This is a genomic window from Bradyrhizobium archetypum (assembly GCF_013114835.1).
Lineage (GTDB): Bacteria > Pseudomonadota > Alphaproteobacteria > Rhizobiales > Xanthobacteraceae > Bradyrhizobium > Bradyrhizobium archetypum.
In genome coordinates this window covers 1-56,770 of record NZ_JAAVLW010000011.1, presented here as the reverse complement: position 1 = coordinate 56,770, position 56,770 = coordinate 1, and the positions used below count along the sequence as shown (strand labels likewise).

53 protein-coding genes (1 of these 53 cut by a window edge) are annotated in these 56,770 nt (G+C 63.5%); 15 read left to right on the top strand and 38 right to left on the bottom strand.

Going from position 1 to position 56,770, the window contains the following annotated elements:
* On the top strand, nt 1–825 hold the 3' portion of the coding sequence (locus HCN50_RS29325) for an ATP-binding protein (protein ID WP_171713358.1). The gene continues 159 nt to the left of window position 1, outside the view; the window shows 825 of its 984 coding nt (coding positions 160–984); the start codon falls outside the window, past its left edge; it ends in the stop codon at nt 823–825.
* A 137-nt stretch (nt 826–962) separates the two neighbouring features.
* Here the strand turns inward: HCN50_RS29325 and HCN50_RS29320 are convergent, their stop codons facing one another.
* Together HCN50_RS29320 and HCN50_RS29315 are read right to left on the bottom strand one after the other, a co-directional pair.
* Nucleotides 963–2,321: a peptidoglycan DD-metalloendopeptidase family protein gene (locus HCN50_RS29320; protein WP_171713357.1), complete on the bottom strand. Its 1,359-nt coding sequence runs from the start codon at nt 2,319–2,321 to the stop codon at nt 963–965.
* Nucleotides 2,322–2,430: 109 nt separating this feature from the next.
* Nucleotides 2,431–3,075: a protein-L-isoaspartate(D-aspartate) O-methyltransferase gene (locus HCN50_RS29315; RefSeq protein WP_446471646.1), complete on the bottom strand. Its 645-nt coding sequence runs from the start codon at nt 3,073–3,075 to the stop codon at nt 2,431–2,433.
* A 245-nt stretch (nt 3,076–3,320) separates the two neighbouring features.
* On the opposite strand from HCN50_RS29315, the gene HCN50_RS29310 reads away from it, so the two are divergent.
* On the top strand, nt 3,321–3,698 hold the full coding sequence (locus tag HCN50_RS29310) for a response regulator (protein WP_171713356.1): 378 nt from the start codon (nt 3,321–3,323) through the stop codon (nt 3,696–3,698).
* Between the two features lie 125 nt (nt 3,699–3,823).
* On the opposite strand, the gene surE is transcribed toward HCN50_RS29310, so the two are convergent.
* The 12 genes from surE to HCN50_RS29250 form a co-directional block, all read right to left on the bottom strand.
* The gene (gene surE / locus HCN50_RS29305; RefSeq protein WP_171713355.1) at nt 3,824–4,591 is read right to left on the bottom strand and encodes a 5'/3'-nucleotidase SurE; all 768 of its coding nucleotides are present in this window, start codon (nt 4,589–4,591) and stop codon (nt 3,824–3,826) included.
* 96 nt (nt 4,592–4,687) lie between these two features.
* Complete coding sequence (locus tag HCN50_RS29300; protein WP_171713354.1) at nt 4,688–5,071, bottom strand: hypothetical protein; 384 nt, start codon at nt 5,069–5,071, stop codon at nt 4,688–4,690.
* A 12-nt stretch (nt 5,072–5,083) separates the two neighbouring features.
* A complete protein-coding gene (gene serS / locus HCN50_RS29295; protein ID WP_171713353.1) occupies nt 5,084–6,415 on the bottom strand; it encodes a serine--tRNA ligase in 1,332 nt (443 codons plus the stop codon).
* Between the two features lie 213 nt (nt 6,416–6,628).
* Complete coding sequence (tatC, locus tag HCN50_RS29290; protein ID WP_171713352.1) at nt 6,629–7,444, bottom strand: twin-arginine translocase subunit TatC; 816 nt, start codon at nt 7,442–7,444, stop codon at nt 6,629–6,631.
* Nucleotides 7,441–7,959 (bottom strand): Sec-independent protein translocase protein TatB, encoded by a 519-nt coding sequence (gene tatB / locus HCN50_RS29285; RefSeq protein ID WP_171713351.1) that lies wholly within the window; start codon nt 7,957–7,959, stop codon nt 7,441–7,443. The genes tatC and tatB overlap by 4 nt, the downstream gene beginning before the upstream one ends.
* Nucleotides 7,960–8,078: 119 nt before the next feature.
* On the bottom strand, nt 8,079–8,321 hold the full coding sequence (locus tag HCN50_RS29280) for a twin-arginine translocase TatA/TatE family subunit (RefSeq protein ID WP_171713350.1): 243 nt from the start codon (nt 8,319–8,321) through the stop codon (nt 8,079–8,081).
* 168 nt (nt 8,322–8,489) lie between these two features.
* Nucleotides 8,490–9,227: an SMC-Scp complex subunit ScpB gene (gene scpB, locus HCN50_RS29275; RefSeq protein ID WP_171713349.1), complete on the bottom strand. Its 738-nt coding sequence runs from the start codon at nt 9,225–9,227 to the stop codon at nt 8,490–8,492.
* A gap of 18 nt (nt 9,228–9,245) precedes the next feature.
* Nucleotides 9,246–10,073 (bottom strand): segregation and condensation protein A, encoded by an 828-nt coding sequence (locus HCN50_RS29270; protein ID WP_171713348.1) that lies wholly within the window; start codon nt 10,071–10,073, stop codon nt 9,246–9,248.
* Complete coding sequence (gene nagZ / locus HCN50_RS29265) at nt 10,070–11,092, bottom strand: beta-N-acetylhexosaminidase (protein WP_171713347.1); 1,023 nt, start codon at nt 11,090–11,092, stop codon at nt 10,070–10,072. The genes HCN50_RS29270 and nagZ overlap by 4 nt, the downstream gene beginning before the upstream one ends.
* A 47-nt stretch (nt 11,093–11,139) precedes the next feature.
* Nucleotides 11,140–12,633, bottom strand: a complete 1,494-nt coding sequence (locus HCN50_RS29260) for an SPOR domain-containing protein (protein ID WP_171713346.1) — start codon at nt 12,631–12,633, stop codon at nt 11,140–11,142.
* Between the two features lie 116 nt (nt 12,634–12,749).
* Nucleotides 12,750–14,552 (bottom strand): arginine--tRNA ligase, encoded by a 1,803-nt coding sequence (argS, locus tag HCN50_RS29255; RefSeq protein ID WP_171713345.1) that lies wholly within the window; start codon nt 14,550–14,552, stop codon nt 12,750–12,752.
* Between the two features lie 10 nt (nt 14,553–14,562).
* Nucleotides 14,563–15,771: a deoxyguanosinetriphosphate triphosphohydrolase gene (locus HCN50_RS29250; protein ID WP_171713344.1), complete on the bottom strand. Its 1,209-nt coding sequence runs from the start codon at nt 15,769–15,771 to the stop codon at nt 14,563–14,565.
* 104 nt (nt 15,772–15,875) lie between these two features.
* On the opposite strand from HCN50_RS29250, the gene erpA reads away from it, so the two are divergent.
* Nucleotides 15,876–16,205, top strand: a complete 330-nt coding sequence (gene erpA, locus HCN50_RS29245) for an iron-sulfur cluster insertion protein ErpA (protein ID WP_171713343.1) — start codon at nt 15,876–15,878, stop codon at nt 16,203–16,205.
* 137 nt (nt 16,206–16,342) lie between these two features.
* Here erpA and HCN50_RS29240 read toward each other — a convergent pair whose 3' ends face one another.
* Nucleotides 16,343–17,248: a LysR family transcriptional regulator gene (locus tag HCN50_RS29240; protein ID WP_171713342.1), complete on the bottom strand. Its 906-nt coding sequence runs from the start codon at nt 17,246–17,248 to the stop codon at nt 16,343–16,345.
* A 236-nt stretch (nt 17,249–17,484) separates the two neighbouring features.
* On the opposite strand from HCN50_RS29240, the gene HCN50_RS29235 reads away from it, so the two are divergent.
* From HCN50_RS29235 to HCN50_RS29225, 3 genes are all read left to right on the top strand, one after another.
* The gene (locus HCN50_RS29235; protein WP_171713341.1) at nt 17,485–18,558 is read left to right on the top strand and encodes a tartrate dehydrogenase; all 1,074 of its coding nucleotides are present in this window, start codon (nt 17,485–17,487) and stop codon (nt 18,556–18,558) included.
* A gap of 82 nt (nt 18,559–18,640) precedes the next feature.
* Nucleotides 18,641–19,609, top strand: coding sequence for a tripartite tricarboxylate transporter substrate-binding protein (locus HCN50_RS29230; RefSeq protein WP_376700337.1), 969 nt, complete (start codon nt 18,641–18,643; stop codon nt 19,607–19,609).
* Between the two features lie 183 nt (nt 19,610–19,792).
* On the top strand, nt 19,793–21,112 hold the full coding sequence (locus HCN50_RS29225; protein WP_171713339.1) for a Spy/CpxP family protein refolding chaperone: 1,320 nt from the start codon (nt 19,793–19,795) through the stop codon (nt 21,110–21,112).
* Nucleotides 21,113–21,136: 24 nt separating this feature from the next.
* Here the strand turns inward: HCN50_RS29225 and HCN50_RS29220 are convergent, their stop codons facing one another.
* From HCN50_RS29220 to HCN50_RS29210, 3 genes are read right to left on the bottom strand one after another with little or no spacing between them, the layout of a single operon-like run.
* Nucleotides 21,137–22,000, bottom strand: a complete 864-nt coding sequence (locus HCN50_RS29220; protein ID WP_235977291.1) for an amidohydrolase family protein — start codon at nt 21,998–22,000, stop codon at nt 21,137–21,139.
* Nucleotides 21,997–25,125 carry an efflux RND transporter permease subunit gene (locus HCN50_RS29215; protein WP_171713338.1) on the bottom strand — a complete coding sequence of 1,043 codons (3,129 nt, stop codon included), beginning with the start codon at nt 25,123–25,125 and terminating at the stop codon, nt 21,997–21,999. The genes HCN50_RS29220 and HCN50_RS29215 overlap by 4 nt, the downstream gene beginning before the upstream one ends.
* A gap of 3 nt (nt 25,126–25,128) precedes the next feature.
* Entirely contained in the window at nt 25,129–26,259 is a 1,131-nt protein-coding gene (locus HCN50_RS29210) for an efflux RND transporter periplasmic adaptor subunit (RefSeq protein ID WP_171713337.1), read from the bottom strand.
* A gap of 207 nt (nt 26,260–26,466) precedes the next feature.
* On the opposite strand from HCN50_RS29210, the gene xth reads away from it, so the two are divergent.
* The gene (gene xth, locus HCN50_RS29205) at nt 26,467–27,258 is read left to right on the top strand and encodes an exodeoxyribonuclease III (RefSeq protein ID WP_171713336.1); all 792 of its coding nucleotides are present in this window, start codon (nt 26,467–26,469) and stop codon (nt 27,256–27,258) included.
* Entirely contained in the window at nt 27,255–27,755 is a 501-nt protein-coding gene (locus tag HCN50_RS29200; RefSeq protein WP_171713335.1) for a GNAT family N-acetyltransferase, read from the top strand. Before xth ends, HCN50_RS29200 begins: the two co-directional genes overlap by 4 nt.
* Before the next feature lie 102 nt (nt 27,756–27,857).
* On the opposite strand, the gene HCN50_RS29195 is transcribed toward HCN50_RS29200, so the two are convergent.
* Both HCN50_RS29195 and ilvD read right to left on the bottom strand, forming a co-directional pair.
* A complete protein-coding gene (locus HCN50_RS29195; protein ID WP_171713334.1) occupies nt 27,858–28,703 on the bottom strand; it encodes a tetratricopeptide repeat protein in 846 nt (281 codons plus the stop codon).
* Nucleotides 28,690–30,414 carry a dihydroxy-acid dehydratase gene (gene ilvD / locus HCN50_RS29190; RefSeq protein ID WP_171713333.1) on the bottom strand — a complete coding sequence of 575 codons (1,725 nt, stop codon included), beginning with the start codon at nt 30,412–30,414 and terminating at the stop codon, nt 28,690–28,692. The genes HCN50_RS29195 and ilvD overlap by 14 nt, the downstream gene beginning before the upstream one ends.
* Before the next feature lie 875 nt (nt 30,415–31,289).
* On the opposite strand from ilvD, the gene HCN50_RS29185 reads away from it, so the two are divergent.
* On the top strand, nt 31,290–32,240 hold the full coding sequence (locus tag HCN50_RS29185; RefSeq protein ID WP_171713332.1) for a calcium-binding protein: 951 nt from the start codon (nt 31,290–31,292) through the stop codon (nt 32,238–32,240).
* A gap of 152 nt (nt 32,241–32,392) precedes the next feature.
* On the opposite strand, the gene HCN50_RS29180 is transcribed toward HCN50_RS29185, so the two are convergent.
* The 11 genes from HCN50_RS29180 to eno all read right to left on the bottom strand — a co-directional run bounded on the left by HCN50_RS29180 (nt 32,393) and on the right by eno (nt 44,917).
* Entirely contained in the window at nt 32,393–33,364 is a 972-nt protein-coding gene (locus HCN50_RS29180) for a tripartite tricarboxylate transporter substrate binding protein BugD (RefSeq protein ID WP_171713331.1), read from the bottom strand.
* A gap of 135 nt (nt 33,365–33,499) precedes the next feature.
* The gene (locus HCN50_RS29175) at nt 33,500–34,741 is read right to left on the bottom strand and encodes a threonine synthase (protein ID WP_171713330.1); all 1,242 of its coding nucleotides are present in this window, start codon (nt 34,739–34,741) and stop codon (nt 33,500–33,502) included.
* Between the two features lie 125 nt (nt 34,742–34,866).
* Complete coding sequence (lpdA, locus tag HCN50_RS29170; protein ID WP_171713329.1) at nt 34,867–36,285, bottom strand: dihydrolipoyl dehydrogenase; 1,419 nt, start codon at nt 36,283–36,285, stop codon at nt 34,867–34,869.
* Nucleotides 36,286–36,431: 146 nt separating this feature from the next.
* Nucleotides 36,432–37,781, bottom strand: coding sequence for a pyruvate dehydrogenase complex dihydrolipoamide acetyltransferase (locus HCN50_RS29165; protein ID WP_171713328.1), 1,350 nt, complete (start codon nt 37,779–37,781; stop codon nt 36,432–36,434).
* A 2-nt stretch (nt 37,782–37,783) separates the two neighbouring features.
* Nucleotides 37,784–38,089: a DUF5076 domain-containing protein gene (locus HCN50_RS29160; protein WP_171713327.1), complete on the bottom strand. Its 306-nt coding sequence runs from the start codon at nt 38,087–38,089 to the stop codon at nt 37,784–37,786.
* A 6-nt stretch (nt 38,090–38,095) separates the two neighbouring features.
* Nucleotides 38,096–39,487, bottom strand: a complete 1,392-nt coding sequence (locus HCN50_RS29155) for a pyruvate dehydrogenase complex E1 component subunit beta (RefSeq protein WP_171713326.1) — start codon at nt 39,485–39,487, stop codon at nt 38,096–38,098.
* 109 nt (nt 39,488–39,596) lie between these two features.
* On the bottom strand, nt 39,597–40,622 hold the full coding sequence (gene pdhA / locus HCN50_RS29150) for a pyruvate dehydrogenase (acetyl-transferring) E1 component subunit alpha (protein ID WP_171713325.1): 1,026 nt from the start codon (nt 40,620–40,622) through the stop codon (nt 39,597–39,599).
* A 213-nt stretch (nt 40,623–40,835) separates the two neighbouring features.
* Nucleotides 40,836–41,153 carry an FtsB family cell division protein gene (locus HCN50_RS29145; protein WP_171713324.1) on the bottom strand — a complete coding sequence of 106 codons (318 nt, stop codon included), beginning with the start codon at nt 41,151–41,153 and terminating at the stop codon, nt 40,836–40,838.
* A gap of 159 nt (nt 41,154–41,312) precedes the next feature.
* A complete protein-coding gene (locus HCN50_RS29140; protein WP_171713323.1) occupies nt 41,313–41,867 on the bottom strand; it encodes an NADPH-dependent FMN reductase in 555 nt (184 codons plus the stop codon).
* 582 nt (nt 41,868–42,449) lie between these two features.
* A complete protein-coding gene (locus HCN50_RS29135) occupies nt 42,450–43,586 on the bottom strand; it encodes a zinc-binding dehydrogenase (protein ID WP_171713322.1) in 1,137 nt (378 codons plus the stop codon).
* A gap of 47 nt (nt 43,587–43,633) precedes the next feature.
* Nucleotides 43,634–44,917 (bottom strand): phosphopyruvate hydratase, encoded by a 1,284-nt coding sequence (gene eno / locus HCN50_RS29130; protein ID WP_171713321.1) that lies wholly within the window; start codon nt 44,915–44,917, stop codon nt 43,634–43,636.
* Between the two features lie 176 nt (nt 44,918–45,093).
* On the opposite strand from eno, the gene HCN50_RS29125 reads away from it, so the two are divergent.
* Together HCN50_RS29125 and queF are read left to right on the top strand one after the other, a co-directional pair.
* Nucleotides 45,094–46,080, top strand: a complete 987-nt coding sequence (locus HCN50_RS29125) for a Vgb family protein (protein ID WP_171713320.1) — start codon at nt 45,094–45,096, stop codon at nt 46,078–46,080.
* Nucleotides 46,081–46,213: 133 nt separating this feature from the next.
* Entirely contained in the window at nt 46,214–46,690 is a 477-nt protein-coding gene (gene queF / locus HCN50_RS29120; protein ID WP_171713319.1) for a preQ(1) synthase, read from the top strand.
* 60 nt (nt 46,691–46,750) lie between these two features.
* On the opposite strand, the gene HCN50_RS29115 is transcribed toward queF, so the two are convergent.
* From HCN50_RS29115 to secG, 6 genes are all read right to left on the bottom strand, one after another.
* Nucleotides 46,751–47,446 (bottom strand): HAD family hydrolase, encoded by a 696-nt coding sequence (locus tag HCN50_RS29115; protein WP_171713318.1) that lies wholly within the window; start codon nt 47,444–47,446, stop codon nt 46,751–46,753.
* 211 nt (nt 47,447–47,657) lie between these two features.
* Nucleotides 47,658–48,833: an MFS transporter gene (locus HCN50_RS29110; protein ID WP_171713498.1), complete on the bottom strand. Its 1,176-nt coding sequence runs from the start codon at nt 48,831–48,833 to the stop codon at nt 47,658–47,660.
* A 14-nt stretch (nt 48,834–48,847) separates the two neighbouring features.
* Nucleotides 48,848–49,699: a 3-deoxy-8-phosphooctulonate synthase gene (gene kdsA, locus HCN50_RS29105; protein ID WP_171713317.1), complete on the bottom strand. Its 852-nt coding sequence runs from the start codon at nt 49,697–49,699 to the stop codon at nt 48,848–48,850.
* Nucleotides 49,700–49,792: 93 nt separating this feature from the next.
* Nucleotides 49,793–50,119 (bottom strand): NIPSNAP family protein, encoded by a 327-nt coding sequence (locus HCN50_RS29100; RefSeq protein ID WP_171713316.1) that lies wholly within the window; start codon nt 50,117–50,119, stop codon nt 49,793–49,795.
* A gap of 95 nt (nt 50,120–50,214) precedes the next feature.
* Entirely contained in the window at nt 50,215–51,846 is a 1,632-nt protein-coding gene (gene pyrG, locus HCN50_RS29095) for a CTP synthase (protein WP_171713315.1), read from the bottom strand.
* Between the two features lie 166 nt (nt 51,847–52,012).
* Nucleotides 52,013–52,393 carry a preprotein translocase subunit SecG gene (gene secG / locus HCN50_RS29090; protein ID WP_171713314.1) on the bottom strand — a complete coding sequence of 127 codons (381 nt, stop codon included), beginning with the start codon at nt 52,391–52,393 and terminating at the stop codon, nt 52,013–52,015.
* Between the two features lie 226 nt (nt 52,394–52,619).
* On the opposite strand from secG, the gene HCN50_RS29085 reads away from it, so the two are divergent.
* The 3 genes from HCN50_RS29085 (at nt 52,620) to HCN50_RS29075 (ending at nt 54,104) form a co-directional block, all read left to right on the top strand.
* Nucleotides 52,620–53,186: a helix-turn-helix domain-containing protein gene (locus HCN50_RS29085; protein ID WP_171713313.1), complete on the top strand. Its 567-nt coding sequence runs from the start codon at nt 52,620–52,622 to the stop codon at nt 53,184–53,186.
* Nucleotides 53,187–53,190: 4 nt separating this feature from the next.
* Nucleotides 53,191–53,544, top strand: coding sequence for a hypothetical protein (locus HCN50_RS29080; RefSeq protein ID WP_311968244.1), 354 nt, complete (start codon nt 53,191–53,193; stop codon nt 53,542–53,544).
* A gap of 77 nt (nt 53,545–53,621) precedes the next feature.
* Nucleotides 53,622–54,104: a GNAT family N-acetyltransferase gene (locus HCN50_RS29075; protein WP_235977289.1), complete on the top strand. Its 483-nt coding sequence runs from the start codon at nt 53,622–53,624 to the stop codon at nt 54,102–54,104.
* 60 nt (nt 54,105–54,164) lie between these two features.
* On the opposite strand, the gene tpiA is transcribed toward HCN50_RS29075, so the two are convergent.
* Complete coding sequence (gene tpiA / locus HCN50_RS29070; protein ID WP_171713311.1) at nt 54,165–54,917, bottom strand: triose-phosphate isomerase; 753 nt, start codon at nt 54,915–54,917, stop codon at nt 54,165–54,167.
* A gap of 249 nt (nt 54,918–55,166) precedes the next feature.
* Here tpiA and HCN50_RS29065 point away from each other — a divergent pair.
* The coding region (locus HCN50_RS29065) for a peptidylprolyl isomerase (protein WP_171713310.1) at nt 55,167–56,770 on the top strand (1,604 nt) is incomplete at its 3' end.

Sequence of the window (56,770 nt, the reverse complement as noted above, 5' to 3'; positions counted from 1 at the left end):
GGCCACCTTTCCGCGGCCGCGCCGGCGGCGACCAGCCCCGAGTCGTTCGGCGCGGCCGACGCCTTCGTCTGGCACCCGGATGGGCGCCTGTCGCCGGTGCCGCGCGTCAGCCGCGTCGAGCTCGGCCTGCTCAAGGGCATCGACCGGATGCGCGACATCCTGATCGAAAACACCGAGCGCTTTGCCGACGGCCTGCCGGCCAACAATGCGCTGCTGTGGGGCGCGCGCGGCATGGGCAAGTCCTCGCTGGTGAAGGCCGCGCATGCCAGCATCAATATCGAGCGCAAGCCGGCCGACCGGCTCAAGCTGATCGAGATTCACCGCGAGGACATCGAGAGCCTGCCCGGCCTGATGGACCTCCTGCGCAGCTCCGATTTCCGCTTCATCGTGTTCTGCGACGACCTCTCCTTCGATGGCAACGACGCCTCCTACAAATCGCTCAAGGCGGTGCTGGAAGGCGGGATCGAGGGACGGCCCGACAACGTGATCCTCTACGCCACCTCGAACCGGCGGCATCTCCTGGCGCGCGAGATGATCGAGAACGAACGCTCGACCGCGATCAATCCGGGCGAAGCGGTCGAAGAGAAAGTATCGCTGTCGGACCGGTTTGGCCTCTGGCTCGGCTTTCACCGTTGCAGTCAGGACGAGTATCTCGCCATGGTGCGCGGCTATTGCGGCCATTTCGGCATCAAGATCGGCGACGAAGAGCTGGAGCGCGAAGCGCTGGAGTGGTCGACGACCCGCGGCTCCCGCTCGGGACGCGTCGCCTGGCAGTTCACACAGGAGCTGGCGGGGCGGTTAGGCGTGAGGCTGGCGGGGAAGTAGGACTGAGGCGCGCAGGACGCCAAACGCTCCGCTGTCGTCCCCCGCGAAGGCGGGGACCCAGTACGCCGCGGCTTCACGGTGTAACCGTAACTGCTCTGGAATACTGGATCGCCCGGAGTTGTAGGTGTGGCGAGCGCTTACGCCCCATTCAGGAATTGCAGCGGGTCAACCGGCGACGAACCCTTGCGGATCTCGAAGTGGAGCTGCGGCGACCCCACCTCGCCCGATTGACCCGACTTGGCAATGATCTGGCCGCGCTTGATCGTATCGCCGCGTTTCACCAGCAGTTCACTCGCATGGGCATATGCGGTGACATAACCGTTGGAGTGCCGCACCAGAACCAGGTTGCCATAACCCTTGAGCTCGTTGCCGGAATAGGCGACCACGCCATCTTCCGCCGCCTTCACCGGCGTGCCTTCCGGCACGGCCAGATTGATCCCGTCATTCGATTTGCCGTTGGTCTTGGCGCCATAGCTGGTGATCACCTTGCCCCGCACCGGCCAGCGGAAGGTCGGTAGCGCGCCGGTGGCTTCGCTGGGCTTGACGGCGGCGGGTTCGGCAGCAGGCTTCTCCTCGGCAACATTGGTGGTCGGTTGCGCGAGCCGCGCGCTCTGCTGCGGGCCGCCGGCCGCGGCCACCTTGGTGGCGGGCGCTGCAACCGGTGCAACCGGCTGGGCGGGGGCTGCGGCGACAGGCTGCACCGCCGGAGCAGCGGCCGCGGTGGATTTCGAACCAGGGACCGTAAGCTTCATGCCAAGGCTGAGCTTGGCGGACTGGTCGAGATTGTTGGCGCGGGCGAGTTCGGAGACCGAAATCTGATTGCGCCGCGCGATGCTCATCAGCGTATCGCCGCGATTGACGACGTGGACGCTCGGCGCTGCCGCCGCAGCGGTGACAGGCTTGCTGGCCGCGGGCGCGAGTGCCGGCGCGGGCGCCACCGCCGTCTGCCGCGGAATGATCAGTTGCTGGCCGGGCGACAGCGTGCGCGGGCCCTTGTAGCCGTTGGCCTGCAGGATCGCTGCGGCCGAAACGTTGTAGCGCTTCGCCAGAATATCGAGCGTGTCGCTGGTGCCCACGATGATCGTGGTGCCGGCCTGCGGAGCCGGACGCGAAGCCGCGACCGAGCGCGGCGGCACTGCGGCAGTCGTTTCGATGGGCGGATGGGACGGCGGCGCGTAGGACGAAATCCCGCGCCCTCCCCCCGACACCCCGCCTGAACTGGTGGGGTAAGCGGGCGGCGCAGCCACCGCGGGCGGCGGAAGGGCCTGCGACTGGTATTGCGGGACCTGGGCCTGCGGCCGCTCATGGCGTTCGGCAGCGGGAGTGCGGACCGAACCGGTCGCTTCGGGTTGAGAGGCAAAGGGATTGGAGAACGAGCTGTCGGAAAAGCGCGTCTGCATATCGGCGCTGCAGCCGGCAAAGCCGACCGACATCAGCGCCAGCACCGCGACTTGCGGCACCCGACGCGAGCGAAGCAACTCGGCGAGACGGGACATGGTTACTCACTCGTACGCAACAAAATACTGTTTTGAGTAAACACGTACCGAGTAAATAACCGCTTAACCCTTGGAATAAGATGTTGGCAGGAACCGCCAATCCGGGATTCTACAGCTCGCGCGCAATTCCCGGCAGGGCCGGGACGAAGCGGACGTCGACCAGTTCCTTGCGGTCGAAACCGCTGTCGGTCCGGGTCATCCGGACCAGGGTCTGGGTGCCGTGATGGGGGCCAACCGGTGCGATCAGGATGCCGCCTGGTAGCAGCCGCTGCAGCAGCTTTTCGGGAATTTGCTCCATTGCAGCCGTCACGATGATGCGGTCGAAATCGCCGGCGCCCGCCGGGATGTCGAAGCCGTCGCCGAGCATCACCTCAATGTTGTAGTAACCGAGCTGCTCAAGCCGGGCGCGAGCCGTATCCGCCAGCGTCCGGTAGCGCTCGATGGTCAGGACATGGGCGCACAGCCGCGATAGCACCGCGGCCTGGTAGCCGGAGCCGGTGCCGATCTCGAGCACCTTGTGGTGCTTCTGTAACTGCAACTGCTCGGTCATGTAGGCGACCACGAAGGGCTGGCTGATGGTCTGCCCGCAGGCGATGCCGAGCGCGCTGTCGCGGTAGGCATGACCACGATCGCCGGCCGCCACAAAGGCCTCGCGCGGCACCTCTTCCATGGTGCGCAGCACCGCCTGGTCGCTGATCCCGCGCCGCCGCAGGGTGAGCTGAAACATCATCTTCTCGGGCGGTTCTTGCGACATCGCGGTCTCGTGGCGGGCTTTCCGCCCGTCCAATGCTCAGGCTTCGCCGAGATGTAATAGCCTCTTTGCACTTAAGGAAGAATTTCCTCAAAATTTTGGTTCCAGCCCTCGGAACTGCCATGACATTCCGGCGTTACGGAAAATCCTTCACCGGGGAATCCTTGCTGGGCCGGCGAGCCCAAGCCGACATTGCGCCACGGGACGTTTTTTGCGAACCTGACATTCGGAAGGGCAAGGAATCCATCATGGTAGCGACACGGCCGGCGGGCTGTTCTGTTTTCCTCGTTGAAGACGAGGTGATGATCCGCATGATGGTCGCTGACATGCTGGAAGAGCTGGGCCATAGCGTAGCTGCCGAGGCCGGCGAAATCGGCGAAGCGGTCAAACTGGTGCAGTCGACCGACTTCGATCTCGCCATTCTCGACGTCAACGTCAACGGCAAGGTAATCACGCCGGTGGCCGAGCTGATCACGGCGCGCAACCGTCCGTTCATCTTTGCGACCGGGTACGGTTCCTCCGGCCTGCCCCAGGAATATCGCGATCGCCCCGCGCTACAGAAGCCATTCCAGCTCGAAACGCTGGCCCAAGTGATCGCATCGACGCTGAAGAGCGCACCGGTTTAGGTCCGTCCACAAACTCAGCCGTCATCCCTCGCGAAAGCGGATGATCCAGTATCCCAGAGACCTGTGAAAGAACCGAGAAGCCGCGGCGTACTGGATACCCGCATTCGCGGGTATGACGCTTCGCGTCACTTCAGCGTCGTCGTCAATTCTTCCGAGAACGCCTCGTCCGTACGGTCCAGCCGCAGCGGCGTGACCGACACGTAGCGCGCCGCAAGCGCGGCGAGATCGGTGCCTTCGGCCGGCGCATCCATCGTCGCGGCACGTTCAAAGCCGATCCAGAAATAGGGATTGCCGCGACCGTCGTGGCGCTTGTCGACCTTGAGGAAGCCGAGGTTACGCTTGCCCTGGCGCGTCACACGGACGCCCTTGACCTGCTCGGGCGTACAGGCGGGAAAATTGACGTTGATCACGGTGTTCTTCGGCACGCCGGCGTCGATCACCTTGCGCAGGATGTCGGGCCCGAATTTCAGCGCGGTGTCCCACAGCGGCGCGTGGCGAGTCTCGACGGAAAATTCCTGGCTCAGCGCGAATGACGGGATTCCGAGAATCGTGCCCTCGAGCGCGCCCGCGATGGTGCCGGAATAGACGACGTCCTCGGCGACGTTGCGGCCCTTGTTGACGCCGGACAGCACGAGATCGGGCAACTTCTCGCCGAGGATGTAGCGCGAGCCCATGATCACGCAATCGGTCGGCGTGCCCCGCACCGCGAAATGACGCGGGCCAACTTCGCGCAAGCGCAAAGGATCGTTCAGCGACAGCGAATGCGAGACGCCAGACTGATCGAGCTCCGGCGCCACGATCCAGACGTCGTCAGACAACGCGCGGGCGATCTCCTCGACGATCTTCAGACCCGGCGCATGGATGCCGTCGTCATTGGTGCAGAGAATTCGCATCCGTCAAAATGCCTTCTGGTTCGGATCGAGGCGGGCTCTTGCCTTTGGGCGTCGTCTTATCCGGCTATCGCGGCTGAGGCAAACCGGCGCATTTCCTTATGTTTTCTTCATCCAGACACGCCAGGGGCGCACGAATCTGGCGCCGCCATCGATTTTCATCCGCAGGTCTGGCGCGGCCTGTCCTGCCGATTCGAAAGGCGGCGGCGACGAACTCGGCCCGATCGCCGAAACCGGCGCCGCTACGGCTGCCGATCCCGCCTCCGGCCGCTTATGCCGCGTTCGCGCAATGGCCAGGCCCTTGTCGAAATCGGCGGCATTGAGCCACTCCCTGGCATGCATGCGCGCGATCAGATCGTCATCCCACAGGCGGGCTACTTCGATATCGAAGGCGCCCATCAGGCGCTGATCGATCAATTGCATTCCATGGCCGGTAACAGCCCATTGCCTCCCGATCCAAAGAATGTCGCGGTGCAGGGGCATTGGTTGCTCCAGCTATTTGTCGTGCTCGATCACCTTGATGCCGCCCATATAGGGCTGCAGCACATCGGGCACGGCGATTGAGCCGCCTTGCTGCTGATAGGTTTCCATCACCGCAATCAGGGCGCGGCCGACCGCGGTGCCGGAGCCGTTCAGCGTATGCACGAAACGCGGCTTGCCGTCGGAAGCGCGATAGCGCGCATCCATGCGGCGCGCCTGGAAATCGCCGCACACCGAGCAGCTCGAGATTTCGCGGTAAGCCCCGCCCTCGCCCTGCCCCGGCATCCAGACCTCGATGTCGTAGGTCTTTTGCGCGGAAAAGCCCATGTCGCCGGAGCACAGCGTCATCACGCGGTAATGCAAGTCGAGCCGGCGCAGCACTTCCTCGGCGCAGGACAGCATGCGCTCATGCTCGTCGCGGCTGGTTTCGGGCGTTGCAATCGAGACCAGCTCGACCTTGGTAAATTGATGCTGCCGGATCATGCCGCGGGTATCGCGGCCCGCGGCGCCCGCTTCGGCGCGGAAACAGGGCGTCAGCGCGGTGAGCCGCATCGGCAGTTCTTTTTCATCGACGATGGATTCGCGGACGAGGTTGGTCAGCGAGACTTCGGCGGTGGGAATAAGACCGAGACGTTCGGTCTTCAGGCGTTCGTCGGGAGCTGCAAGCAGTTCGCCCTTGATGGCCCAGAATTGGTCGTCCTCGAATTTCGGCAATTGGCCGGTGCCGAACATGACGTCGTTGCGCACCAGGAGCGGCGGGTTGACCTCCGTGTAGCCGTGCTCGCCTGTATGGAGATCAAGCATGAACTGGCCGATCGCGCGCTCCAGCCGCGCGAGACCTTTCTTCAGCACCACAAAGCGCGCGCCGCTCAGTTTTGCGGCAGCCTCGAAATCCATGTAGCCGAGCGCGTCGCCGAGATCGTCATGCGGCTTCGGCGTAAAGGCGTAGTTGCGGATCTTGCCATAGACGTGGCGCTGCACGTTGCCATGCTCATCGGTGCCTTCGGGCACGTCGTCGAACGGCAGGTTCGGAATCGCGGCCAGTTCGTTCGCCAGTTGCTCGTCGGCCCTCTTCGCCGCCAGCTCGAGCTCCGGCATCGTGGTCTTGAGTTCGGCGACTTCGGCCATCAGCTTGTTGGCGCGTGCCTCATCCTTGGCCTTCTTGGCCTCGCCGATTTCCTTCGAAGCTGCATTGCGCCGCGCCTGCGCCTGCTCGGACACCAGGATCGCCGCACGGCGTTTTTCATCGATCGCCAGCAGCGTGGCCGACAACGGCGCCAGCCCGCGGCGCTTCAGTGCGGCATCGAAGGCTTGCGGGTTATCGCGGATCGATTTGATGTCGTGCATGAGGGTTCGGGTCCTGAGATCATCATCCCGTAAACATTCAACACTTATGTTGATTGTTTACAGCGCGCCCCAAGTACCACACTCGTCATCACCCGCGAAAGCGGTTGATCCAGCATTCCAGAGCCGTTCGAGATAGATCCGCTAAGCCGCGGCGTACTGGATTCCCCGCTTTCGCGGGGAATGTCCGTCAGTTGCGGGAGCACGATAAGCGCCCTACTCTGCCGGATTGGCTTCCGGAGGTGGACTGGTGGACGTGGTCGAGGCCTGCACGGCGCTGGCCTTCTTCTCCACCATCCGGACCGCGATGATTGCGCCCTCATAGAGCGCCAGCAGTGGGATCGCGAGGGAGGCCTGGCTGATGACGTCGGGCGGCGTCAGCACGGCCGCGATGACGAAGGCGATGACGATAAAATAGCGCCGCTTCTCGCGCAGCATCTGGGAGGTGATGATGCCGATCCGCCCCAGCAGCGTCAGGATGACCGGCAGTTGGAATGCGACGCCGAAGGCGAAGATCAAGGACATCATCAGCGACAGATATTCGCCGACCTTGGGCAATAGCTGGATCTGTGCGCTCTCCTCGCCGCCCATCTGCTGCATGCCGAGCGAGAACCGCACCAGCATCGGCAGCACCACGAAATAAACCAGCAGCGAGCCGAGCACGAAGAAGAACGGGGTTGCGATCAGATACGGCAGGAACGCGCCGCGCTCGTGCTTATAGAGGCCGGGCGCCACGAATTTGTAGATCTGCGTGGCCACGATTGGGAACGAGATGAAGGCGGCGCCGAACAGCGCGAGCTTCAACTGCGTGAGGAAATATTCCAGCAGCGCGGTGTAGATGAATTTCGAATTCTCGGCGCCCGCAACCCAGACGAACGGCCAAACCAGCACGTTGTAGATCTGCTTGGCGAAGAAGAAGCAGAAGATGAACGCAATGCCGAAGCCGAGCAGTGCCTTGATCAGCCGCGAGCGCAGCTCGATCAAATGATCCATCAATGGCGCCTTGCTGGCCTCGATGTCTTCGATGGTCATGACGCTTTGGCGTCCTTGAGAACGTCAGGTGCCGCAGGCGCAACGTTCTGGTGAACCGGCGCGTGAACTTCGCGCGTGATCGCCAGCGGCTCGGAAGCGGCCCTATGCGCCTCGGCTTCTACGAAGGTTTCGGGCATCGGGGCGGCCGGCGTCGTCGGCGTAACCGGCTCGCCGATTGCGGACGCCACCTGCGCGTCGTTGGCTTGTGTGGCGGGCTTGTCGATGTCGCCGATCTGCAGGGCGTCGTCGACATCCTTCTGCAATGAAGTCATGAGGTTGCCGGGCGAAAGCGCGGTCGCGGTGTCCTTGACCTCTTCAAAGCTTTTCTTGAGGTCGGCCATTTCGGCCTCGCGCATGGCTTCCTGGAACTGGCCCTGGAATTCGGCGGCCATTTTGCGCGCCTTGCCCATCCATTGCCCGACCATGCGCAGCACGCCCGGCAGCTCTTTCGGGCCGATGGCAATCAGCGCGACAACCGCGATGACGACCAGTTCACTCCACCCGATGTCGAACATGAATTCTTCCGCTTGCGCGAGACGTCCGCGCCCCAATCCATCAATAGCAAGATCTGGAGCCGTCCGCGCCTCGTCTCAACCGGCGTCTTTCAGGCGACGCCTGGTTCAAGATGCCTGGTTCAGACGGCCTTGCTGCCGACATCCGTCCGCGCTGCCGTCGGCGCCGGTGCCGAATTGTGATCGATGGTCTTCACCGGCTCGGCGGGTTTTTCGGCTTCCTTGCTGTCGTCCTGCATGCCCTTCTTGAAGGCCTTGATACCCTGCGCGACATCGCCCATCAGGTCCGAAATCTTGCCGCGGCCGAACAGCAGCAGGACCACTGCGATCACCACGATCCAGTGCCAAATGCTAAGCGAACCCATCCTGCAACCCTCCAAAAGAGACGGCCGGCTTCCGGCCAAGCTTTCGCGGAAGGTAGGCCCGCGGGGTGTCAAAAACAAGGACCCATCCCGCGGCAAATCGCTGTCGGGGCTACGTATTATGGCTATTATTAACCCCGCCTCAGCGAATAATCGGCGAAGCCATCGGAACTAGCTGCCGCCGCCTTCTTCAGGCTCGGCAGCCGGCGCCAGCAGCAGTTCCAGATTGTCGCCGGCCTCCAGCGGATCTTCATCTTCGCGGAGTGCCACGTCGTCCGATGGCGTCGGAACGCTGAAGCCGGAAGGCAGCCGCGAATCCAGTAGCCCCGTACCCTTCAGCTCTTCCAGGCCCGGCAGGTCGCTCAACGCCTCCAGGCTGAATTGCGACAGGAACGCTTCGGTGGTGCCGAATGTCAGGGGCCGGCCCGGCGTCTTGCGACGGCCGCGGGGGCGGATCCAGCCGGTTTCGAGCAGCACATCCAGCGTTCCCTTTGATGTGACCACGCCCCGGATCTCTTCGATCTCCGCGCGGGTCACGGGCTGGTGATAGGCAATGATCGCGAGCACCTCGATCGCCGCGCGCGACAGCCGCCGCGTCTCCGTGCTCTCGCGCGTCATCAGCCAGGACAGATCGCCGGCGGTGCGGAACGTCCATTTGTTGGCGACGCGCACCAGATTGACGCCACGAGGGGCATATTCGGCCTGCAGTTGCGCCAGCGCCGCCTTGACGTCGACGCCGTCGGGCATTCGCTTGGCCAACGTTGCCTGATCGATCGGCTCGGCGGAGGCAAACAGCAGCGCTTCGAGCAACCGCAATTCCTCGGGCCGCGCCGCCTGATCGGTATTCTGATTCTGGTCGATGGGATGGTCCTCGGCATCTTCCATGCGTTTTTCCGCCAGGCTTGCCATGGCTAGATCTCCTTCCACTTACTCGACCGTCATATTCGGCGAAGGCATTGCTGCCTGCGGCGGACGCTTCCGAAAATACAGCGGCGCGAACGCCTCTTTCTGGTTCAGTTCCATCTCACCCTCGCGCACCAGTTCGAGTGCGGCGGCAAAGCTCGACGCGAACACGGTGGCTCTCTGCGAGGGGTCGACCACATAGGTGAGCAGGTAATCGTCGAGGCAGCTCCAGTCCTCGGACTCGGCCATGCCGACCAGTCGCTCCAGCGAGGCGCGCGCTTCGGCAAGCGACCACACGGTGCGCTTGGCGAGATGCACGGTCGCCAGCACGCGCTGCTGCCGCTGCGTGGCATAGGCGGTCAGTAAGTCGAACAGCGTCGCGGTGAATTTCGGGTGCTTGATTTCGGCGATCGTTTCCGGATTGCCGCGCGGGAAGATATCGCGCTGGAACTGCGGCCGGTTCATCAGCCGGTTGGCGGCCTCGCGAATGGCTTCGAGCCGGCGCAGCCGGTTGGCGAGCGCCGTGGCCATCTCCTCGGCGCTCGGCCCGTCCGGCGTCGCCGGTTCGGGCAGCAGCAGCCGCGACTTCAGAAACGCGAGCCAGGCGGCCATTACGAGGTAGTCGGCCGCGAGTTCGAGGCGGATCTTTCGCGCCGCCTCGATGAAGTTCAGATACTGGTCGGCCAGCGCCAGGATCGAAATCTTGGCGAGATCGACCTTCTGCTGCCGCGCCAGCGTGAGCAGCAGGTCGAGCGGGCCCTCATAGCCCTCGACGTCGACGACCAGCGCCGGCTCGCCTTCGGTGATCTCGGCGGGCCGTCCGGTTTCAAACGATAGAATCTCAGCCGTCATGCCGTCCCTATCCGATCCATCAACGCTTCAAGTTCGGCCCGTGCCGCCTGCCGGTCGAAGGGCTCGGGCGGCTTGCGCGAGGCCTGCGCCCGCTTGGCGCGTGCCAAGGCCTCGCCTGCCAGTTCCGGCGTCTCGCGCGCCACGTCGCGCATCTCGTCGAGCTTGCCGTTGCAATGCAGGACCATGTCGCAGCCGGCATCGAGGATGGCGCGGGTCCGGTCAGTGATCGATCCCGCCAGGGCATTCATCGACACGTCATCACTCATCAACAATCCCTGGAACCCAATTCCGGCGCGAATCACCTCTCCGATGATTGTCGCAGATGTCGTCGCGGGTTGGACCGGGTCAATCGCACTAAACACAACATGCGCGGTCATCGCCATTGGCAGGTCCGCCAGCGGTTGAAAGGCCGCGAAATCGGTCCGTTCCAGCTCTTCCCGCGAGGTATCAACGGTCGGCAGCCGAAAATGGCTATCCGCGGTGGCCCGGCCGTGGCCAGGAATGTGCTTCAGGATGGGCAGCACGCCGCCCCGCTTCAGGCCACCGGTGACAGCGCGAGCGATCGCCGCGACCTTGCCCGGTTCGGTTCCATAGGCTCGATTGCCGATCACGGCGTCGGCGCCCGCCACCGGCACGTCCGCCAGCGGCAGGCAATCGACGGTAATCCCGAGGTCGCTCAGGTCCGCCGCGATCAGGCGCGAGCTCAGCCACGCCGCCCGTAGCCCAAGCGCCTTGTCGAGCTCGTAGAGCGCACCGAAGGTCGCGCCGGGCGGATAGACGGGCCAGTGCGGCGGTCCGAGCCGGGCCACCCGGCCGCCTTCCTGGTCGATCAGGACGGGGGCGTCCGCCTCGCCTACGAGGCTCCGGAATTCATCAACAAGCGCAGATACTTGATCCGGCGCCTCGACGTTTCGTTTGAACAGGATCAAGCCCCATGGCAACTCGCCACGGATGAATTCGCGCTCCGCAGCGGTCAGCTCCAGTCCCGATACGCCCGTGATGAATGCGCGGCTTGTCATGGGGGCCGATTAGGCCCCTCGCAGCCCCCGGGTCAAGGAAACCGCCGTTAATTCCTTTGGACGAAGCACTGCCCGCCGGCGGATTTCAGGTTGTTGCAGACCTGCGCTGCCTCTTCCGACGACCCGAACGGACCGGCGAAAGCGCGGTAATAGACGCCCTTTTCGCCGAGATCGACGCGTTTCACCATCGACGAATGCTGCCCCAACACGCTCGGGAACTTGCTCTGCAGCGCGCGATAGGACGCCTGCGCGTCAGCCTCGTTCTTTTGCGAGGAGACCTGGACCAGATAGCCGCCACCGGAGGGGGCTGCCGGCTGGGTCGGATTGGTCGCGGCCACCCGCGTTGGCGGCGGTGAGGGTGACGGAGCGGGTTCGCCCTGCGGCGCCAGCGACATCGGCGCGTTGGCGCTGGCATTGGCGGAGGCAGGATTACGCGCCGGCGGTGCGGCCGGAGCCGGCGGCGGGGCAGCCGCGGCGCTGCGGGTCGTCGGCGCTGGCCTCGGCGGCGGCGCGCTGGCGCCTGCCGGGACGCCGCCATTGTCGGCGGGGTCGCCCTTGACCGCGAGCGTCTTGATCCGGCGCGGCTCGTTGTTTGACATGGTGCCGTTCGCGCCGTTTGCGAGCGGCAGACCGGACGGAGACACGCTCGCGACCGGCGGCGGGCTATTGTTCTGGTTCAAGGGCGGAAATACCACGCGGGGACCGCCGGACCGCGAATTGACGTCGACCGGCGTCTCTTCGCGCGACACCAGCTTCTCGCCGCCATCGCCGGGCAGCATGCGATCCGGGCTCTTGGCAGCGCCGCCATCGGACGGCGCCGGCACCACCTTGGTCGGGCTGTTGTCGGCCCTGATGATCGGTGGCTCGCCGGAGCGGGGCGAACCGACATAGGTGCGATAGGCAAACGCGGCGCCCGTTCCGACCACGGCCAGCGTCAGGACCGCTGCGACCGTGATCAGGCCGCTAGAGCGCTTTTTCGGCGCCGGCTCTTCTTCCTCGTATTCGCCCTGATACGCATAGGGATCGTCCGGATAGGCCGGATCGCGTTGATAGTCGTGCTCGCCGTTTTCCAGCCGCCCATACAGCGCCTCGTCGTAGCGTGACGGATCCTGCTGCGGCTCGTCGGCATATTGCTGCGGAGTATCGTCATAATCCTGCGAGTCCGAGTGCTGCGCGGACGCTTGATGCTGGGCCGTGTAGCGGTGCAACGGATGCACCGGCTGCGGCTGGTAAGCCGGTTCGTCCTCGAACCCCTGCTCCTGCGGCAAGGGCGGAGGCACCGGCGGCAGCGGGGTTTCGTGGCGCGCACGCTGCATCCATGACGGCGGGCTCGGCGGCGCGTCGAGCTGGTGTTCCGGCGGATCATACTGCTGCGCCCGCACGTTGGCCCGCGACTGCAGCGGGCGCGGCGCAGGCTTGGGAGCGGCGGCTCCGTACGGATCGTTCTGCCCGATCAGCCTTGCGAGCTCCGCAAGCGGATCGCTCTCGCCGCGACCCTGGTCGGCGGTGGGAAAAGGTCGGTCCTGATATCGATCAGCCATCGTGATGATGCATCCCCTACGGGACAGCGCCAACCCGCCATGTCAAACAAACCATGACGAGCGGCTCCTGCCAGATACCCCCACGAACCCCCATCCGTGAAGGCCTTCGCCCCTGCCTACCGCATCTCGGTCGGAGCGTGGACGCCGAGAACGGCTAAGCCCGATGCCAGAACCGAGACGACGCCCTGGACCATAGCCAGTCGCGCCCTCGTGATCTCTGCATCATTAGTCATAATGAAGCGTAAATAGGGCAGGTCCCGCCCCTTCGTCCATAACGCATGAAATTCACTGGCTAAATCATATAGATAAAAAGCGATTCGGTGCGGCTCATGTGCGGCGGCCGCCGCCTCGATTATTCTGGGATAAAGCGCCAGCCGTTTCAAAAGGTCCATTTCGGCCGGATCAGTCAGCCGTTCGACCAGAGCGGAGCCCAGCCAGGCGCGCCGCTCCTCATCGTCCTCGGGCAGCTCGGGAACGACCTCGCGGGCATTCTTGAAAATCGAATGCCCACGGGCATGCCCGTACTGGACGTAGAAGACGGGATTGTCCTTCGATTGCTCGAGCACCTTGGCAAGGTCGAAATCGAGCAACGCGTCGTTCTTGCGGAACAGCATCATGAACCGCACCGCGTCGGACCCCACCTCGTCGACCACCTCGCGCAGCGTGACGAAGTCGCCGGAACGTTTTGACATCCGCACCTGTTCGCCGGCACGCAGCAGTCGCACGAGCTGCACCACCTTAATGTCGAGCGCGGCCTTGCCGCCGCTGACGCCCTTCACCGCCGCCTGCATGCGCTTGATGTAGCCGCCGTGGTCGGCGCCGAAGACGTCGATCATGTCGAGGAAGCCACGATCGACCTTGTTCTTGTGATAGGCGATGTCGGAGGCGAAATAGGTGTAGGAGCCGTCCGACTTGATCAAGGGACGATCGACGTCGTCGCCATAGGCGGTGGCGCGGAACAGCGTCTGGATGCGGTCTTCGTAATCCTCGACCGGCTTGCCCTTCGGCGGCGGCAGGCGCCCCTCGTAGATGTCGCCCTTGGCGCGCAGGAAATCGATGGTCTCGGTGACCTTGTTGTTGCCGGTCTCGATCAGCGACCGTTCCGAGAAAAATACGTCATGCCTGATGTTGAGCGCGGCGAGGTCGCCCTTGATCATGTCCATCATCATGGCGATCGCCTTGGCGCGCACGGTCGGGAGCCACGCAGTGTCCGGCATCGCCTTGAGTTTGTCGCCATGCTCGGCGGCAAGCGCCTGCCCGACCGGAACGAGATAGTCGCCGGGGTAAAGCCCTTCCGGAATCTCACCGATGATGTCGCCGAGCGCTTCGAGATAACGCAGGAATGCGGAGCGCGCGAGCACGTCGACCTGCGCGCCGGCGTCGTTGATGTAGTATTCGCGCGTAACGTCGTAGCCCGCAAACTCCAAGAGACCGCACAGCGCGTCACCGAACACCGCACCCCGGCAATGGCCGACATGCATCGGCCCGGTCGGATTGGCCGAGACGTATTCGACATTGACCTTTGCGCCGCGGCCGAGGGTGCTCTTGCCGTAGGATACGCCTTCACGCAGCATCGTGAGCAGCTCGTTCGCCCAGACCTGCGGCTTGAGGGTGAGATTGATGAAGCCCGGGCCCGCGACCCCGACGGCATCCACCAGATCGTCAGCGCGCAATTTTTCCGCGATTTTATCGGCGAGATCGCGCGGTTTGACCTTGGCGTCCTTGGCCAGCACCATCGCGGCATTGGTCGCCATGTCCCCATGGCTGGCATCGCGCGGCGGCTCGACCACGATGCGCGAGAAATCGACGCCGGCAGGCCATTGGCCTTCGGCCGCGAGTGCGGCACAGATCGCCTGCACGCGCACCAGCGCGTCGGCAAACAGGTGTTGTGAAGCTGGCTTATCGGACTTATCGGACATGGGGCGCCGCCTAACGCAAATCCGGGGTCGAGTCAAAAAGCCTTTGGTGCTCCATCAGGGCGTAGCGATCGGTCATTCCGGCGATGAAATTACCGATCCGGCGCGCCCGCTCGCCGTCCGTGACGCGCTCGGTATCCTCCACCCATTCCGCCGGCAGGTCACCCGGCGAATTCTGGTAGCGCGCGAACAGGTCGAACAGGATGCCTTCCGCCTCGCCCATCACCCGCATCACCCGGTGATGGCGGTACATGTGCTGCTTCAGGAACGCCTTGATGGCGGCCTCCTCTTCCTCGACGTGAGCCGGAAACGCGATCAGCGGCAGATGGTGGTGGCGGACGTCATGCGCCGATTGCGGTTTCGCCGCCGCAAGCCGCCGGCCCGCTTCCGACATGACCGCCCCGATCATGTAGGAAATCAATTCGCGCACCAATTCCGCGCCGCGCCTGGCGTCGTCGAGATTGGGATAATGCCGGTCGATCTCGGCGATGATCGCTTCCGTCAGCGGCATCACTTTGAGGTCGTCGACGGCAAACAATCCGGCGCGCAAGCCGTCGTCGATGTCGTGCGCGTCATAGGCGATGTCATCGGCGAACGCCGCGACCTGCGCTTCCAGCGAGGCGTAGCTCCATAGCTCCAGATCGAATTTTTCGTTGAAGTCGGCAATGCCGACGGGAATGCCGCTGTCGCGGTAAGGCCCGGCCGCGGCCCCGTCCCGCGCCGTCAGTGGACCATTGTGCTTGACGATGCCTTCGAGCGATTCCCAGGTCAGGTTCAGCCCGTCGAATTCGGGATAGCGGTGCTCCAGCGAGGTCACCACCCGCAGCGCCTGTGCGTTGTGATCGAAGCCGCCATGGGCTTTCAAGCATTTGTCGAGCGCCCGCTCGCCGGCATGGCCGAACGGGGGATGGCCGAGGTCGTGGGCCAGCGCCAGCGTTTCGGTCAGGTCCTCGTCCAAGCCAAGCTGGCGGGCCAGAGCGCGGGCAATCTGCGCCACTTCCAGCGAATGGGTCAGCCGCGTGCGGTAATGGTCGCCCTCGTGGAACACGAACACCTGGGTTTTGTGCTTCAGCCGCCGGAACGCGGTGGAATGGATCACGCGGTCGCAATCGCGCCGGAACGGGCTGCGGGTCCGGCTCGGCGGCTCCGCGAACAGCCGGCCGCGGCTGGAATCGGGGTCGCAGCCATAAGGCGCACGGGGGGCAGCCATTCCGACCGACACGATTTTTTAGTCCTTATCCATTTGATTCCGCGACATTACGCACTTAACTATGCTTGAGCCGCCATACCAAATGAATTGGGTATGACGGGCCGGAGACGATTGTCATGACTGCTGCGATCACCGTCAGCGAGCGGGCCGCCCGCCGCATCGGCGAAATCCTCAAGTCCGAAGGCCACGGCGCAATGCTGCGCATCTCGGTCGAGGGCGGCGGCTGCTCCGGCTTCCAGTACAAGTTCGACGTCGACCACGCCAAGGCCGAGGACGATCTCGTGATCGCCCGCGAGGGCGCGGTGGTGCTAGTCGACCCGGCCTCGGTGCCGTTCCTCGCCGGCTCCGAAGTCGATTTCGTCGACGACCTGATCGGCGCCTCCTTCCGCGTCGTCAACCCGAATGCCACGGCGTCGTGCGGCTGCGGAACCAGCTTTTCGATCTGAGAAGAGACTGCGTCTCATCACATTGACTGTCATACCCCGCGAAGGCGGGGTATCAAGTACGCCGCGGCTTGTCCGTTCAATCATTCCGGCCTCTGGAATACTGGATCGTCGCCTTTCGCGGACGATGATGGGAGCGGCTAAGCCTCGCGCGCGTAGCGCGGCAGGTCGGCTTTCAGCATCGCCAATACGTCATCCCTGACCGGATCGCGCGTGCCGCGGGTCCAGGCGGCGGCGAGCGGCAGCTTGTTCATGTCGGAAGCCGCAAGGCGGATGAAGCGCACGCCGCGGGTTGCCATGCGCGACGTCCAGCGCGGAACGATGGCAACGCCGAGGCCGGCGGAGACCAGATTGACGATGGTCTGCTTCTCATCGGCAATTTGGGCTATGCGCGCCTCGCGCCCGGCTTCCGCGAACAGCTTCATGGTGAGGTCGTGGCTGTGCGGACGGGAACGGCGTTCGGGGACGATCAACGGCGTCTCCTCGAGATCGGCGATGGTGACGCGCATGCGCTGTGACAGCGGATGACGCTCCGCGACCGCGACGACCGCCGTCTCGTGCAACAGAAACAGAAACTCCAGCCGCTTGTCGGGCCGCTGCGGCGGACGCACGAAGGCGAGATCGAGCCGGCCGGACAACAGGCGTGGCAAAAGGCGCACGGTCTTGTCCTCGACCAGTTGCACGGTGACGTCGGGCCGGCGCTTCCGGAAATCGTGCAGCAGCCGCGGCAACAGCCCCGCGGCGGCACTGTCGATCGCGCCCACGCGGATGCTCGGGGCGCGATTCCGCCCGCGCGTGCGGAATTTGCCGGCGAGCGCATCGGCCTGCGCCAGCAGTGCCCTCGCCTCCTTCAGCAGCAGGGCGCCGTCGTCGGTCAGCGCGACGCTTCGCGTCGTGCGCGTCATCAGCCGCGTGCCCAGATCTTCTTCAAGAAGCCGGATGAAGCGGCCAAGCGCCGACGGCAGCATGTCTAACCGCTGCGCCGCCCGCCCAAAATGCAGTTCCTCGGCGGTCGCCACGAAGCAGCGCAAGTGATGCAGGTCCATCGGCCCTCCCGCGGCGATTATATCAATTTTTTGTATAAATGCGAGGTGGTTGCCTGGCGACTGCGGCGGCCGCAGGATGCTCCGAGAGTAAGACCCGCAAGCGCCCGCCCCGCCATTGCGAGCGCAGCGAAGCAATCCATCGCGCCGCAAATGGAGAGATGGATTGCTTCGTCGCCTTGCTCCTCGCAATGACGGGGATAGAGCGCGGGCGACGGCCATTCCTTAAGGAGATTTCGATGCGTGAATATTCAATCGCAGCCATCCCTGCCGATGGCATCGGCCCCGAGGTGATCGCCGCCGGCGTGCAGGCACTCGAGGCTCTTCAGAAGCGGCTCGGCGATGTGAAGTTCAACGTCGATACCTTCGATTGGGGCTCCGACTACTACCGCAAGCACGGCGTGATGATGCCGACCGATGCGCTCGCCACACTGAAGAAATTCGACGCGATCTATTTCGGCGCGGTCGGCGCGCCCGACGTGCCCGATCACATCACGCTGTGGGGCCTGCGCCTGCCGATCTGCCAGGGCTTTGATCAATACGCCAATGTCCGGCCGACCCGGATCCTGCCCGGCATCACCTCGCCGCTGCGCCATGCCGGGCCCGGCGACCTCGACTGGGTGATCGTGCGTGAAAACTCCGAAGGCGAATATGCCGGCTGCGGCGGCCGGGTGCATCGCGGCCTGCCGGAGGAAGTCGGCACGGAAGTCGCCGTCTTCACCCGCGTCGGCGTCCAGCGCATCATGCGCTACGCGTTCCGCCTCGCGCAGTCGCGGCCGCGAAAACTCCTCACCGTCGTCACCAAATCGAACGCGCAGCGGCATGGCATGGTGATGTGGGACGAGATCGCAGGCGAGGTCTCGAAGGAATTTCCAGACGTCGCCTGGGACAAGATGCTGGTCGACGCGATGACGGTGCGGATGACGCTGAAGCCGCAGAGCCTCGACACCATCGTCGCCACCAACCTTCACGCCGACATCCTGTCCGATCTCGCCGGTGCACTGGCCGGCAGCCTCGGCGTGGCGCCGACTGCGAACATCGATCCGGAACGGCGCTTTCCGTCGATGTTCGAGCCGATCCACGGCTCGGCGTTCGACATCACCGGCAAGGGCATCGCCAATCCGGTCGCCAGCTTCTGGACGGCATCGCAGATGCTCGAACATCTCGGCGAGACTGAAGCCGCGGCGCGGCTGATGCGCGCGGTGGAGAAGGTGACGGGCGCCGGCATCACCACGCCTGACGTCGGCGGCACCGCGACGACCAAGGATGTCACAGACGCTGTCGTGGAGGCGATCCATAGCTCCAACGTGTGACAGGCAGTCACACGCCATGACGGATCGGTCGCGAGGCAAAAAGCCCGCGAGATAAATCAGAACAAGGGAGGTGCAAATGAAAATGAACAAGACAATCGCCATAGCGCTGGCGTTCGCAATGATCAGTTCGGGTAGCCTCGCGCAGACCTACCCGAACCGGCCGATCACGCTGTTGGTCCCCTTCGCTGCCGGCGGCGCCACCGACACGGCGGCGCGGGTGACGGCGCAATCGATGTCGAAAATCCTGGGTCAGACCATCGTCATCGAAAACGCAACCGGCGCCGGCGGCACGATCGCCGCAACCCGGGCCTCGCGCGCAGAGCCGGACGGCTATACACTCCTGATCCACCACATCGGCATCTCGACGGCCGCCACGCTTTACCGCAAGCTGGCCTACGATACCAAGACGGCGTTCGCGCCTGTCGGACTCGTCACCAACGCGCCGATGACGATCATCGGCCGCCCCGATTTGCCGCCGAATACGCTGGCCGAGCTCGTCACCTACATCAAGGCCAACGGCGACAAGATGACGTTTGGCAATGCAGGGCTTGGCGCCGCGTCGCATCTCTGTGGCATGCTGTTCATGACGGCCGTCGGCAAGGAAATCCTCACCGTGCCCTACAAGGGCAACGCGCCCGTGATGAACGACCTGATTGCCAAGCAGATCGACCTCTCCTGCGACCAGACCACCAACACGACCAGTCCGATCGCGTCCAAATTGGTAAAGGCCTACGCCATCACGACGAAGACACGGCTGGCGGCGATGCCCGATCTGCCGGCTGCCGACGAAGCCGGCCTGAAGGGTTTTGAAGTCGGTGCCTGGCACGGCATCTACGCGCCAAAGGGAACGCCCGACGAGATCGTTCAAAAGCTGTCCAAGACGCTGCAGGAGGCGCTGCGCGACCCTGATCTGGTCAAGCGGTTCAACGACATCAACACGGAGCCCGTGCCGCAGAACGAGGCGACGCCCGAGGCCTTGAAAGCGAAACTGATCAGTGAGGTCGATCGCTGGGCGCCGATCATCAAGGCGGCGGGTCAGTTCGCGGATTGAGCGCCCGCCGCTATACGTAGGTCCTTCGAGACGGTACGGACTTAACTGCTCCGTCACTGCTTCGAGCTGGGCAGACTGTATGCGCCGCTCGGGCCTGGTGAAACGACGTGATTGCCTACAAGGAACTTTCGGTCCTCAGCGGCGTCATAAGTGACGCGGCCAAGGCTTGGCACGGGAGATGCCATGTCGAAGTTCGGCGTTACAGTGATCGCTGTCGTACTGGTGACCGCGCTGTCGAGCGCCGCCACGGCGAAAGGGCGCGGACATTTTGGTCTCGGCCCGCTTGGCGGCGTGAAATCCGCGTTTGCCCGCCTGCTTGCGCCAGGGCTGTTTCTTAGCCGCCCCGCGCATCACCGCCGGGCGCACGTCCGCCGGATCCGAAACGCGCCCGTCGCCTTACAAAGCATCCCCTCACAAAACAGCCCGTCACAAACCAGCGCGTCACACAATATCCCCTCCGCGACGAACCAGCCCCCCGGCGACGAGGGATTGGTTGTTGGCAAGCTATTCACTGACCCTGCGGCACGCAGGCAGATTGCCGCGACGGCCGCGCTTGCTCACTGGCAAGGTGACCGTAACACGACCGACGGATGGTGGTCGCATGGCCATGGCGGATATGGCTGGGTTGGGCCGCTGTTCTGGCCGTTCGCCTACAATGATATTTATGGCTATGCCATCCTCGCCGATGGCATGGGCTTCTGGGACTACGGCTACCCCGACATCTATGCCGGAATCTTTGGGCCTTACGGCCGTGACGAACTAGCGGCCTACATGGCGCCGGGCCCTTCCGGCCGAAGAGAACAAAGGATCCCGTCGCTGCAGCAGCTCTGCGGTGATGCCGGCCGCGAGACCACCAGTCTAGCCATTGATCGGATTCAGCGGGCGATTCAGCCGACCGAGGCGCAACGGGGCGCGCTGGACCGTCTTGCCGATGCGTCGAACTCGGCCGCTCAGATCATTCAGGCATCTTGTCCGATGCAGCCCGCATCAACGGCGCCGGCCCGATTGGCTCTGATGCAGCAGCGCATTGCGGCCATTCTCAGTGCAGTGATATCCCTGGAGCCGCCGCTGGCGGAACTTTATGATCTGCTGAATGACGAGCAGAAAACCCAATTCAACGCACTCGCTGATGATCAGCTCAAGACGGCATCCGCAAATGGGGCCATGAAGGCGCCGGCCGCGGGCTGCGAAACGTCGCTACCAGCGGCGTTGCAATGGCCGGCTGGCGAGATCGAGGCCAGGCTGCGCCCGACCGATGCGCAACGCGACGCGCTTGGGCGGATGCAACGTGCCAGCGCCAGAGCTGTCGAAATGCTGAGCTATGAATGTAAGCCGAACGATGCGATCACGCCCCCCGCTCGCCTCGCCGCAGTGGATGGTCGACTGGGTACCCTGCAACAAGCCATCAACCTGGTGAGTGACGCGCTGGAAGACTTCTATGCGACCCTGAGTGATGAGCAGAAGTTTCAATTCGAGCTGATCGGACCAGAACGGGCGCCGTGAACGTCCGGTTATGAGTACACGGGGCTAGTGGCCAGGACCGAACAGCGCCTTTGCGTTGCCGTTGGCGATCTGTGCCGCGATCTTCGGCGGCAATTGCGCGAGCCAGCCGCGGTAGGCGGCCATGATCTCGCCGTAGCTCTCCCAGCGCTCGTTGATCCAGGTATCGGAACCGAGCAGGAAGCGGTCCGGGAAACGTTCGAAGAGCGCGCGCCATTCGGCCGTCAGCTTGCCGCTGCCATTGGTGATGCCGCTGCGATAGGACAATTCGCCCCAGAGCTTCGGATATTTTGAAAACATTTCGGCAACGCGATCGGTCGAGAGACTGAAGCCGGTATGGGCCCAGATGATGCGGGCGCGTGGGTTGTGGCGCATCAGAATTTCGACGGCAGCATCATCGGCATGGGCGTGCAAATAGAGGTCGTGCGCGACCGCGAAATCGACGGTCTTCTTGACCCATTCGGTATCAGCCGCCTTGCCCGAGATATGGAATTCGCCGATGCCGCGGTAATAGCCGCGTTTGAACTCGTCCTGCACCAGATCGAAGATTAAGGGATCGCCGAACCAGGTCTGGATGTCGGCGCGAACCCGGTACGGCCGGATGAACGGCACGATCCAAAGCCCCTGCGGCTTGGCATCCATGAGCGCATGCGTACCGGTGTTGGGGCGGCTGGTGGCGAGGATGCCGGTGACGCGGTGCTTTTTGAACAGCGCCAGCACCTCGTCGACGCTGAAATAGGGCCTTGGCTCCCAATTGTAGTGCAGATGCGCGTCGAAGATTTCGATCGGCTCGTTGGCGCGCGCCGGACCGCCGAAAGCGATGCATGCGAGCGCGATCAGGAAGGCGGCGCCCCGCGCAGCCCAACGCAACGTCCGCCCGAAGCGCGTCATTCGGCGGCGACCACGTGCGGCCGCTCGGCTTCTCCGGCTTCCTGCAGCTGCGGTTCGAGCTTGCGCCGCAGGCGGCGGTCGATACGGTCGAGATAGATGTAGACGACCGGCGTGATGTAGAGGGTCAGGAGTTGCGACAGGCAGAGGCCGCCGACCACGGCAATGCCGAGCGGCTGGCGCAATTCGGCCCCGGCGCCCGCGCCGAGCGCGATCGGCAGCGTGCCGAAGATCGCGGCAAAGGTCGTCATCATGATCGGGCGGAAACGGAGCAGCGCCGCTTCCCGGATCGCGTGCTCGGCGCTCAAGCCGACGCGGCGGCGCTCCAGCGCGAAGTCGACCATCATGATGGCGTTCTTCTTGACGATGCCGACCAGCATCACGATGCCTATCATGGCAATCACAGACATTTCCATCCCGAACAGCATCAGGGTGAGGATCGCGCCGATGCCGGCCGACGGCAGGCCCGAGATGATGGTGATCGGATGGATGAAGCTCTCGTAGAGGATGCCGAGGATGACGAAGGCGGCGAACACGGCGGCGAGGATCAGGACGCCCTGCCCGCGCAGCGAATCCTGGAACACCTGCGCCGTGCCGGAGAACCCGGTGGCGATCGTCGCCGGCAGGTTCGAGGCCTGCTCGAGCTCGGTGATCTTGTCGACCGCGTAGCCCAGCGAATAGCCGGGCGCGAGGTTGAACGAGATCGTCACCGCCGGCTGCTGCGCCTGGTGGTTGATCTGCAGCGGACCGACGGTCGGAACCAGTCTTGCCACCGCCGATAGCGGGATGGTCTGGTTGTTCTGCGTCTTCATGTAGAGCTTGGAGAGGTCGGACGGGTCGATGCGGAACTGCGGCTGGACCTCCAGGATGATCTGGTAGTCGTTCGACGGCATGTAGATGGTGCCGACCTGGCGCGAGCCGTAGGCGTTGTAGAGCTGGTTGCGCACCTGATCGACGGTGACGCCGTAGACCGCCGCCTTCTCGCGGTCGATATCGACCGTCATCTGCGGGTTCTTGATGTAGAGGTCGGTGGTGACGTCGAGCAGGCCCGGCAGCTTCTCGATCTTGTCGCGCATCTCGGGCGCCAGCCGGTACAGCGACTCGGTGTCGCCGCTCTGCATCACGTATTGATACTGGCTCTTGGAAATCCGGCCGCCGATGTTGAGATTCTGGATCGGCTGGAAGAACGCCTGCATGCCCGGAATCTGCCGCGCCTTGCCGCGCAGCCGGCCGATGATCGAATTGAGGTTGTCGCGTTCCTTCTTCGGCTTCAGCGCGATGAAGAGGCGGCCGTAATTCGCCGTGGTGTTGGGCCCGCCGGCACCGACGGTGGAGTTGATGTATTCGATCGCAGGATCAGCTTTCAGCACGTCGACCAGCGCCTGCTGCCGCTCCTTCATCGCCTCGAAGGAGGTGTCGGTAGCAGCCTCCGTCACGCCGATCAGGAAGCCGGTGTCCTCCTGCGGGAAAAAGCCCTTCGGCACGATCATGTAGAGGTAGACGGTGCCGCCGAGGGTGGCCAGCGTAACCAGCAGCATCAGAAATTTTCGAGCCAACACCCAGTCCAGTGTCCATTCGTAGACCCGCAGCCAGGACTCGAACATTGACTCGAATACGCGAAGCACGATGTTGGGCTTCTTGGTCGCGTCGTGCGCGCGCAGCACCCGTGCGCACAGCATCGGGGTCAGCGTCAGCGACACGAACCCGGACACGATGATCGCGGCCGATACCGTCACCGCAAATTCGCGGAACACCCGGCCGACGATGCCGCCCATCAGCAGCACCGGAATGAACACGGCGATCAGCGAGAACGTGATCGAGATGATGGTGAAGCCGATCTCGCGCGCGCCCTTCAATGCGGCCTCGAACGGCCGCATGCCGTGCTCGATGTGACGGACGATGTTTTCCAGCATGACGATGGCGTCGTCGACCACGAAGCCGACCGAAAGCGTCAGCGCCAGCAGCGTCATGTTGTTGATGGAGTAGTCGAGCGCGTACATCACGGCGCAGGTGCCGAACAGCGAGATCGGAACCGCCAGCGCCGGGATGAAGGTCGCGGACGCCGAGCGCAGGAACAGGAAGATGACGAGGATCACCAACCCGATCGCGATCAAAAGCGTCTCTTCGACATCGGCCACCGCCTGACGAATGGAGATCGAGCGGTCCATCAGGACGTTGATCGAGACCGATGGTGGGATCTGCGCCCGCAGCGCCGGAAACTTGGCCAGGATGGAATCGACCACCGCCACCGTGTTGGCGTCCGGCTGCTTCTGGATGCCGAGCACGATGGCGCGCTCGTTGTTGAGCCAGCTCGCGATCCGCTCGTTCTCGACGCTGTCGTAGATCCGCGCGACCTCATCGAGCTTGACCGGAGAGCCATTACGCCAGGCCACCACGATCTGGCGATAATCCATCGCCTTATCCATCTGGCTTGAGGCCTGCAGCGCCACGTCCTGTTTCGGGCCGTTCAGCGTGCCGACCGGGGTCGAGGAATTGGCGCGCGACACTGCTGTCCTAATGTCCTCGAGCGACAGCCCGCGCGCTGCGGCGGCCTCGGGGTCGGCCTGGACGCGAATGGCGAATTTCTGCGCACCGTAGACGCTGACCTGGGCGACACCCGGGATCTGCGAGAGCGTCTGGCCGATGGTGATGTCGCCATATTCGTGGACCGCCGACAGCGGCAGGGTCGACGAGGTGAGCACGACGAACAGAACGGGGAAATCGGCCGGGTTCACTTTGCGGAAGCTCGGCGGGATGATCATCTCGACCGGCAACCGGCGCTGCGCGATCGTCAGCGCGGTCTGCACGTCGAGCGCCGCGGCGTCGATGTTGCGGTTGAGATCGAACTGGATGGTAATGGTGCTGGTGCCCTGCGACGAGTTTGACGACATCGAGGAGATGCCGGCGACCGTCGAGAGCTGGCGCTCGATAACGCCGGCCACAGAGGCTGCCATGGTGTCCGCGCTCGCGCCCGGCAGCGTTGCGGTCACGGCAATCGTCGGGAAATCGACCCGCGGCAGCGCCGATACCGGCAGCAGGCGGAAACCGAAGATACCGAACGCGATGATCGACGCCGTGATCAGCGTCGTCATGACCGGCCGGCGGATGCAGAGTTCGGAGAGCGTCATCGGCTACGCCCCGGCCTTTTTGGTCCGCGGCTCGACCCGCGATCCGTCCGACAGCAGCAATTGCCCATCGACCACGACGTTCTCGTCCCCGGCAAGCCCTTCCGAGATCACCGACATGCCCTGTGCGGTGCGGTCGACCTTGACCGCCTGGACCTTGGCGACACCGTCCTTGACCACGAAAACGAAATTGCCGCTCTGACTGCGCTGCACGGCGACCGTCGGCACCACGACCGAGTCTTCGCTGCGGATAATGAGCTTGGTCGCGACCAGTGTTCCCGGCCACAACGTCTCGTTCTCGTTAGCCATGATGCCGCGCACCGTGACCATGCCGGTGGTCTGATCGACGGTGTTTTCGACCATCGCGACCTTGCCGCTCTCGGAGCGCTGATGACCCGGAATGGTCGCGGTGACGCCGGAGACCCCCTTGGCCATGGCCTCGCGCAGGTCCGCCAGCACGCGCTGCGGAACCGAGAAGGTCACGTAAACCGGCGCCATCTGGTTGATCACCGCAAGCGGCGTGGTATCGGCCGGGCGGACGAAATTGCCGACCTTCACATTGGCGACGCCGATGCGCCCTGAGAACGGCGCCCGGATCGTGGTGTAGCTCTTCTGAACCTTCAGATTGTCGAGCGCGGCCTGGTCGGCCTTGATCGTACCGGTCAGGATGTCGGACTGGGTTCTCGCATTATCGACATTGACCTGCGTGGTGGCGCCCTTGGCGACGAGATCGTTGAAGCGCCGCAGGTCGCGCTGCGCGCCCTCGAGCTGGGCCTGGTCCTTGGCGAGCACGCCCTCAGCCTGCTCGATCTGCGCGTCAATCTGGCGGCTGTCCAGCGTAAACAGCAAATCGCCTTCGTTGACCTTGGCGCCGTCCTCGAAATGCACCGCGACGATGGTGGTCTCAAGCCGCGACTTCAGCGCCACGCTGGAGATCGGCGTCACCATGCCGATCGCGTCGACGTCGACGGGCATGGATTTGCGCTCCGCCTTGGCCAGCTCGACGGAAACCATCCGCGGGCGCTGCGGGCCCTGGGCGCTGCTGCTGCCGCCCATCCAGGAAGAGCGGGTGATAAAGCCGGCCGCCGTGGCAATGGCGATAGCGCCGACAAGAACTATCAAGGTACGCTTTTTCATAATTTTCACGCTCGCCCGGTCCTTCAACAAAGGACGGGACGATTTCCTTCTGCCCCTTGACGGCGACTTTTGCGCCTTATTTCTAAACGGTTATCACAGCCTTCCTGCACATGGTATGCCACTGCCGGAAAATGTGTAGTTACTAGTTCTTGTTCGAGCATGAAAAACCGGATTTCCGGGGCCATGCTCCAGCCCGGGCACCCTTTCATGCGTATTGCCACCTGGAACGTCAATTCGATCCGGCAGCGGATCGAGCATCTCCTGACCTGGCTCAGGGAATGCTCGCCCGACATCGTCTGTCTGCAGGAAATCAAATGCGTCGACGAGGCGTTCCCGCGGCTGGAAATCGAGGCACTTGGCTACAACGTGGTCACCCACGGCCAGAAGACCTTCAACGGCGTCGCGCTCCTGTCCAAGCTGCCGTTCGACGAGACCAAATCGGGGCTGGCCGGCGACGACGAGGACGCCCACGCCCGGTTCCTCGAAGGCGTGGTGACGCTGAAGACCGGGGTGATGCGGATCGCCTGTCTTTACCTGCCCAACGGCAACCCGCCGGACACCGACAAATATCCGTATAAACTCAAATGGATGTCGCGGCTTCTTGAGTACTCGAAAGAGCGGCTTAAGGCGGAGGAGCCGCTGGTGCTCGCGGGCGACTTCAACGTCATTCCGGCGGCGGCCGACGTCTATAATCCCGCCGCCTGGGCCAATGACGCATTGTTCCGACCGCAAACCCGCGAGGCCTTCCAGTCCCTGCTCGGCCTCGGGCTGACGGATGCGCTGCGCGCAGTCACCGACGAACAGGGCTTGTACACCTTCTGGGACTACCAGGCGGGCGCGTGGCAGAAGAACTGGGGCCTTCGGATCGACCATCTCCTGCTGTCGCCCCAGGCGAGCGACCGCCTCGCCCATGTCGGCATCGACAGCTATGTCCGCGCCTGGGAAAAGCCGTCCGACCACGTTCCGGTGTGGGCGGATTTCGATCTGGAAGCGGCTTGAGCGGGACAGGCGCGGCGAAGGTCGAGATTCGGGACGCGACGCCCGAAGACGCCGCGGCAGCCTGTCATGTTCTCCGGGAATCGATATCGCAACTGTGCGTTGCTGATCACGGCAACGATCCGGTGATGCTGAACGCCTGGCTGGCCAACAAGACGCCGGCGATCGTGGCTGGATGGACGAGGCAGAAGGCAAACTCGCTCCTGCTCGCCGTCGAGGGCAACGCTGTCCTGGCCGTGGGGTCGGTGACTGATGCAGGCGAGATCACGCTGAACTATGTCGCACCTGAAGCGCGGTTTCGCGGTGTCAGTCGTGCCTTGCTAAGGGCGCTCGAGGCCAGAGCCGCCGAGCGAGGCAATTGCCGCTGCACGTTGACCAGCACCGAGACGGCGCATCGCTTCTATCAGTCGGCCGGCTACATCGATGACGGTGCACCGACTAGAAAATTCGGCACGAGCTCCGGCTATCCGATGTCGAAGGAGATTGTCGCGGAATCGTAGGATGGATATAGCGCAGCGAAACCCATCACCATCGCGAACAAGATTGATGGGTATCGCTTCGCTCCACCCATCCTACGGCAGCGCCGCTACGGCGGCGCCGCGTCAGTCGCGCTTGCCCTGCACCCAGTGCTCGAGCATCTGCAGCGCCGTGGCGCGATCGTCGTCGGAGGCCTTGGCGAAGGCGCGGTTGTAGCTCTCGCGGATCCAGGTCTCGTCCGGGGCCGCGTTGTCGCGCGCCAGCGTCAGCCACATCAGGCCGCGCGCTGCCTGCCGCGGCAGCCGGTCGCCGTTGAACAGCATCTGGCCGAGCATGGCCTGCGCCTGATGCTGGCCTTTCTGGGCCGCCAGCCCAAGCCAGCGCGCGCCATAGCGGAAATCGTCACGCGAGGCGTCCGGCGTCTTCAGGTAAAGCCGCGCCAGATCGTATTGTGCATCGGCATTGCCGAAATAGGACGCGGCATAGGAGAACATCTCCCGCGCCCGCTCGGTGTCGGCCTTGATCTTCGAATTCGGGATGCCGTTCAGATAATAGCGTCCCAGCGCCACGAACGCGTTGGCGACGATCGTCGCCTGCGGCGCCGACGGGCTGTCCTCGGCATGCGCGTTGGCGATGCGGCTGAAATATTCAAAGGCGCGCAGATCGTCCTGGATCACGCCATCGCCATCGGCATACATCCGGCCGAGCTTCCACTGCGCGACGGGATGGCCGCCCTCGGCGGCATATTGCAGCGATGTCAGCGAAGGCGCGGCCACTGGCGTTGCTGTGGCGGACGCAGGCGGCACCTTCTTCAGGGCCTGGGCCGTGACGGCCTGCGCCGCGGCAGGCTGATTCATCACGGGCAGCGTGGCGTCCGGCTTCACCGGTGCGCCATCAAATGCGAATCCCGGAGCCGCCACTGGCGCGGCACCCAACATCAACGCAAGAATGATACGCCTAGATGTCCGCATAACACTGTTTCTCGTGCGCACCGCCCGGATGGGTCACAGCCCCGTCCACCGCCGGCCCAACCTGTTGGGCATATTTCCACAGCGCACCCGACGTATGGTTAGTCTGTCGAGGCGCCCATTTGGTTTTACGTTCGGCGAGTTCGGCGTCGGTCAATTTTACGTTAAGAGTGCCGGCCTCGGCGTCGATCTCGATAATGTCACCATTTTGCAACAGGGCGATCGGACCGCCGACGGCCGCCTCGGGTCCGACATGGCCGATGCAGAAGCCGCGGGTGGCGCCGGAGAACCGGCCGTCGGTGATCAGGGCGACCTTGCCGCCCATCCCCTGCCCGGTCAGTGCTGCAGTGGTCGAGAGCATCTCCCGCATGCCGGGACCGCCACGCGGCCCCTCATAGCGGATCACGATGACCTCGCCTTCCTTGTAGGTTTTCTTCTGGACCGATTCGAAGGCGTCTTCCTCGCGGTCGAAGCAGCGGGCCGGACCAGTAAATTTCAGCTTCGACATTCCCGCGACCTTCACGATCGCACCCTCCGGCGCGAGATTACCCTTCAGCCCGACAACGCCTCCCGTGACGGTGATCGGGTTGTCGGCGGACCGCACCACATCCTGATGCGGATTCCATTTCACGCTCTTGAGGTTTTCGGCGATCGTACGGCCCGTGACGGTTATGCAATCCCCGTGCAGGTAGCCATTGTCGAGCAGCGTCTTCATCAGAAGCGGAATGCCACCAACCTCGAACATGTCTTTGGCAACATAACGGCCCCCTGGCTTCAAATCCGCGACATAAGGAGTCTTTTTGAAGATTTCGGCGACGTCGAATAAGTCAAATTTAATCCCGCACTCATGCGCGATGGCCGGCAGGTGCAACGCAGCATTGGTCGACCCGCCGGAGGCGGCAACCACGGCGGCGGCGTTTTCCAGCGCGCGGCGGGTGACGATATCGCGCGGGCGAATATTGGCTGCGATCAGCTCCAGAACCTTCTCGCCGGCAGCCGCACAAAACGCGTCGCGAATCTCATAAGGAGCTGGCGCGCCGGCCGAATATGGCAGCGCGAGGCCGATCGCCTCCGACACGGTGGCCATGGTGTTGGCGGTGAATTGTGCGCCGCACGCGCCGGCCGAGGGGCAGGCCACCCGCTCGATTTCGTCGAGATCGGCATCCGACATTTCGCCGACAGAATGCTTGCCGACGGCCTCGAACATATCCTGGACCGTGACCTGCTGACCGCGGAAATTGCCCGGCAAGATCGAGCCGCCATAGATGAAGATCGATGGCACGTTGAGCCGGACCATTGCCATCATCATCCCCGGCAGCGACTTGTCGCAGCCGGCAAGCCCGACGAGGGCGTCATAGGCATGGCCGCGAACCGTTAGCTCGACCGAATCGGCGATGCATTCCCTTGAAGGCAGCGACGAGCGCATGCCGTCATGGCCCATGGCGATGCCGTCGGTCACGGTGATGGTGCAGAATTCGCGCGGGGTGCCGCCGGCGGCCGCGACCCCCTTCTTGACCGCCTGTGCCTGGCGCATCAGGGAGATGTTGCAGGGCGCGGCTTCATTCCAGCAGGACGCGACGCCGACGAAGGGCTGGTGGATCTGCTCGGTGGTCAGCCCCATCGCGTAGAGATAGGACCGATGGGGGGCACGCTCCGGCCCCTCCGTCACATGACGGCTCGGCAATCTCTTCTTGATATCGGTCTTGGCGTCCATCCGCGCAAACCTGTTTCCTCAGCCATCTCCTTGTCGGGTCTCGGGAGCAAATCCCGTCGCCTTCCCTGGCGCTGAGGCTAATCAGCTTAAGAAAGAAATGGTTTCATCGAGGGGTGTGGCTAAAAAGCGGCGTAAGCAAGAGGCGGGCGCGCCCACCAAGCCAAATGTTGCCCTGCTGTTGCGGTCCCGCAACAATCGTGGCCCGGCGGCAACCATTTTTTGGACTTAATCGGCTCGGCCCCGCGGTTCCCCTTCCCGGCCGGCCTCCGATTTCGTGGGCTGGCGCCGGCCAGTAACAACCTGAGGGCGATCTGTCGGGGAAATTCTCCCGGCGCAGCCTCGCTTCGCCTCATCGCGCGAGCAACTTGATTTGCGCGAGCCTACGACTCGCCGGGAATCGAACAGCGCAACGCGAACCACATCCTCAGCGCCATCTTCGATCGCCTCCGTCATGCACACTGAACGTTGCATCGCGTTCGAGAGATCGCGTCATTTTTGTGCGGCCGGCACTTTTTGCGCCAGTTTTCGTCACGCGATGACTTGGCCCGCGACGCGCGCGCGCTCGGCGCTTGTCGTTCATATGCGAGGGAGAACAACGCAGTACGCGGTTCGCCGCAGATGTTTTGATCGCTACTTGAAATGAGGCGCCTACAGAAGGATCGGCCGCACGAACGCCTTTCGCGTCACCATATTGCCCATACGAAGCGCAAAACCGCCGCGCACAGGTCCAGCCCCCGGCCCGTTTTGCTGTTTTTCCTTCGATGCGGGTGAGGGAATCCTGCCTCACGTTCTCCCCGCGCGCATCACCTCGCATTCCCAAAATCCAGGGTGGTCGTTAGTAGTCTCGTGAGGCCTCCGAGTAAGAGGTTTGAATAATGGCACGCTTCAATCTGAACAGATTCTTCGACAACGACCGCTTCGAAGATTTTTTCGCCAGGTTCGGCGGCGGCAGCTCCGACCATGATCATCTGAACGGGACCACAGCCAACAACGTCTTGTTCGGAGGCGCCAAGGAAGACACGCTCGCCGGGATGGCCGGAAACGACACGCTCAACGGCGGCTCCGGCGCCGACAAGATCTGGGGCGGCTCGGGTAACGACAACCTCTCGGGCGGCTCCGGCGCCGACCTTCTCGTCGGCGGCTTCGGCGCCGACCGGATGGATGGCGGCACCGGCAACGACGTCCTGCTCAGCCGGTCGGATGCCGGCGAGATGGTCGCGGCCCAGGACGGCAAGACGCAGATCTTCGCCGACGAAACCGCCGCGTTCAAGGCGGTCAACGACACGCTTACCGGCGGCGCCGGCGGCGATACCTTCCGCTTCGAAGGCATGGTGAACGCCAAGGATGAGATCGTCGCCAAGCATGTCAACGCTGACGGCACGATCGACTGGGTCGGCGTCACCGGCGAGAACGGCGCGGTTCATGACCACTGGGTCGACGGCTTCGGCAACGACGTGATCCGCGATTTCAATCGCGCCCAGGGTGACAAGATCGAAATCTCGGCGCACACCGCCGAGGTCAAGTCGATCGAGCACAAGGACAGCAACGGCGACGGCAAGAACGACTACAGCGTGATCACCGTCATCAGCCAGCAAGGCAATGCTGGTGCGCATGACGAGGATCTGCTCGGCACCATCACTGTCTACGGCAACCTGGTGAAGCAGAGCGACATCAACGTGACCCAGACCGTGTATGGCGCCTACGAGAAGGTCGGTGAACTCGGCGGCGCGCACTTCGATCTGGAGGACGATGGCGTGCTGGCCGGTGGCGGCACTGACGGCGGCCACCACAACGAAGCGACGGCGATGGCCGCGATGCACGGTTAAGCCGAAAACAACAGGCACAATCACGGACAAGGGCCGCCTCCCGGCCCTTGTTCTCCGGCGTCCGGCTCCGATTCAATCGGCACCGGGCGCTGGACCGCGTCGAGCACAGATCAAGTTGCCTGCATGAGCCGGGCTACGCAGCGTTGCGTCGTTCAATCCACCTTGACGTTGGCGGCCTTGATCATCGGCCACCATTTTTCGATCTCGGCTTTTTGCCAGGCGCCGAGCGCTTCTGGCGTGCGCTTGTCCTTTGGCGGCATCTGCAGGCCGAGATTTTCGAGCTGCTTTCGCACGGCCGAATCGTTCAACGCTTCCACCGTCGCGGCGTTCAGCTTCGCGATGACATCCTTCGGCGTATCCTTGGGCACCCAGAGGCCGGACCACAGCGTCATGTGAAATCCAGGCAGCCCCGCCTCGTCCACGGTCGGAATGTCGGCGGCCGACTCGACGCGCTTGGAGTCGGTGATGGCATAGGCGCGGATGTTGCCGGCACGCACCTGCCCGATCGAGTTGGAGGTCTGGTCGACGATCATGTCGATCTGGCCCGCGACGAGATCGTTCATCGCGGGGCCGGTGCCGCGATACGGTACATATTGCAGCTTGATCCCGGTGACACTCTCGAAATAGAGCCCCGCGATATGGCTGCCGGAGCCGGCGCCTGCGGTGCCCGCCGTCGGTGCCGCCGGTTGCGCCTTGAGCCAGGCCACAAACTCCTTCAGCGAGGTGGCCGGGACCGCCTTCTTGCTGACGATGATCATCGGATTGCTCGGCAACAGCGCCACCGGTTCGAGATCGGTGACGAGGTCGTAGCCGAGCTTGTAGATCGCGCCATTGGCGACGTGGGTGCCGAGATGGCCGAAGCTGACCGTGTAGCCGTCAGGCGGTGAGCGCACCGCGCGGCCGACGCCAACCGAGCCACCCGCCCCGGTCACGTTTTCGACCAGCACAGTTTCGCCGAGCGTGAGCTTCATGCGCTCGGCGAGGATCCGCGCCATCGCATCCGACGGACCGCCGGCGGAGAACGGCACGATGATGGTGATGGGACGTGAGGGGAAGCTTTGGGCAAGGGCGGAGCCGGCAAATGCCAGCGTTGCAAACACGGCGGCCAAAACCATTCTACGCATCTGCTTCCTCCAACGCGCCATTTCAATCCTCATGGTGAGGAGCGCGGCAACGCCGCGCGTCTCGAACCATGAAGCCACCGGCCTCGCGGCCATCCTTCGAGACGACCGCTGCGCGGTCTCCTTGCGATGAGGACCCTACAGCTTCGCGTAGTCGATCGGCTGGTGGCGATCGAGCGTGCGCGTGACCGGCGGCAGGGGATATTTAAGTCCTGTCGCGCAATTAAACAGCATCACGCGATCGTTCTTTGCAACACGACCTTCGGCGAGGCTCTGCTTGTAGGCTGCGTAGGTGGCAGCGCCCTCGGGACACAGCAAAAGCCCCTCCTCGCGCGCCACTTCGTTGAGCGCAGCAGAAATCTTCTCGTCCGGGACCGCAATGGCGAACCCCTTGCTCTCGCGGACCGCGCGCAGGATCAGAAAATCTCCGACCGCCTGCGGCACGCGAATGCCGGACGCGATGGTGTGCGCATCTTCCCAGCGCGGCGCATGCTCGGTGCCTGCTTCAAAAGCACGCACCATCGGCGCGCAGCCCGACGCCTGCACCGCGACCATCCGCGGCCGCTTCGGGCCGATGAAGCCGATGGCTTCGAGCTCGGCGAACGCCTTCCACATGCCGATCAGGCCGGTGCCGCCGCCGGTCGGGTAGAAGATCACGTCGGGCATCTCCCAGCCGAGCTGCTCGGCGAGCTCCAGCCCCATCGTCTTCTTGCCTTCGATCCGGTAGGGCTCCTTGAGCGTCGAGGTATCGAACCAGCCGGCCTTGGCCTTGCCCTCGCCGACGATCTTGCCGCAATCGTCGATCAGGCCGTTGACGCGGTAGACGGTGGCGCCCTGCAGCTCGATTTCGCTGACGTTCACCTCCGGCGTGTCGGCCGGGCAGAAAATCGTGGTCTTGATGCCGCAGGACGTCGCGTAGGCCGCGAGCGCGGCGCCAGCATTGCCGTTCGTCGGCATCGCCATGTGCTTGATGCCGAGCGCCTTGCCCATCGACACCGCCATCACGAGGCCTCTGGCCTTGAACGAGCCGGTCGGCAGCCGGCCCTCGTCCTTCACGATGATCTCGCCGCCGCCGAGCTTCTTGGCAAGCTTCGGCAGCCGAATGAGCGGCGTCGTGATCTCGCCGAGGCTGACGATGTCGGAGACCTTCCGCACCGGCAGGAGCTCGCGATAACGCCACATGTCGGCGGGCCGCTCGGCCAGCGCCGCCTTGGTCAGCGCCTTCTTCACGCCTGCGAGATCATAGCGCACCAGCAGCGGCTTGCCGGCCTTGGACAGGTTGTGGATCTGGTCAGCGGGATAATGATCGCCTTCCATCGCGCATTCGAGATGGGTCACGAAGGTCGGGCGTTCGATGGTGAGATTGTCGTTGTCTTTCACGCTTGATTTTCTTTCTTGTTTACGCGGTCTTGAATTCGTCATTGCGAGTAAAGCGAAGCAATCCATCTATCCGCTTGCGGCACAACGGATTGCTTCGTCGCTGTCGCTCCTCGCAATGACGGGACTTAAATATTCAACACCCGGCCATAGGCATCCAGCACGGCTTCCTTCATCATCTCGGACAACGTCGGGTGCGGGAACACCGTGTGCATCAGCTCTTCTTCCGTGGTCTCCAGGTTCATCGCGACCACATAGCCCTGGATCAGCTCGGTCACCTCGGCGCCGATCATATGCGCCCCGAGCAACTGGCCGGTCTTCTTGTCAAAGATCACCTTGACCAGGCCCTGGTCCTCGCCGAGCGCGATCGCCTTGCCGTTGCCGACGAAGGGGAAGCGGCCGACGCGGATCTCGCGCCCAGCCTCCTTCGCTTTCGCTTCCGTCAAGCCGACGGAGGCAATCTGCGGGTGGCAATAGGTGCAGCCGGGAATGAGGTTCTTGTCCATGGCATGCGGATGCAGGCCCTTGATCGCTTCGATGCAGACGACGCCTTCATGCTCGGCCTTGTGCGCCAGCATCGGGGGACCTGCGACGTCGCCGATGGCGTAGATGCCGGGCACGTTGGTCTTGCCGTAGCCGTCGATCACGACGACGCCACGGTCGGTCTTGACGCCGACCTTCTCCAGCCCAAGCCCCTCGACATTGCCGACCACGCCGACCGCCGAAATCACCCGCTCGAACTCGACGGTCTGCGGTTTCTTGCCGTCGTCGATGGTGGCGACCACGCTGTCGGCCTTCTTCTCGAGCTTCGTGACCTTGGTGTTGGAAAGGATCTTAATGCCCTGCTTCTCGAACCGCTTGCGCGCCAGGCCTGCGATCTCGGCGTCCTCGACGGGAAGAATCTGCGGCAGCACCTCGACCACGGTGACGTCGGCACCCATGGTGTGGAAGAAGGATGCGAACTCGATGCCGATCGCGCCGGAGCCGACCACCAGCAGCGATTTCGGCATCCGGTCCGGCACCATCGCCTCGAAATAGGTCCAGACCAGCTTCTTGTCGGGCTCGAGTCCCGGCAGCACGCGCGGGCGCGCGCCGGTGGCGAGGATGATGTGCTTGGCCTGATAGGCGCCGTCGCCTAGCGCGCCTTTTGGCGCCTCGGCAGCGGATTTCTTCACCGTGACCTTGCCGGGCGCTTCGATCGAGGCATCGCCCCAGATCACCGTCACCTTGTTCTTCTTCATCAGGAAGCCGACGCCGTCGTTCAGCCGCTTCGAGACGCCGCGCGAGCGCTGCACCACGGCCTTCGGGTCAAACGAGATCTTCTCGGCGGACAGCCCGTAATCCTTGGCGTGCTGCATGTAGTGAAAGATCTCGGCAGAGCGCAAGAGCGCCTTGGTCGGGATGCAGCCCCAGTTCAGGCAGATGCCGCCGAGATAGGACTTTTCAATGATGGCTGTCTTGAAACCGAGTTGCGCCGAGCGGATCGCGGTGACGTAGCCGCCGGGGCCGGAGCCGATGATGATGACGTCAAAGGAATTGTCGGCCATTGCTTACTCGCTCGCTGTCGTCGTGCGACCGTCACGGTTCTTCCGTCATTGCGAGGAGCCCTTGCGACGCAGCAATCCACCTTGTCGCCGGTGAAAATGGATTGCTTCGCTGCGCTCGCAATGACGGGGGCTATGTCATACGATGGTCACACCATCATCATCACGGGGTTTTCGATCAACTGCTTGAAGGCGCCGATCAGCTCGGCGCCGAGCGCGCCGTCGATGGCGCGGTGATCGCAGGACAGCGTCACGCTCATCATCTGCGCGATCTCGATCTTGCCGTTGCGAACGACCGGGCGCTCCTCGCTGGTGCCGACCGCGAGGATCGTCGCGTGCGGCGGATTGATCACGGCGGTGAAGTGGTTGATGCCGTACATGCCGAGGTTCGACACTGCCGTAGTGCCGCCCTGATATTCCTCCGGCTTGAGTTTTCGCGAGCGCGCCCGCGCGGCAAAATCCTTCATCTCGTTGGAGATCGCCGACAGCGTCTTGGTCTCAGCCTTGCGGATGATCGGCGTGATCAGGCCGCCCGGCATCGCCACCGCGACGCCGACGTCAGAATGCTTGTGCTTGACCATGCCGCTTTCGGTCCAGCTCACGTTGCAGTTCGGGATCTTCTGCAGCGCCACTGCCATCGCCTTGATGACGAAATCATTGACCGAGATCTTGTAGAGCGGCTTCTTTTCCTTGTCCTTCGGCGCCGCCGCATTGATCTCCTCGCGCGCAACCAAAAGCTTGCCGATGTCGCAGTCGATCGTGAGATAGAAATGCGGCACGGTCTGCACGGATGCGGTGAGACGCTGCGCGATGGTGCGGCGCATTCCGTCATGCGGCACGATCTCGTAGGAGCCCTCCTCGAACAGCGCGAGGATCTGCTTGTCCGACATCGACGGCGCGATGCTCGGGCCCGCTGCGGGTGCGGCGGCCGGAGCCTTCAGGCCCTTGCCCGATTTCGCATCTTCGACGTCACGAGCGACGACGCGGCCATGCGGGCCGGAGCCGTTGATGCGCGCAAGATCGATGCCGGCCTCTTTGGCGAGACGGCGGGCGAGTGGCGACGAGAAGATGCGGGCGTGACCATTGCCCTTGGCGGGCGCCGCCGTGGCTTGAGCCGCCGGCGCGGGTGCTGTGGCCGGAGCTGGCGCGGGTGATGGAGCCGGTGCCGCGGCAGGCTTTGGTGCCTCCTTCGGCGCCTCGGCGGGCTTGGATGCAGGCGCGGCGCCCGCGCTGGCGCTGGCCGCCTTCACGTCCTCGCCATCGCCAGCCATGACCGCAATCACGTCGTTGACCGGTACGTCCTGCGTGCCCTCCGGCACCAGGATCTTCGCGATGGTGCCCTCGTCGACCGCCTCGACTTCCATGGTCGCCTTGTCGGTCTCGATCTCCGCGATCACGTCGCCGGACTTGACCTTGTCGCCCTCTTTCTTGAGCCACTTGGCAAGGTTGCCCTTTTCCATCGTCGGCGACAGCGCGGGCATCAGAATGTTGATCGGCATCGTCAGTGACCTTGTTGCGACCGCGGCGTCGTGGAGCCCATGTCGGTCGGCCGGTTGATTTCGGCTTCGAACATATCGACGATGCGCGCCAGCGCCTCGTCCTCGGTATACTCGCTCTCGCGCGCATAGGCGCGGGAGGCGTGGCGGGCGATATCGACCAGCAGGAGGCCCCACATGTCGGGCTCCTCGAAGGCGCGCTGGAACGCGATCGACAGCCCGCCGTCGACCACGAAGGCGCGCAGGACTTCGACGGCGTCGTCGCGGCCGATGACGTCGGGCGGCAGCGGCTGCTCGTTGGGACCGGCCATGGGGACCTACCGATAGGAAACGGCCTTGGCGGCCGCGACCACCTCGGCGACTGACGGCAATGCAAGCTTTTCGAGATTGGCCGCGTAAGGCATCGGCACATCCTTGCCGGAGACACGCGCGACCGGCGCATCCAGATAATCGAAGGCGTGCTCCATGATGCGGGCAGCGACTTCAGCGCCGACGCCGGACTGCTGCCAGCCCTCCTCCACCGTCACGGCGCGGCCGGTCTTCTGCACGGACGCGATGATGGTCTCGGTGTCCATCGGGCGCAGCGTGCGCAGATCGATCACCTCAGCCTCGATACCTTCCTTGGCGAGCTCTTCCGCGGCCTTGAGGGCATAGGTCATGCCCATCGACCAGGAGATGATGGTGACGTCCTTGCCCTTGCGCACCACGCGGGCCTTGCCGATCGGCACGACATAGTCGTCGAGCTTCGGCACCTCGCCGGTGTGGCCGTAGAGCACCTCGTTCTCGAGGAAGATGACGGGGTTGGGATCGCGGATCGCGGCCTTGAGCAGGCCCTTGTAGTCAGCGGCCGAGAACGGCGCGATCACCTTCAGGCCGGGGATTTGCGAGTACCAGGCCGAATAGTCCTGGCTGTGCTGGGCGGCGACGCGGGCGGCGGCGCCGTTCGGACCGCGGAATACGATCGAGCAGCCCATCTGGCCGCCGGACATATAGAGCGTCTTGGCCGCGGAGTTGATAATCTGGTCGATCGCCTGCATGGCGAAGTTGAAGGTCATGAACTCGACGACCGGCTTCAATCCTGCCATTGCAGCGCCGACGCCGACGCCGGCAAAACCGTGCTCGGTAATGGGCGTGTCGATCACGCGGCGTGCGCCGAATTCCTGCAGCAGGCCCTGCGTCACCTTGTAGGCGCCCTGATATTCGGCGACCTCCTCGCCCATGATGAAGACGTCGCCGTCGCGGCGCATCTCTTCGGCCATCGCATCGCGCAGCGCTTCGCGGATGGTCTGGGTGATGAACTCGGTGCCCTCAGGCACTTCCGGCTCGGGCTCGCTCACAGCGGCCGGCGCGGTTGGATGGGCTGCGGCCTTGGGCTGCGGTGCTTCCGCCTTAGCTTCTGCGGGCGGCGCGGACTCCGCGGCCTTGGCAGCGGGCGCCGGCGCCTTCGCGAGATCGGCGGCGTTCTCGCCGTCGGCGAGGATCATCGCGATCGGCGTATTGACGGCGACGTCGGCGGTGCCTTCCGGAATCAAGATCCTGCCGAGCGTGCCCTCATCGGTCGCCTCGACTTCCATCGTCGCCTTGTCAGTCTCGATCTCGGCGATGACGTCGCCGGACTTGATCGGTTCGCCTTCCTTTTTCAGCCATTTGGCGAGGTTGCCCTTTTCCATCGTGGGCGACAGCGCAGGCATCAGAACTTGAATGGGCATGGGGGCTCCGGAAACTTAATCCTCTTGTTGAGCATGATCTTGTCCGAAAACCGGTTTCCACTTTGCACTGACGTGGCCCTCCGGGTGGGGATCATGCTCTGGCTTGCGCTTAGCGGTAGATGTCGGTCCAGAGCTCGGACGGATCGGGCTCGGGATCGCGCTGGGCGAAATCGGCCGACGCGTTGACGATCTCGCGGACCTCGGCGTCGATCTTCTTGAGTTCATCCTCACCGACCTTGGCGGCCAGCAGACGATTGCGCACCTGCTCGATGGGGTCGGACTCGTGGCGGACCTTTTCGACCTCATCACGGGTGCGATACTTCGCAGGATCCGACATCGAGTGGCCGCGGTAGCGGTAGGTCTGCATCTCCAGGATAAAGGGACCGTTGCCGGCGCGGCACCAGGCGACCGCCTCATCCGCAGCGGCCTTGACCGCGCGGACGTCCATGCCATCGACCTGCTTGCCGGGTATGTTGAAGGAGGCGCCACGCTTGGAGAAGTCGGACTGCGCGGACGCGCGCGATACCGAGGTGCCCATGGCGTAGCGGTTGTTCTCGATGACGTAGACGACCGGCAGCTTCCACAACTCCGCCATGTTGAAGCTCTCGTAGACCTGGCCCTGGTTGGCGGCGCCGTCGCCGAAATAGGCGAGCGCGACGTTGTCATTGCCGCGGTAGCGGTTGGCGAACGCCAGGCCCGTGCCGAGCGAGACCTGGGCGCCCACGATGCCGTGGCCGCCGTAGAAATTCTTCTCCATGCTGAACATGTGCATGGAGCCGCCCTTGCCCTTGGAATAGCCGCCGCGACGGCCGGTAAGCTCGGCCATCACGCCTTTGGCGTCCATCCCACAGGCCAGCATGTGGCCATGGTCGCGGTACCCCGTTATGACCTGGTCGCCCTGCTTCAGCGCCATCTGCATCCCGACCACCACGGCCTCCTGGCCGATATAGAGATGGCAGAAGCCGCCAATCGCGCCCATGCCGTAGAGCTGGCCGGCCTTTTCCTCGAAGCGGCGGATCAGCAGCATGTCCCGGAGCGCGGCCAGTTCCTGCGCCTTGGTGAATTCCGGTGGGGACCCGTTTGCCTTCTCCTGCCCTGATTCCTTCACGACGACGCTTTTCTTGGGTGCAGCCATGGCATTTCCGGGTGAGAAAGAGAGATGGATCAGCCCTCTTAGCCCAACTCAAACCGCCGTGAAAGGATTGCGTGCGCTGGAGAAAATATTGCTATGCCGCAGTGCAATGTGGCCCCGACATTTTCGAAATTGATTTCGCGCTTTTTTGAAATTTGCGGACCGACGCCGGCGTCATTGTCCGGCCGACATCGCCGTTTGTGACGGTTAGCTGAATCAGTTCGGCTTGACGATCCGGATCAGATCGCGCGGATTGGCGTAGTCGAGCTGGAAGCGCGCGCGCTCGTCTAGCATGTCGGGATCGACCCGGTCGGAGCGCAACAGCGATACCCGCTGCTCGCCCTGCGCCCGCTCCCGCTTCAGCCGCGCCAATTCCGAAGTCAGGGAAATGATTTCCTGATCGAGCTCCTGGCGCGCGTTCAGACCGTATTTGCCGGTATAGGCATTGACGCCGAAATAGCCGACCATCAGCGCCGCCACCGTGTACAGGGCAAGGCCGGTCAGAATGGATTTCAGTCGGGTGCGGGAGACCATGCGGCCAAGATGCGACGGCCGAGTTAATGGATTCCTAAAGCGGCCAGCATGACCAGCCTCGCCTTCATTGCGAGGAGCGAAAGCGACGAAGCAATCCATCTATCCGCTCTGCCGCGCTGGATTGCTTCGCTTCGCTCGCAATGACGGGGGTGAGAGCGGTTACTTATTCTGCTTCTCAATAAAGGCTGCAAACGCGTCGATATATTGCTGCAGCACCTTCTGCACTGGTTCCTTCACGAGCTCGCCCTTTTCGTTAAAGGCATCGCCGACGCCGTTCAGGTAGATCTCGGGCTGGCCAAGGATCGGACCGGAGATGCCGGGCAGGATGTTCTGCAGATGCTTGGCCGCGTTGACGCCACCGAGCGCGCCCGGGGAATTGCTCACGATACCAACCGGCTTGCCGAGGAATGAGCTCTTGCCATAGGGGCGCGAGCCGACGTCGATTGCGTTCTTCAACACGCCCGGGATCGAGCGGTTGTATTCCGGCGTTATGAACAACACGCCGTTCGATTTTTGCAGCTTCTCGCGGAACGCCAGCCAGTCGGCCGGCGGATTGGCTTCAAGATCCTGGTTGAAGAAGGAAATGCTCTCCAGCGTGGTCACGTCGAGCTTCAGCGAAGCCGGCGCCAGTTTGGCGAGCGCGTTGGCGGTCTTGAGCGAAAAGCCCTCCTTGCGAAGACTGCCGACGATCGTGACGATGGTGTAGGTGGCCATTTATGTATCCCTGTTGCAGCGGAAGCGCCTGCTAACCCTTACGCCAGATTGCCAGAAAGATGCAAGTGCATGGAATAGGCTTGTGGCACCGCTCCAGTCCCTTCGGGGCTCGAAGTGGACGGTTGCCTGAGGTGGGAGCCGGCCTACGGCAAGCAGAACCAGTCATTGCTTGATCCGCGGGCCGGTTGCCTCGCACGCGACGCGCCGCTTGCGCAGGTGCAAAATCCCTTCGAGTTCCTTAAGTCGGAACCGCACGCTTTGCGTCATAGAGCGTACAGACGAAGCCGAGCAACAGGGCTAAGCTTGACGGTCCACGGAGGGCTGGTCATGCGACAGCGAATATCAGCGGAGACGCCAAAGACTCGGTTCGACCTTGCGAAGGCCTATTTGGAATTGCAAAGGATGAGGCGCGCCCTCGAGCTCGAGGAAGCGGCTGTGCATCCAACACGAATACTGCATGCAAAACGAAAGGCGAAGGACTCTCAATCGAAATCACGCCGATAGTTTCGCCTTCGAAAATTCTTTCATAACGCAGGACAGGCCGCACGATAGGGCGGCCTGTTTTATTGAGCATCGCAAACTTCATCCCTTGTTCGGGTTGATCAGGAATTTCTCGCCGGTGGCGCGCTTGTTGTAGACGGCGATGTTGGCAAGCTGCAGCGCTTCCTGCAGCGACACCGTTTGCGTGTAGTGGCTGGCAAAGGTGGTCTTGAGTTCGGAAGCCACGCGCTGGCGCAGGCGGCCGATTTCAGCCGGCCCAATCTTCTGCAGGAACGGCGTCAACAGCCAGCCGCCGACGCCCCAGGTCAGGCCGAACGCCCGGCTCAGTTCGGTCGGACGGTTGTCGAGGCTGCCGTAAATATAGACCTGCTTGTACACATTCGAGCCGTAGCGGCTGTATTCCTTCGCGGTCTTGTTGGCGGCCATCTCCATGGCGGTCAGGATCTGGCTGGCGAGCTTGCCGCCGCCGATGGCATCGAAGGCGATGGTGGCGCCGGTTTCCACCAGCGCGTTGGTCAGATCGTCCATGAACGTGTCGGTCGTGGAATCCACGACATATTTGGCGCCGACCTTCTTCAGGATATCCGCCTGCTCCCTGCTGCGCACGATGTTGACGAGACCGATGCCGTCCTTGATGCAGATCTTGTTGAGCATCTGGCCGAGGTTGGAGGCCGCAGCGGTATGGACCAGCGCCTTGTGATTTTCACGCCGCATGGTTTCGGTCATGCCGAGCGCGGTCAAAGGATTGACGAACCATGACGCGCCGTCGGCAGGCGTGGTGCCGGCCGGCAGTTCCATCACATCCCTCACCTTGATGGTGCGATACTGCGCATACATTGCGCCGCCGATCATCGACACGGTCTTGCCCATCAGCGCCTTGGCCGCGTCCGACGATCCGGTCCGGATCACCACGCCGGCGCCTTCGTTGCCGACCGGCATCGACTGATCGAGCCGCGCCGCCATCATCCGCATCGCCGCATCCGGCATCTTCGCGGTGACGACAGGCGCCTCCGCGGTGCCCGATACCTTGGCGGTTGACATGTCGGCCGGGCCGATCAGAAGGCCGAGATCGGAGGGGTTGATCGGGGTGGCCTCGACACGGACCACGACTTCATCCTCGGCAGGCTCCGGAGTCGGGACATTCACCAGCGAAAGTTCGAGTTCGCCGCTCTGCTTGAGCAGCGAACGCAGTTGAAGACCGCTCGTGCCGTCACTCATCGCTATCCTCCCCCTTGTGCTCGCATCTATCTGGATGCACCGACGCGTTACGCCAAGGCCTTCAATGCCGATTTGCCGGCATATTTCGCCTGCGCGCCAAGCTGCTGCTCGATGCGCAGGAGCTGGTTGTACTTGGCGGTACGGTCGGAGCGGGCCAGCGATCCGGTCTTGATCTGGCCGCAATTGGTGGCGACCGCGAGATCGGCGATGGTGGAATCTTCGGTCTCGCCGGAACGGTGCGACATCACGGAGGTGTAGCCGTATTTGTGCGCGAGCTCGACGGCGGCGAGCGTTTCGGTGAGCGTGCCGATCTGGTTGACCTTGATGAGGATCGAATTGGCGCGGCCGTTCTTGATGCCGTCGGCAAGCCGCTTCACGTTGGTGACAAAGAGATCGTCGCCGACGAGTTGGCACTTCTTGCCGATCAGGTCGGTCAGTTCCTTCCAACCTTCCATGTCGTCTTCCGACATGCCGTCCTCGATGGTCACGATCGGATAGCGCGAGACGAGATCGGCGAGGTATTTCGCCTGCTCGGAACGCGAGCGGGTCTTGTTCTCGCCGCCATAGACGTAAGCGCCGTCCTTGAAGAACTCGGTCGCCGCGCAGTCGAGTCCAAGCATCACGTCGCTGCCCGCCTCGTAGCCGGCTTTGCCGATCGCGCCCATCACGAAATCAAGCGCGGCATCCGCCGACGGCAGGTTCGGCGCAAAGCCGCCCTCGTCGCCGACATTGGTGTTGTGGCCGGCCTTCTTCAATTCGCTCTTCAAGGTGTGAAAGACCTCCGCGCCGCAGCGTAGCGCTTCGGCAAAGGTCGCGGCGCCCACGGGAAGGATCATGAATTCCTGGAAGTCGATCGGATTGTCGGCATGCACGCCGCCATTGATGATGTTCATCATCGGCACCGGCAGCGTCCGCGCCGAGGTGCCGCCGACGTAACGATAGAGCGGCATGTCGAAGGATTCCGCCGCCGCCTTGGCGCAGGCCAGCGAGACGCCGAGGATGGCGTTGGCGCCGAGCCGGCTCTTGTTCGGCGTGCCGTCGAGATCGATCATGATCTGGTCGATGTGGACCTGGTCCTCGACGGCCTGATCGCTGAGCGCTTCGAAGATTTCGCCGTTGACGGCTTCGACCGCTTTGTGCACGCCCTTGCCGAGATAGCGCGCCTTGTCGCCGTCCCGGAGTTCGACGGCCTCATGCGCGCCGGTGGAGGCGCCCGACGGCACCGCCGCACGGCCGATCGAGCCGTCTTCCAGCACCACGTCGACTTCAACGGTGGGATTGCCCCGGCTGTCGAGAATTTCACGGCCAATGATGTCGACGATGGCGGTCATGTCTGCACTTTCCTCAAGTGATAGGTTCGATTTCGGGGGCGTCTTACACGGCAAGCAAGCAAATGTGAACGCTTGACCGCCGGGCTTTTCCGCACCGGCAGCGCTGGTCGGGATAGACTTGCTTCAAGGTTGATATCAGCGTCCAAACCTTCACGTTCACAGGCTGAGGTAACGCAATGAATCGCCGTCAGTTTCTCAGGAACTCCGCCGCCGGAATCCTCGCCGCGCCCGTGCTGCTGCGAAACGCCGCCGCGCAGGAAGGCCCGTTCCGCGTCAAATATTTTCCGATCGAGGCCGGCGTCGGCCTGCATGACGTCACGCCCGCTCGCGATGGCGCGATCTGGTTCACCGGACAGCGCAGTGGAACGCTGGGGCGATTAGACCCACGGGACGGCACGTTCAAGCTGATCAACCTCGGCAAGGGCGCGTCGCCGCATGGTGTCGTCGTCGGACCCGACGGCGCGCCATGGATTACCGAGGGTGGACAGAACGCGATTGCGCGCGTCGACCCCGGCGATCATAAGGTGACGCTGTTCCGCCTGCCCGAAAAGGAGGCTTACGCCAATCTCAACACCGGCGTATTCGACAAGAGCGGCATCTACTGGTTCACCGGCCAGTCCGGCATCTATGGCCGGCTCGATCCGAAATCGGGCGAAATGAAAGTATTCAAGGCGCCGCGCGGCGTCGGCCCTTACGGGATCACGGCCACCCCGAAGGGCGAAGTCTGGTATGCCTCGCTCGCCGGCAATCACATTGCCAAAATCGATCTGTCGAGCGGCCAGGCGACTATAGTCGAACCGTCAACGCCGAAGCAGGGCGCGCGGCGGGTGTGGTCGGACTCGAAGAGCCGGATCTGGGTCAGCGAATGGAACAGCGGCCAAGCGTCGGTGCACGACCCCGCCGACGGCTCCTGGAAGGCATGGAAGCTGCCCGGAAGCAATCCGCGCGCCTATGCGGTCTATGTCGACGACAAGGACAAGGTCTGGCTCACCGATTTCGGCGCCAACGCCATCGTGCGTTTCGATCCCGTGACGGAGAAATTCAACGCATTCCCGAGCGACAAATCGGGCGCGAATGTGCGCCAGCTCGACGGCCGGCCCGGCGAGACCTGGGGCGCTGAATCCGGCAATGACCGCCTGGTCATGATCCAGACGGTTGCCTGAAGTCCTTCTGCGTCCGGTGCTTGCGGACGATGCTTGGCATCGCCGAGGCTGCCCCGCGTCCGGAACACGCCGTCGCCTGGTTGACGAGCGCACCTCGTTGCGGCCATGTCGGCGTTCGCAAAGGACGATTATGATGGCCAAAAAATCTTCATCGAAATCATTGCCTACATCATTGCAGCTCGGCCGCGCCGTGGAATGGCCCGACAGCCCCGAGAAGGCAAAGCTCGACCGCGTGCCCAATCCGCAAGCCGGCACCAATTACCTGGTTCGCTTCACCGCGCCGGAATTTACCTCGATTTGTCCGGTCACGGGCCAGCCGGATTTCGCGCATCTGGTGATCGACTACGTGCCGGGGCAATGGCTCTTGGAATCCAAATCGCTAAAACTCTATGTCGCGAGTTTTCGCAATCACGGCGCCTTTCACGAGGATTGCACCGTCATGATCGGTAAGCGCATATCAGCCGAGATCAAGTCGAAATGGCTTCGCATCGGCGGCTACTGGTATCCGCGTGGCGGCATCCCGATCGACGTGTTCTGGCAGACTGGCAAATTGCCGAAGGACGTGTGGGTGCCAGACCAGGGCGTCGCGCCCTATCGCGGGCGGGGTTGATTCATCGCATGTCTGGCCCTTGAGATCCCATCGGCACCTCGCAACAGCGCCGCTGGTCGATCAAAGGCCAGGATCGAACCAGAAATCATCGGGCAAATCAGTCAGGTTATCCGTGACGCTGGCTGCGCCCGTGAAATCGTCGTCTCGAAAGTACAAGCTGCGCGTAATCAGGACTGGGACGCCGGCAGAGGCCGCTGCAACGAGACCGTTGCGGGAGTCCTCGATGGCCAGGCAAGACACCGCAGGCAGGCCGAGCGCCTCGAGCGCCGCGTGATAGGCATCCGGCTCCGGCTTTTTGTTAGGCACGTCTTCCCCGGCAACGATCACGTCGAAATCCCGATTCCAATCTGGCCCCAGATTTTGCTTCAGCAACGCATCAATATTGTCCCGCGACGTGGTCGTGACGATCGCCAGCCGCAATCGCCCGTCGCGGGCTCGAAGGATCAGGTCGGCTACTCCCGGTCGCAGTCCGCAAGCGCCGCTGGCAATCAGTTCCGCATATCTGCGCGTCTTGAACCGGTGCAGTTCGTTGATGTGGCCGTCCGACAGATCGAACCCCTCCGCCAGCGACTTCCAAAAATACCTGATACGCTCTCTTCCGCCTGCGATCCGCAACAGCTTGCCGTAAGTCGCGACATCCCAGCTCCACGGCAGATCGAAATAGCTGAAAGCTTCATTGAATGCGCGTCGATGAAATTCCTCGGTCTCCGCCATGGTTCCGTCGACGTCGAACATGATGGCTCTGAATCTGTTCAAGCGGGCCTCGCTCCCAGTCGCCGCGTCGCATAAGGCGAAGTATCCGTGCCGGCGTCCATTCGACATCACGAAGCAAAATTGACCCGCGTGCCCCGGAATTGCGACTTTGAAATTCTAATGGGCAGCAAAATTCTTGCTGATGGTGTCCGGCACGCCGAGGGGCTGTTGTCGGCATTGAACGCACGCTCAGGTAGCTCGCTCGGCGCCGCGGCTACATCGGCGCCGCATCCGCCGGTCGCGTCTGGCGCAGCAGTCCGGCACAGACAAGGCCCAACACGATCATCACGGCGCCCGCGGCAAGTAAGGTCGGGACCTTGCCGGCGTGCTGAATGCCGAAGCCATAGGCGATCGGGCCGACGGTCTGGCCCATGAAGAAAAAGAACGCGTGTAGCGATAATGCACTCGCGCGCGCTTCTGCCGACAACTCGCTGGCGAATACCTGGAGGCTGCCGTGGATCATGTAGAATCCCCAGCCCATGAAAATCAGGCTGAGCGTTTGCAGCTTCCATTCCGGCCCCATCGCCACCGCGATGAGCTGTACACCGACCAGCGCCGCTCCTCCGATCATCATGCCGTTGACGCCGATCCTCGGCAGGAGGCGGGACACCGTCAGGGTGTAGAACAGGCCGCCGACGGCGAAGCCCGCGATGACGAAGCCGGCGACCGACAGCGAGGTTTCGCCGAGCTCGAACAGGAACGCCGCAATGAAAGGAAACAGCCCGAGCACACAGCAGCCTTCGATAAAGACCGCCCCATAGCAGATGCGCGCATTCGGATTGCTGAAGATGGTGCGATAGCCTTTGCGGAGCTGTGCAAAGCTGGTCCGCGGCGGGCGCGTCAACGCAGCGCCGCGGAATCCGGCCGCCACCGCGACTGACGATAGCACCACCAATCCCCCGAGCACGGCGAGCACGCCGCGCCAGCCGAGAAAGTCGCCGATCAGGCCCGCCGCCGATGCCCCCAGGATATTGCCGGTCATGGCGCCGGCCAACGTGCGGCCGATTGCGACCTGGCGCTTGTCAGGACCGACGAGATCGCTGGTCAGGCTGAGCGCCACCGGAAACACGCCGCCGGAGCCGATGCCGGCGAGAATCCGCGAGGCGAACAGCATCGAAAACGACGTCGACTTCGAGCCCAGGATGTGGGCGAAGCCAAGCAGCACCAGGCAGACGATCATCAACCGCGCCTTGCCGAACAGATCGGCCATGGCGCCGAGCACCGGCTGGATGATGGCAAAGGTGAAGGCGAAGGCGGCTGAGAAACTCGCGGCGGTCGCGATGCTGACGGAGAATTCCTCGGCGACATGCGGCAACACCGGATCGAGCGCGCGGGCGGACAGGCTTGCCGAAAAGGTCGCGAGCGCAATGATATTGAGCGCCGGCGGCATGCCGCTGCCGGCGATCACGGCGCGGCGTTCTTGGCCAGCGCGTCAAAACCCATCAGCCGCTTCACCAGGACTTCGAACTCGCGCAGCGGCACCATGTTGGGGCCGTCCGACGGGGCATGATCGGGATCGGGATGGGTCTCGATGAACACGCCGGCAACGCCGACCGCGACCGCGGCGCGCGCCAGCACGGGGACGAATTCGCGCTGGCCTCCGGAGGAGGTGCCCTTCCCGCCCGGCTGCTGGACGGAATGGGTGGCGTCGAAAATGACGGGCGCGCCTGTCGTCTGCGCCATGATCGGCAGCGCACGCATGTCCGACACCAGCGTATTGTAACCGAACGACGCGCCGCGTTCGGTGACCAGCACATTGGGATTACCGCTGCCGGTGATCTTGCCGACGACATTGGCCATGTCCCATGGCGCGAGGAACTGCCCCTTCTTGACGTTGACCGCCTTCCCCGTCGCAGCGGCCGCGAGCAGCAGGTCGGTCTGCCGGCACAGGAACGCCGGGATCTGCAGCACGTCCACCGCCTGCGCGGCTTCCGCGCATTGCGCCGGCTCGTGCACGTCGGTGAGCACGGGAAGACCGAGCGAGGAACGTATCTCGGCGAAAACGGGCAACGCCTGTTCCAGGCCAACGCCGCGCGCCGCCGAGCCCGAGGTGCGGTTGGCCTTGTCGAAGGAGGTCTTGTAGACGAGGCCCACGCCGAGGCGGCCGGCGATCTCCTTCAGCGCGCTCGCCACTTCGAGCGCATGCGCCCGGCTTTCGAGCTGACAGGGACCGGCAATGATCGACATCGGCAGGTCGTTGCCGAATTTGACCGGCCCTACCGAGACCACCGGGGCTGCTTTGAGGTTCGCGTTCAAGGGATTTTCCTTTACGTCAGGCGCGGACCATGCCGGTCCGCGCCGTCAGGATCAACCCCGTTTAACCCCTGAATATCTGGGTTGCGCGAGTGGCTATTTTACCGCGGAGAACGGCGTCGGCACGAGGAGCTGGCTGACGATGTTGTCGATGATCTGACCGTCCTCTTCGCTTTTGGCGCGGCCGGCGATCCAGTCCGGATCGCTCTGGAACGCAGTCCATTTCTTCTCGCGCTCGGCTAGCGAATCCCAGGCGATGAAATAGGTCAGTTCCTGATTGGATGTGCCGATCAGCGTGGTGTAGAAGCCCGCCTGCTTGATGCCGTGCTTGTCCCACAGCTTCAGCGTCAGCGTATCGAACCGCTTCATCAGCGCCGGCAACCGGCCCGGCAGACAGCGATAGACGCGCATTTCCATGATCATCGACTTTGCTCCCAAAAGATATTGTTCTTGCAGGTCACGGGAGCGGTTTGTCGCAACAATTGGCGCGTTCGTCAAAGGCCGCAGCCGCAGCAGGTCTACACCAGCCGGCTCTGCGCCATCGCCGCCTGAATGAATGACGCAAACAGAGGATGCGGTTCAAAAGGCCGCGACTTCAGCTCGGGATGGAATTGCACGCCGATGAACCAGGGATGGTCCTCGTATTCGACGATTTCGGGCAGCACGCCGTCGGGCGACAATCCCGAGAAGCGCAGCCCGTGCTGTTCGAGGCGGTCCTTGTAGGCCGTATTGACCTCGTAGCGGTGGCGATGGCGCTCGGAAATCTCGAGCGCGCCGCCATAGACTTCGGAGACGCGGCTGCCGCGCTTCAGCGTGGCCGGATACGCGCCGAGTCGCATCGTGCCGCCGAGATCGCCGCCCCTGGTGCGCTTCTCCAGCTCGTTGCCGCGCAGCCATTCCGTCATCAGGCCGACCAGCGGCTCCTTCGTCGGGCCGAACTCGGTGGAGTTGGCGTCCTCGATGCCGACGAGATTGCGGGCGGCCTCGATCACCGCCATCTGCATTCCGAAGCAGATGCCGAAATACGGCACGTCGCGCTCGCGCGCGAATTGCGCCGCGCGGATCTTGCCTTCGGCGCCGCGCTGGCCGAAGCCGCCGGGCACCAGGATGCCGTTGACGTGTTCGAGGAACGGCGCCGGGTCCTCGTTCTCGAACACCTCGCTCTCGATCCAGTCGAGATTGACCTTCACCTTGTTGGCGATGCCACCATGCGAGAGCGCCTCGATCAGCGATTTATAGGCGTCCTTCATGCCGGTATATTTGCCGACGATGGCAATGGTCACCGCGCCTTCCGGGTTGCGCACCCGCTCGTTGATGACGTTCCAGCTCTGCAGCGCCGGCGGAATTTTTGGCTGAATGCCAAACGCGGCCAGCACCTCGTCGTCGAGGCCGGCGGCATGATAGGCCTCCGGCACGGCGTAGATGTTGTCGACGTCCCTCGCCTCGATCACGGCGCTTTCGCGCACGTTACAGAACAGGCCGAGCTTGCGCCGTTCTTCCTTCGGGATCTCGCGATCGGTGCGGCAGAGCAAAATATCCGGCTGGATGCCGATCGAACGCAGCTCCTTCACCGAGTGTTGGGTCGGCTTGGTCTTCAGTTCACCGGCGCTTGGAATGTAAGGCAGCAGTGTTAGATGGATGTAGACGGCATGATCGCGCGGCAGTTCGTTCTTGAGCTGGCGGATCGCCTCGAAGAACGGCAGGCCCTCGATGTCGCCGACGGTGCCGCCGATTTCGACCAGTACGAAATCAAATTCGTCGTTGCCGGAGAGAACGAATTCCTTGATCGCGTTGGTGACGTGCGGAACGACCTGGATGGTCGCGCCGAGATAGTCGCCGCGGCGCTCCTTGCTGATGATGTCCTGGTAGATGCGCCCGGTGGTGATGTTGTCGGCCTTGGTGGCCGGACGCCCGGTGAACCGCTCGTAATGACCGAGATCGAGATCGGTCTCGGCGCCGTCATCGGTCACGAATACCTCGCCGTGCTGATACGGCGACATCGTTCCGGGATCCAGGTTGAGATAGGGATCGAGTTTGCGGAGACGGACCTTGTACCCGCGAGCCTGCAGCAGGGCACCGAGTGCCGCTGAAGCCAGACCCTTGCCGAGCGAAGAAACCACGCCGCCGGTGATGAATATGTACCGCGCCATGGGATTCTACCTTTAAGGCCACTGCCCCGATTCTCCAAAACGAATCGCATGCGCGGGCAAACATTTTGCCAGGCTGTGGGTGACGTTAAATTTTAAGCGATTTCAGAGCATTGATGGGAAGTTCTGATGCAGGACGGTAGAGGCCGCCCTGCATGGCCACCCTGCTTTATTGCGAACGCGGCGCCTGCGGGCCCGACTGGCCCTGCTGTTCATCCACCTTCTTGAGCGTATCAAGCACGCCGCCGGAGGTCGGAGGGGCGACCGGCGTCGCGCCGCCCGGCTGCGACTGCGTCGCCGGCGCGGTGCCGAGGATCGAAGCCGGCTTGCGATCGATGCCCGCCATCCATGCCAGTGCCATGCTGGTCAGAAAGAAAAGTCCCGCCAGGACCGCCGTGGTCCGCGTCAGCAGATTGGCGGTGCCGCGGCTCGACATGAAGCCGGCGCCGCCGCCCATGCCGAGCCCGCCGCCTTCTGATTTCTGCAGCAGCACGGCGCCGATCAGCACGGCGACGATCATGAGGTGAACGACGATAATGACGGTCTGCATCTCAAAACCTTCCGTCACAAGCGAAGAGCGCCGGGCTTCGGCTGCAGCAAGAGCTTGCGGGTTTTCCTGAAGTTGCGCGGTGTTACACGATCGGACGGGGCATTGTCACCCCCAACCGCTGCCACGGAGATAATTGCCGCAGGCCTAAGGACAAGGCTAGCCCACCTCTCGCCGGACCGTTCACATCCGGACTTGAGGTTACGCCAGTTTCTCATATAATAGACGAATGGATACTTTAGTAGACGACCTGAGTACCCGGCTCGCCCTCCGTCTGCGGCTTGAGCGGGACAGCCGCGGCTGGTCGCTGGCCGACCTCGCCGAACGCTCCGGGGTTTCCAAGGCGACCATCAGCAAGATCGAGCGCGCCGAGGTCAGTCCGACCGCGGTGGTGCTGGTACGCCTCGCCAGCGCCTTCGATCTCACCCTCGCCGGCCTGATGCTGCGCGCCGAAGGCCTGGGCGACCGCCTTTCGCGCGCGGCCGATCAGCCGGAGTGGCGCGATCCCGAAACCGGCTATCTGCGCCGCCAGGTGTTCAACCGTCCCGATCACCCGATCGAGATCATCAAGGTCGAGATGCCGGCAAAGCAGCGCGTGACGCTGCCAGCCTCGTCCTACGCCCACATCCGCCAGGTGCTCTGGGTGTTGTCAGGCGCGCTCGTGCTGATCGATGGCGGCGAGCGCCACGAACTGCGCGCCGGCGACTGCCTCGGCTTCGGGCCGCCGGCCGAAGTGACGTTTGCCAACGAGAGCGCCGCGCCCTGCACCTACGTCGTGGCGCTTGCCCGGAGCTGAGCCGATGCTGGATATCGCCCGCAACAACGCCGCGACCGAACCAGCAAGCGCCGACGATCCGATGCCCGCCGGCCATAATGGCGGTCCGCCCCTCGAGGAGGAGCACACGCCGGAATGGGGTCATGGCGGCATCGGCAATTACTTCTACTGGAAGGCGGCGCATCGCGCGGCCTGGCACAATCCCTCGCCAGGCATCGTCGCGTTTCGCATCCAAAAAGCCGAGCGGCTGGGCCTCAGCTACGAAGAATACACGCTGGAAATTCTCGAACGCGGGCGGCACCTGCAGATCGAGGATGTCGAACGCATCGCAGAGATCAAGCGGGCGCGCGTCCGCCGCGCCGTCCATCAACGAAGCTGAACCTTACGGAAGCCATCCTCATGCTCGCGTCGCATATTCAGATCAAAGCCTTGAAGCCTTCGCCCGAAAATTGCGCGATGCTCAGCGACTTACTGATTGAAACCGTGGCGAATGGCGGCTCCGTCAGCTTCATGCATCCGCTGTCCGAGAAGGCTGCCGAAGCGTTCTGGTCCAACTCGCTCAACGCAGCAGACCGCGGCGAGCGGATCATCCTCGGCGCCTTCGACGGCGAGAGGCTGATCGGGACGGTCACGCTTTTGCTCGATCTTCCGCCGAACCAGCCGCACCGCGCCGAGATCGCCAAGATGATGACCCGCGTCAGCCATCGCCACCGCGGCGTCGCCACGGCACTATTGCGCGAGGCCGAGCGGCTCGCGATCGCGCATAAGCGCTGGCTATTGGTGCTCGATACTGCCGAGGATGAGGGCGCGGCGGGACTGTACGAGCGGGTGGGATTCAAGCTGACCGGCGTGATACCGGACTACGCATTCAAACCCCGTGGCGGGCTGACGGGCACGCTGATCTACTGGAAGCGGTTGCAGCAGAGCGTGCCCGCTTGAGAGCTTTAAAGTGACGCGTTTTCTTGACGCGAACCGGTCCCCACTTCGCTCGCAAACGCTCTAACACGCCTCCGCAATCGCCAGGAAATCCACAGCCTTCAGGCTGGCGCCGCCGACCAGCGCGCCGTTGACGTCGGTAACCGCCATCAGTTCCGCCGCGTTCGAGGGCTTGACCGATCCGCCATAGAGGATCCGGATTTGGCTACCTGCCGCCTTAAATCGGCTGGCGAGAACCCCGCGGATAAAGCGGTGAACTTGCTCGACATCCTTCGGGGTCGGCGTCAGCCCGGTGCCGATCGCCCAGACCGGCTCATAGGCCACCACGAGATTGGCCGCCGTTGCACCGTCCGGCAACGAGCCTGCGAGCTGTGTGCCGCAGACGTCCAGCGTCTGGCCGGCATCGCGCTGCTTCTGGGTCTCGCCGATGCAGACGATCGCGGTCAGCCCCGCCCGCCAAACTGCTTCCGCCTTCTGGCGGACCACCGCGTCGGTCTCGCCATGATCGGCACGCCGCTCCGAATGGCCGACGATGATGGCGCTGGCGCCGGCATCCGCCAGCATTTCCGCCGACAGATCGCCGGTATGGGCGCCGGAGGCCTTGGCGTGGCAATCCTGGGCTCCGACGGCGAGCTTTGAACCGAGCGCCTTGTCGGCGAAACCGGCAATCAAGGTCGCGGGGGGGCAGACCAGCAGGTCGGCCTTGCCGACCAGCGCCCCCGCGCCAGCGATCATGGCTTCGAATTCACCCAGGGAAGACTTCAGGCCGTTCATTTTCCAGTTGCCGGCGATCAGCGGCCGGATGGCGTCGGTCATGTCGATTGTCCCGCAAATGTCAGCGTTCTAGCTGGGCTAGCAGAGGCCCGCGGCCAGTTCCAGATACCGGTGCGGCGATCCCCAGCCGTTAACCGCTTCAATTGGCCCGCGCGGGCGAGGTTGCGACGGGGGCGCGGCCACTTTATGATGCGTTTTCAACTCGGTGACGCCTTGTTGTGGAATTCGGTACGAAATCGAATTCCCCTGGGCACGACCCGGTTCCCCTCTCCTGAAAAACAAGTTGGACCCATGCTTCGAGGAATGCGGAAAGCCTCATCAAACTGGCTCGGCAAGATTGTCATGGCCACCGTGATGGGCGTTTTGATTGTCAGTTTCGCAGTGTGGGGCATTGCCGACATCTTCAAGGGGTTTGGCCAGTCGTCGCTCGCAAAGGTTGGCCGCACCGAGATTTCGACCGACCAGTTCCGCCAGATCTACACGGAAAAGCTGCAGCAGCTCGGCCGCACGTTCGGCCGTCCCGTGACCTCGGAACAGGCCCGCGCTTTCGGGATCGACCGGCAGGTGCTGCAACAGACCATCGCCGAAGCTGCGCTGGATGAGGAAGCCCGGCGCATGGGGCTTGCCCAGTCGCAGGAAGAGACGATGCGGCTGATATACAGCGATCCCAATTTCAAGGGCCTGGGCGGCAATTTCGACCCGGCGCGCTTTCAGGCCACGATCCGCCAGTTCGGCTACACCGAGCAGCGCTATCTCAACGAGCAGCGGCGCGTCGGCCTGCGGCGCCAGATCGCCGGCACCGTGTCGGCCGGGGTGGAGCCGCCGAAGGTCATGGTCGACGTCCTAACCCGTTTCCAGAACGAGCAGCGTTCGATGGAGTACGTCAAGCTCGACGCCGCGCAGGCCGGCACGATTGATCCGCCCTCGCCCGAGGCACTGGCAGCCTATTTCGAGGACCGCAAGATCCAGTTCCGCGCGCCCGAATACCGCAAGCTGTCCTTTGTCGTGATCAGCCCCGAAGAGATCGGCAAATGGACCGAGGTCTCCGACGAGGACGCGAAGAAGATTTTCGAGCAGCGCCGCGACCAGCTCGGCACCCCGGAAAAACGCGAAGTATCGCAGATGTTTTTTCCGAACGAAGGCGAGGCGCAGGCTGCGCGCAGCCGCATCACGTCGGGCACGTCGTTCGACGACGTCGCCAAGGAACGCAATCTCAATCTGGCCGACGTCGATCTCGGCATGATCACAAAGAACGCGATCATCGATCCGGCGATTGCTGATGCGGCGTTCTCGCTGCAGTCGGGCGAAGTCAGCCAACCGGTGCAGGGCCGCTTCGGCGTCGCCCTGGTCAAGGTCGGCAAGATCGAGCCGGGCGTGACGCCGACCTATGAAAGTGTCGCAGCCCAAGTGAAGAAGCAAATCGCGACCGAGCGCGCGCGTGCCAAGATGACCGAAATCCAGAACAAGATGGAAGACGAGCGCAGCGGCGGTGCCAATGTCGTCGAGGCTTCGCAGAAGCTCGGTCTGACCCCGATCACGATCGAGGCTGTCGATCGCTCCGGCCGCGCGCCCGACGGCCAGCCGGTGGCAAACATTCCGCGCGGCCTCGACGTGGTCTCGCAGGCCTTCAACAGCGATGTCGGCGTCGACAACGAACCGATCCAGTTTGCCGGCGGCTATGTCTGGTACGACGTGCTCGGCATCACGCCCTCGCGCGAGCGGCCGCTCGACGAAGTCCGCAGCCAGGTCGAGGCGAAATGGCGCGAAGACCAGATTTCGAACCGGCTGCGCGCGAAGGCGACCGAGATGGTGCAGAAGGTCGAGCAAGGCAGCAGCCTCGCCACCGAGGCGGCAGCGGTCGGATCGAAGGTCGAGACCGCGACCGGTTTCCGCCG

Bases quoted from the DNA above. Each gene is read 5' to 3' on its own strand.
- HCN50_RS29320 (WP_171713357.1), bottom strand. From the start codon at position 2,321: ATGTCCCGTCTCGCCGAGTTGCTTCGCTCGCGTCGGGTGCCGCAAGTC.
- HCN50_RS29315 (WP_446471646.1), bottom strand. From the start codon at position 3,075: ATGTCGCAAGAACCGCCCGAGAAGATGATGTTTCAGCTCACCCTGCGG.
- HCN50_RS29310 (WP_171713356.1), top strand. From the start codon at position 3,321: ATGGTAGCGACACGGCCGGCGGGCTGTTCTGTTTTCCTCGTTGAAGAC.
- surE (WP_171713355.1), bottom strand. From the start codon at position 4,591: ATGCGAATTCTCTGCACCAATGACGACGGCATCCATGCGCCGGGTCTG.
- HCN50_RS29300 (WP_171713354.1), bottom strand. From the start codon at position 5,071: ATGCCCCTGCACCGCGACATTCTTTGGATCGGGAGGCAATGGGCTGTT.
- serS (WP_171713353.1), bottom strand. From the start codon at position 6,415: ATGCACGACATCAAATCGATCCGCGATAACCCGCAAGCCTTCGATGCC.
- tatC (WP_171713352.1), bottom strand. From the start codon at position 7,444: ATGACCATCGAAGACATCGAGGCCAGCAAGGCGCCATTGATGGATCAT.
- tatB (WP_171713351.1), bottom strand. From the start codon at position 7,959: ATGTTCGACATCGGGTGGAGTGAACTGGTCGTCATCGCGGTTGTCGCG.
- HCN50_RS29280 (WP_171713350.1), bottom strand. From the start codon at position 8,321: ATGGGTTCGCTTAGCATTTGGCACTGGATCGTGGTGATCGCAGTGGTC.
- scpB (WP_171713349.1), bottom strand. From the start codon at position 9,227: ATGGCAAGCCTGGCGGAAAAACGCATGGAAGATGCCGAGGACCATCCC.
- HCN50_RS29270 (WP_171713348.1), bottom strand. From the start codon at position 10,073: ATGACGGCTGAGATTCTATCGTTTGAAACCGGACGGCCCGCCGAGATC.
- nagZ (WP_171713347.1), bottom strand. From the start codon at position 11,092: ATGACAAGCCGCGCATTCATCACGGGCGTATCGGGACTGGAGCTGACC.
- HCN50_RS29260 (WP_171713346.1), bottom strand. From the start codon at position 12,633: ATGGCTGATCGATATCAGGACCGACCTTTTCCCACCGCCGACCAGGGT.
- argS (WP_171713345.1), bottom strand. From the start codon at position 14,552: ATGTCCGATAAGTCCGATAAGCCAGCTTCACAACACCTGTTTGCCGAC.
- erpA (WP_171713343.1), top strand. From the start codon at position 15,876: ATGACTGCTGCGATCACCGTCAGCGAGCGGGCCGCCCGCCGCATCGGC.
- HCN50_RS29240 (WP_171713342.1), bottom strand. From the start codon at position 17,248: ATGGACCTGCATCACTTGCGCTGCTTCGTGGCGACCGCCGAGGAACTG.
- HCN50_RS29235 (WP_171713341.1), top strand. From the start codon at position 17,485: ATGCGTGAATATTCAATCGCAGCCATCCCTGCCGATGGCATCGGCCCC.
- HCN50_RS29230 (WP_376700337.1), top strand. From the start codon at position 18,641: ATGAACAAGACAATCGCCATAGCGCTGGCGTTCGCAATGATCAGTTCG.
- HCN50_RS29225 (WP_171713339.1), top strand. From the start codon at position 19,793: ATGTCGAAGTTCGGCGTTACAGTGATCGCTGTCGTACTGGTGACCGCG.
- HCN50_RS29220 (WP_235977291.1), bottom strand. From the start codon at position 22,000: ATGACGCGCTTCGGGCGGACGTTGCGTTGGGCTGCGCGGGGCGCCGCC.
- HCN50_RS29215 (WP_171713338.1), bottom strand. From the start codon at position 25,125: ATGACGCTCTCCGAACTCTGCATCCGCCGGCCGGTCATGACGACGCTG.
- HCN50_RS29210 (WP_171713337.1), bottom strand. From the start codon at position 26,259: ATGAAAAAGCGTACCTTGATAGTTCTTGTCGGCGCTATCGCCATTGCC.
- xth (WP_171713336.1), top strand. From the start codon at position 26,467: ATGCGTATTGCCACCTGGAACGTCAATTCGATCCGGCAGCGGATCGAG.
- HCN50_RS29195 (WP_171713334.1), bottom strand. From the start codon at position 28,703: ATGCGGACATCTAGGCGTATCATTCTTGCGTTGATGTTGGGTGCCGCG.
- ilvD (WP_171713333.1), bottom strand. From the start codon at position 30,414: ATGGACGCCAAGACCGATATCAAGAAGAGATTGCCGAGCCGTCATGTG.
- HCN50_RS29185 (WP_171713332.1), top strand. From the start codon at position 31,290: ATGGCACGCTTCAATCTGAACAGATTCTTCGACAACGACCGCTTCGAA.
- HCN50_RS29180 (WP_171713331.1), bottom strand. From the start codon at position 33,364: ATGCGTAGAATGGTTTTGGCCGCCGTGTTTGCAACGCTGGCATTTGCC.
- lpdA (WP_171713329.1), bottom strand. From the start codon at position 36,285: ATGGCCGACAATTCCTTTGACGTCATCATCATCGGCTCCGGCCCCGGC.
- HCN50_RS29165 (WP_171713328.1), bottom strand. From the start codon at position 37,781: ATGCCGATCAACATTCTGATGCCCGCGCTGTCGCCGACGATGGAAAAG.
- HCN50_RS29160 (WP_171713327.1), bottom strand. From the start codon at position 38,089: ATGGCCGGTCCCAACGAGCAGCCGCTGCCGCCCGACGTCATCGGCCGC.
- HCN50_RS29155 (WP_171713326.1), bottom strand. From the start codon at position 39,487: ATGCCCATTCAAGTTCTGATGCCTGCGCTGTCGCCCACGATGGAAAAG.
- pdhA (WP_171713325.1), bottom strand. From the start codon at position 40,622: ATGGCTGCACCCAAGAAAAGCGTCGTCGTGAAGGAATCAGGGCAGGAG.
- HCN50_RS29145 (WP_171713324.1), bottom strand. From the start codon at position 41,153: ATGGTCTCCCGCACCCGACTGAAATCCATTCTGACCGGCCTTGCCCTG.
- HCN50_RS29140 (WP_171713323.1), bottom strand. From the start codon at position 41,867: ATGGCCACCTACACCATCGTCACGATCGTCGGCAGTCTTCGCAAGGAG.
- HCN50_RS29135 (WP_171713322.1), bottom strand. From the start codon at position 43,586: ATGAGTGACGGCACGAGCGGTCTTCAACTGCGTTCGCTGCTCAAGCAG.
- eno (WP_171713321.1), bottom strand. From the start codon at position 44,917: ATGACCGCCATCGTCGACATCATTGGCCGTGAAATTCTCGACAGCCGG.
- HCN50_RS29125 (WP_171713320.1), top strand. From the start codon at position 45,094: ATGAATCGCCGTCAGTTTCTCAGGAACTCCGCCGCCGGAATCCTCGCC.
- queF (WP_171713319.1), top strand. From the start codon at position 46,214: ATGGCCAAAAAATCTTCATCGAAATCATTGCCTACATCATTGCAGCTC.
- HCN50_RS29110 (WP_171713498.1), bottom strand. From the start codon at position 48,833: ATGCCGCCGGCGCTCAATATCATTGCGCTCGCGACCTTTTCGGCAAGC.
- HCN50_RS29100 (WP_171713316.1), bottom strand. From the start codon at position 50,119: ATGATCATGGAAATGCGCGTCTATCGCTGTCTGCCGGGCCGGTTGCCG.
- pyrG (WP_171713315.1), bottom strand. From the start codon at position 51,846: ATGGCGCGGTACATATTCATCACCGGCGGCGTGGTTTCTTCGCTCGGC.
- secG (WP_171713314.1), bottom strand. From the start codon at position 52,393: ATGCAGACCGTCATTATCGTCGTTCACCTCATGATCGTCGCCGTGCTG.
- HCN50_RS29085 (WP_171713313.1), top strand. From the start codon at position 52,620: ATGGATACTTTAGTAGACGACCTGAGTACCCGGCTCGCCCTCCGTCTG.
- HCN50_RS29080 (WP_311968244.1), top strand. From the start codon at position 53,191: ATGCTGGATATCGCCCGCAACAACGCCGCGACCGAACCAGCAAGCGCC.
- HCN50_RS29075 (WP_235977289.1), top strand. From the start codon at position 53,622: ATGCTCAGCGACTTACTGATTGAAACCGTGGCGAATGGCGGCTCCGTC.
- tpiA (WP_171713311.1), bottom strand. From the start codon at position 54,917: ATGACCGACGCCATCCGGCCGCTGATCGCCGGCAACTGGAAAATGAAC.